This window comes from Nostoc sp. DedQUE12b, from assembly GCF_034530835.1.
GTDB lineage: Bacteria > Cyanobacteriota > Cyanobacteriia > Cyanobacteriales > Nostocaceae > Nostoc.
This window is the reverse complement of sequence record NZ_JAVRCI010000035.1, coordinates 1-57,671: the sequence shown is the minus strand read 5'-3', so window position 1 is coordinate 57,671 and position 57,671 is coordinate 1. Positions and strand designations below refer to the sequence as shown.

Below are 57,671 nucleotides of genomic sequence, written 5' to 3'. Positions count from 1 at the left end.
TTGAGATTTTGAATTCCAGATTAATGACTCCTAACTCCTAATTTCTACCCCTAACTTATTGCTGCTTGTGGAACTATCCTGTAAATCGGAATACGCAATTCTCGCCTTATTAGAGATGGCCGCTCATTACGAAAGCGGCGAACCGCTGCAAATTCGACAAATTGCAGCACAACAAAACATACCCGATCGCTATCTGGAACAGCTACTAGCAAGCTTGAGGCGTGGCGGTATAGTTAAAAGTCAGCGTGGCTCAAAAGGTGGCTATCTATTAACGCGAGAACCCCGAAAAATCATCCTTTTTGAGATTTTGGAATGTTTAGAAGGCTTAGAGGCGCGAGCTGGTGAAGAAAACGTTAATTCCAAAAGCATAGACAGTTCAGTTATAGAAGAAATTTGGCAAGAAGCAAGTCGCGCGGCAAATTCAGTCTTACAAAAATATACGCTCCAGGATCTTTGCGAAAAAAGAGATTCGCGGCGGCAATTAGATGTCATGTACTACATTTAGTCAAGAGTCATTTGTCATTTGTTGATGACTAATGACCAATAACAAATAATTAATAATTAAGGACTAATTTATGCGAATAGCTCGTAACATTACAGAACTAGTTGGTCGTACCCCTCTAGTGCAGTTAAACCGGATTCCTCAAACAGAAGGATGTGTTGCAGAAATTGTGGTGAAACTGGAAAGTATGAACCCATCGGCATCAGTCAAAGACCGGATTGGAGTAAGTATGATTAACGCCGCAGAGGAGGAAGGGCTAATTACTCCTGGGAAGACAGTATTGGTAGAACCCACTTCTGGAAATACCGGTATTGCCCTAGCAATGGCAGCAGCAGCAAAGGGTTATCGATTAATTTTGACAATGCCAGAGACGATGAGTGGAGAGCGTCGGGCAATGTTGCGAGCATACGGGGCAGAACTGGAACTAACACCAGGAATGGAAGGTATGAGTGGGGCAATTCAACGAGCGCAGCAAATAGTTAATACTACACCAAATACCTATATGTTGCAGCAGTTCCGCAATCCAGCTAATGCAAAAGTGCATCGGGAAACTACGGCAGAGGAAATCTGGGAAGATACCGATGGACAAGTCGATATAATTGTGGCAGGAGTGGGTACAGGTGGTACGATCACTGGTGTAGCAGAAGTGATTAAAGAACGCAAGCCTAATTCCAAGGCGATCGCAGTTGAACCAGCCAATAGCCCAGTTTTATCTGGGGGACGACCAGGGCCCCACAAAATCCAGGGAATTGGTGCTGGGTTTATTCCCCAAGTATTAAAGATAAAATTGATTGATGAAGTGATTACCGTCACCGATGAAGAAGCGATCGCTTATAGTCGGCGTTTGGCAAAAGAAGAAGGGCTACTATCTGGCATTTCCAGTGGAGCAGCTTTATGTGCAGCAATTCGCGTCGCCCAACGTCAAGAAAATAAGGGACGTTTAATTGTGATGATTCAGCCCAGTTTTGGTGAGAGGTATTTGAGTACACCGTTGTTCCAAGACCTAGAGGCAAGATTAGCCACTAGCGTCAGTTAACAATACATTGAATTAATGGTCAATTCTAAGCACGTTTCTAACCATTACGAAACTCTCAAAGTTAGTCCAAGCGCAAGCCAAGCGGAGATTAAGCAAGCTTATCGCCGCTTGGTTAAGTTGTTTCATCCTGACAGTAATCAGGAAACAGCCGATCGCGAGCAAATTATCCGCATCAATGCAGCTTATGAAGTCTTAGGCGACAACCAAAATCGCCGCAATTATGACCAAGAACTGCAAGATGACTCCCAAAAATTAAATAGCGATCGCCAACAGCGTACAGCATCAGCCCAACAGCATTACCAGACCACACGAAAAACCGGACGTGATGTTGACGAGCAAGTTGAAGAATGGCTGCGTCAAGTTTACCAACCAGTAAATCGCTTGCTTTGTACCATTCTTTATTCTTTAGAAGAACAAATGGAGCAATTAGCTGCCGATCCCTTTGATGATGAGTTGTTAGATGAATTTCAGGAATACTTAAAAACCTGTCGAGATGACCTCAAGCAGGCACAAACTACTTTTCGCTCCCTGCCAAATCCCCCTAGTCTCGCAAGAACAGCCGCTCACCTTTATTACAGCCTCGATCAAGTAGGAGATGGACTCGATGAATTAGGTTACTTTCCTTTAAACTACGATGAGCGTTATTTACACACAGGTCATGAACTATTCCGCATAGCTACGAGATTGCACTGTGAAGCACAAGTGTCTGTAAATAGTCATTAGTCATTGGTCATTAGTCATTAGTCAAATAACAAATGACTAATGACTAATGACAACTGACAAAGAAATTAGTTTATGCTGGAAGCAGAAAAAGATTAAGAAATTTTAAATTCTGCTAATAGTGTACTCATGCAATGCATTGTTAATCGCCGCGCCCAGTTTTCAGCAAGTCATCGTTATTGGTTGCCAGAACTGAGTGAAGCCGAGAATATTGAGAAATTTGGTGCTGGTACTAGATTTCCGGGACACGGGCATAACTATGTCTTATTTATCTCCCTAGCCGGGGAATTGGATGAATATGGCATGGTGCTGAACTTGTCTGATGTGAAACACGTAATTAAACGGGAAGTTACCAGTCAATTGGACTTCTCTTATCTCAATGATGTGTGGGCAGAATTTCAACAAACTCTGCCTACCACTGAGAATATTGCACGGATTATCTGGCAACGGCTAGCACCTCATTTGCCTCTAGTCCGTGTGCAGTTATTTGAACATCCTGAACTTTGGGCAGATTATATGGGAAACGCAATGGAAGCCTACCTCACCATCAGTACTCACTTTAGCGCCGCCCATCGGCTAGCTCATCCTAACCTTAGTAACGAAGAAAACACTGAGATTTATGGTAAGTGCGCTCGTCCTAACGGTCACGGACATAACTACCATCTAGAAGTCACTGTCAAAGGGGCAATTGACCCACGTACTGGCATGATTATTGATTTAAGTGCCCTGAATCAAGTGGTAGAAGATTATGTGGTAGAGCCATTCGATCACACATTTTTAAACAAAGATATTCCCTATTTTGCCGAAGTTGTACCCACTGCTGAAAATATCGCACTTTACATTAGTAATTTACTGCGATCGCCCATTCAGGAATTGGGAGCTAAACTTTACAAAGTAAAATTGATTGAAAGTCCGAATAACTCCTGTGAAATCTACTGCACGGAGTCTGAATCGGATTCAGTCAGCGCATCCGTGAATCAGCCAGTACTAGCACAAGTTTAGCTAATTGGAAATTAGGCATAGGACATAGGGAATGTATATAATCCCCATGCCCATGCCCAGCTAAAAAAGTTTACTTACTAAGCAATTAAAACCAGGTAACAAAGGGCTTGTCAGTTCATCTTGATTGAATAAGGTAGCTGCTAACTTTAATGCAGCCTGTTCGCGTCGATAAACCTCAACTTTCTTTTGTACAGAATCGCAAATCCAATATTCTTGAACTCCTTGTACTGAGTACAGCTTTAGCTTTGTTTCTTTGTCGCGTTTCTCGTTTTTTTCACCGGGAGATAAAACTTCTACTACTAACTCCGGTGCGCCCGTGAGATGTCCAGCTTCATCTAGTAAATTTTTTAAGCGTTCATGGCTTGCCCACACTACATCAGGGATCACATTGTCCGAATCTGAGAAAATAATTCCAGGTGCGATCGCAGCTTTACCTAGACCAGTTTCATCTGACCAAATCTTAAGAGCTGTAGCAATATTGACGCAACTCGTTTGATGATCCCAGTTAGGCGCTTTAGTCACAAATAGTTCTCCATCAATAATCTCATAGCGATTTCTGCGATCGCTAGCAAATAGCTCTAGATCAGCAGTCGTCCAACGCACTGGAGTTGTTTGCATAGAAACCACCTAGCCTTTTCCTAAATCATATTTTAAAAATACCGACGACGGACGGAATGTCGCAAATAGCGATAAATGCCCCACGCTAAAACTCCAAAAAAGAGATTTAGTAAAAAACGACTAAATATAAACCACAAAATATAAGTGTCAAAAAACTTTGACGGACTCAAAGGACTAACAGTCCTGATTAAAAGAAACAACCCAAAAATAGCATTTCCACCTAGCATGAGGGCAAACAACACTAAACTCCTCTGCCAGTAACGGCGCTGGATTGTACGTTCTGAAATCAGGGTAATTACAGGTTTACCTTGCACTTTTCGCAGTAATTGTTCCAGCCGCCAAAACATCCACAACAGAAACGGAAATAAACCGTAACTTAGGAAACGTAGGGGTAATGAATAACCCCAAGCACTAGATAGGACATTCACTAGAGCATGACAGATTACAGAATTTAGCCAAGCCCTAAAAATAAATTTTTTGTCTCGATTTAAGCGATTTTTAGAAGAAATATAGATTCCTAATGCATATCCCCAAGGTGCAGAAAACATAGCATGGACTGGCGTGCCGATAGTACGTTCAAAAACTGATGCTGTACCGTGGAAAAAGTAAATCCAGTTCTCTTCGGCAGTGAATCCAAGGGAAACAGCGATCGCGAAGAGGAAAACGCTAGAGTGAAGTAATCGATACTTGCGTTGCAGATAGTAGCTTGGGATAACAACCGCAGCCAACTTGCAGCCTTCTTCAATTGGGCCTATTTCCACAAGCTGACGCAAGGCTGTACCAAGAAGCGATCGCTTAATCTGATGCCAGCCTACAAAAGAGTTCGCTACATTTTCAAAATCCCATTCGAGTCTAAGGGCTAAAAAACCAGATATTGCCCCAATGATAAAGAACATCAGTAACTTTAACAGAGGTGGGGCAAATGGTATCCGACAGTAGTAGTAGCCTAGCAGCAGTAAGGGTGGTATTGCTGCCCACAACAGTAGAGATAAATCAACCACTCACCTGAGCGATCGCTGTACGGTGACGGTGGGTATTGTTGGTGATAGTGGGAGCTTGGAAACCCGCCTCAACAATAGCCTGCTCAATGTCTAAAGCAAAATATTCATCTAAATAAGGTTCAGTACTTTTGAGCAAAGTCAAAATGTAGGCTGGCATTTTCTTGTAAACTTCAGATTTGGGATTCATATCCATAATTGCCAAGTAGCCACCCGGACGCAACACGCGGCGCATTTCAGCTAAAATCTGTCGGGTTGCTGATTGGGGTAATTCGTGGCACATCAGGAAAATGGAAACTAAATCAAACGAGGCATCAGGTAGCCCAGTAGATTCAGCTTGGGCATGAAGCCAGTTAATTTTAGCTTGACGTTGCCCAGCGCGGTAATTGGCAACGGCTAAGAAGTAGGGAGATAAGTCTAAGCCTGTAATTTTGGCATGAGGATAAATTTCTTGCATGGTAAATGTACTCAAACCCACACCACAAGCCAAATCTAAGATGTCTTGGGGTTGATTGGGGATTTGCGCTTTGAGGATATCGTGGTAACTTTGGCGCAGTTTAGCATCTCCTTCTGCTCCAGCATCTTGCCAAATTCCAGCATGGACAGTACGAGCAGCAACTTCTAACTCGCAAGCAGCTTTCCAACTGAGGTTTCCACCTTCGTAGGCATGGAATGTCCGCAAATAGTATTCTGGGTATGAAAGCTGAGGATTTTCTACTTGAGCTAAATCAGCCTTCCAATCATGCGCCTGTAGTGTTTCAACTTCTTGTGTCCAAGGCACACCAATTCTCTCGGCACGTTTAATCATCATTTGTCTAGCTTGATGCTTGGCTAGATTAGCTAAAGGCTGAATTGCCAGTATGCCATTTACCAAGCGGGAAGCTAAACCAGGATTAGTGTTTACAGCAGCAGTCATAAATTAGTTTGCATTTAACAGCCTTTTCTACTTATGACATAGTTGCTAGACAGCAGTCTAGAAATGAATTGAATTGTATAACGGCAGTCTGCCTCCTTTGGCTTGCCCCATGCAACAAATATTATAGAAAGTTGACATTTGCAGAGCAGCAAAGTTCTGAGAATATTTGAATGATGCTGGGTTACATTTTCTTTTTATCAGAGAATTTTATTCAAGACTGGTAAAATTTTGATACTTAGCAACATTTGTCTCAACAAGAATGGCAAAAAACTGAGTGCAATTTATAAAGAAAAGTACAGTAAGTTCGCTTATTGGAATCAAATATGGCCAGAGCAAGAAGAAGAGCAAGTGGCTTTTTAAAAGATTTTCAAGAATTTGCCCTTAAAGGCAATGTAGTTGACTTGGCGATCGCTGTGATCATTGGTAGTGCTTTTGGCAAGATTGTCACTTCCTTTGTTGAAGATGTGATCATGCCATTGATTAATCCCTTGGTTAGTTTTAGTGGCAAAGACTGGAGAACAATCACCATTAGTCCAGGAATCAAGATTGGTGAGTTTCTTGGCGCAATAGTTGACTTTGTAATCATTGCCTTAGTTTTATTTGTGGCAATTCGAGCCTTACAAAAATTCAAGAGACAAGAAGAAGTAGCCGATGAACCCTTGCCAGATCCTAACCTTGTAGCCCAAGAAAGATTGACTGGCGCCTTAGATAGGCTGAACCAAAACTTGGAATCTCGGAATAATCAAGTTTTGTGAGTAGGGAGATGAAGGAGAAATCAATTCAAAATTCAAAATTAATTGTACCCTTACAGGCAAGCAAGCTACGCACAGCGTCTCGTAGAGAAGAAAAAAGCTGAGGGAGATGTAGGTTTAACTTCCCGTAGGGTGGGAGATGAGGAAGTGAGGGAGAAATATTCAATCCCCATACTCCATGCCCAATGCCCTACTTTAATGCCCTACTTTGCAGTAGGCTTGAGAGCTAACAACACCTCTAATTCACTAGTGGATTTATCAGGGCTAATAGCAGTAAAACCAAGACCACGAATGGAATTTAGGATGGTGATAGTATCGGCGTTAGATGATACAAAACTATTGATCAGGGGCACAGTTTTAGTTTTATCCATATCCAGGTAGAAATAGCCGCCATTGGGCTTTTGCAAAGAACCAGTCACGGCTTTGAAGGCGTCGCTAGTGTCAAGAGATGGATTTTTGCGATCGCTAACAACCTCAGCAATTGGGCCACCAAGAGCTACAAATACAGTATCTTGATCTAGCCAACCATGTGCTAATAAAGCTCCTTGTCGGGGTATTTGCCATTCAGTTACATTTTTACCACCGATATTTCTGTTGGCGACGTTGATTTGTTGGGCTTTGGCAAGGGTATCCAATTTTGTCAAGGTGGCTTCGGCAGTTTTGCGATCGCTAGTATCAAATACTAAAGCACCTCCAAAACCAACACTCGCTAATACTCCTTGATTTGATGGAATCGCACCAAAGGCGAATTCCCCATTCATCCAACCAAAAACATCCTTATCTAGGTCTATATTGGCGAATTTCAGTTGTCCTCGCGCTTGTTCCAGAGCTTGCTTCATTTCTGGATAATCTTTTGACTGCTCTACTAGCACTTCCCAACCACGGCTGATGCCATTTCCGCTAATCAGAGCAAAGGTATCAGCAGGAAATTGCCCGACTATATTCCCAGGACTTGATTGATACTGAAATTTATTTAATTGCGGATCTAAATTAGCGATCGCTTTTACCCGTACTCCCGCATCATCAACACCAACACCCGCTACCACAGATTTTATCTGCTTCAGTTGCGTCAGGGTTTGTGGGGGTAATTGCTTTGCCTGGGGATTTCCAGCAGTTAATTGCTGTATCATTCCGGCATAGTCTGGTACATAAATTTGGGCGAGGCTGTTTTTAAGATCCACTCCTTTAAGAATGCTGCTAGCACCTTCTTTATTGGCAAAAGAAGACTGTCCCTTAAACGTGTCAATTGCTTTTTCTACAGCTTGCTTTTCGGGGGCTAATACCAACTGACTATCATTTAAAACGACGCTATACGTCGGCTTGCCATTTTGTGTAGTTTCGATAATTTTTTGACCTTGATAGTCAGATTCCTGTAATTTCACCCCTTTTTGTGACTTCAATTTGTTTGCAAAATTTAACGCACTGAGTTTGTCCTTGATTCCCACCACTATCAAGATATTTGATTCCTGCTGTAAATTTGTTGGTACATTAGTTGTCCCAGAGGGTACCTTTAACTGTGCCGGTTTTACAGGATTTGGTGGCAATACAGCAATCATCACACCACCAGCCCAAGGCTTTATGTCTTTTTCATAAGAAACGTTACTGTCACTAAAAATTTGCTTATTGAAATCTTCCAGACCTTTTGCCACTAACTTTTGTGCTTCTGGAGTGCCAAACTGCTGTAATTTTGCCCAGGCTTCAGAGTCAGTAGTAATATAAGTTGCCATCAGTGCTGTTGAAGGTACTACTTTAGCGCTACCTAGAGCGTCTGATGTACCTCCTGGTGAGCCTTTAAAGTACGTATAAGCCGCTATACTTCCTACGACAACGACGGCAGCACCAACAGCAGGAATGAGAAATTTTGATTTACTTTCAGGCATTTTGTTATCCTCTTTTGCTCAGATTGTTACCGAGATTTATACAAGTGTCACTGTAGAGTTTTCGGATTTATAATAATTTCCGCTAATCCATCGCTAGACTAACCCATGACAAAAGGATTCAGCAGCACGCTGATTGAGAAGTTGCACATCTACCTCCCACTTGCAGAAAATTGTTGCTTTTGACATCCATGATGAATCAGATATTAATCATAAAAATTCTCAGCTAAATGTCATGTCTCAATTAGTAAACATCCAACTTAAAAGTGATTTTTCACTACAAATGGGTTTTTGCAAATTAAATACATAGCAATCCTATCTGATTTGTAAAAATTGCAAGGCTGAGATTCCCGACAACTCTTATGAAGTTGGGAATCTGATTGTTTAGGAATGATTTCAGATTGCTATAGCACTTGGATCTCCCAGTCCATCTATACAGCAAACAAGCTAGCGATCGCCCGCCGATTTGTTAAAAAAGTTAAGAAGATTTGGGAAGCGCAAAATCAATCTACAAGCGTACTCTCTGAACGACTTTTACAGTCACTCGCCAGTATGGGAGTTTTTACGGAGACAAAAATCGATTATTTTACTCTTACGCAACTGGTATCCTACATCTAGTTTCAACTCCAGTTGGTATTTACTGATAAAATTAGTAATCCTATAAATTAGCGGTCTAAAATTACTCTCAAAAATACTTCAATCAGATGAGGAGCGAATTTGCAAATGATATGCTGTTCATTTTAAACAAAGTAGCGTGTTTAGCAGCAAGCTATCCTAAGTTATAAAAATAATTAGGAGTATTTGTACTTAATGAGAATCTATAGAGGGACAAGAGACTCTTGACTCAATGCCAAAAAAGTGCAGAACATCAGGAAAAGTAAATGCGGCAGGAATATAGAAAAAATCTCAGGATCGGTAGCCGATCTTCGGAAGTTCGGGTGAGATTAATTTCAATCTCCCAATCCCAAAGGGGAGTTCTCACCTCCATAATGCCCTGTTGATTTGGGAAATACATCAAACACCGCTATTTTACTTAACTACATCCAACCAAGCCAGACTTTTCAGGATTACAAGGTCAGTAAGCATCAATGTCGCAGTCTTATTTTGATACAGATAATAACGGACACAAACCTTTTGAGTTACCGGGAGCAAGACCACACTACAACCCCGATCGCCCCGGACAGGTAGAGCATATTTTTCTCGATCTCAGCTTGGATATCCCCAAGCAAAGCTATCAGGGCAGTTGTAGCATTCGCCTCTTGCCAATCCGTAATGGTATTGATCGTTTGACTTTGGATGCTGTCAACCTAAATATCGAGTCTGTGCAGGTGGACGAAGTGCCACAAACTTTTGACTATGACGGCGAACAGCTTTCTATTCAACTTTCTCAGGCAACCCAGATTGGTCAACGCTTGCTGATTGCGATCGCTTACTCAGTGGCAAAACCGCAACGCGGTATTTATTTTATTCAACCAGATAAGCACTACCCAAACAAGCCTACTCAAGTCTGGACTCAAGGTGAAGACGAAGACTCTCGCTTTTGGTTCCCCTGCTTTGACTATCCAGGACAACTGTCTACTTCGGAAATTCGTGTCCGCGTTCCCAACCCTCTTGTGGCGATTTCCAACGGTGAATTAATTGACACCATAGAAGATGGTGATTATAAAGTCTATCATTGGTTACAGCAACAAGTTCATCCTACCTACTTGATGACTTTAGCAGTAGGCGATTTTGCTGAAATTCGAGATGAGTGGAAGGGTAAACCTGTCACCTACTATGTGGAAAAGGGACGGGAGGAAGATGCTAAACGCAGCATGGAAAAAACTCCCCGAATGATCGAATTTTTGAGCCAAAAGTATGGTTATCCATATCCTTTTCCGAAATACGCCCAAGTTTGCGTCGATGACTTCATCTTTGGTGGCATGGAAAATACCTCCACAACACTCTTAACAGATAGATGTTTGCTGGATGAACGTGCCGCCTTAGATAATCGCAACACCGAAGCTTTAGTCGTTCACGAACTGGCGCACCAGTGGTTTGGTGATTTGGTGGTGATTAAGCATTGGTCTCATGCTTGGATTAAAGAAGGGATGGCTTCTTACTCTGAGGTGATGTGGACAGAACAAGAATATAGTCTAGAAGAAGCAGCTTACTATCGTTTATTGGAAGCTCGTCGTTACTTAAGTGAAGACAGCAGCCGTTATCGCCGTCCAATGGTAACGCACGTTTACCGAGAAGCTATTGAACTTTACGATCGCCACATCTACGAAAAAGGATCTTGTGTCTATCACATGATTCGAGCCCAATTGGGAGATGAGTTGTTTTGGCAGGCAATTCAAACATTTGTCCAAGATAATGCCCACAAAACCGTAGAAACAGTAGACTTACTCAGGGCGATTGAAAAGGCAACCGGACGTAATCTTTTGTTCCTGTTTGACCAATACGTTTATCGTGGTGGTCATCCCGATTTTAAAGTAGCTTACTCTTGGGATGGAGATGCTAATTTAGCAAAAATTACAGTCACTCAAACCCAAGCTGATGAAGGTAAAAATGGCAGTAAGGATTTGTTTGATTTAAAAATACCTATTGGTTTTGGCTATACCCAACAAGAAAAAGTGAGGAATGAGGAGTTAGGAGTTAAAAATAATTCCAAACTCATAACTCCTAACTCACAACTCAAAATTTTTACTGTCCGCGTGAATGAACGCGAACAAAGCTTCTACTTTCCCCTAGAAAATAAACCCCAATTTATTAGCTTTGATGTTGGAAATCATTACCTAAAAACAGTAGTTTTAGAATATCCAATCGCGGAGTTAAAAGCACAGTTAGAATTCGATCCAGACCCGATTTCGCGTAGTTATGCAGCAGCAGCTTTGGCGAAAAAAGGTGGGTTAGAAGCAATTAAAGCACTGTCTGCATCGCTAAAAAATGACCCATTGTGGGGTGTGCGCGTGGAAGTGGCAAAACAACTAGCCCAAATCAATTTGGATCAAGCTTTTGATGGCTTAATTGCTGGGTTAAAAGATAAAAATGCTTATGTGCGACGAGCTGTAGTGGAAGCACTTACTCAAATCAAAACTGCTGAAAGCTATAAAGTTATCAGAGGGTTAGTGCAAAAGGGCGATCCTAGTTATTACGTGGAAGCAGCGGCTTCTCGTGTGATCGGGGCGATCGCATCGGCAAACTTAGAAGAAAAACCTAAGGAAGATAAGGTATTAAAGCTGCTGAAATCCGTTTTAGAAGAAAAGGCGGGTTGGAATGAAGTCGTGCGAAGTGGGGCGATCGCTGGTTTAGCTGAATTCAAAACTTCGGAAGCAGCTTTAAATCTACTAATCGAATATACCAAACTCGGTGTGCCACAACCCCTACGTTTAGCCACAATTCGCGCTTTAGGAAAGATTTCTGTAGGTCAAAGTCCAGTTAATTTGGAACGGATTTTAGAAAAATTAACAGAACTAGCCAAAGAAAGCTTCTTTTTAACGCAAGTGTCGGTAGCAGCAGCATTAGGACAAATGGAAACACCCAAAGCCGTGGGGATTTTGCGATCGCTAGCTGAACAAACAGCTGATGGGCGTGTACGTCGCTCTGCTGAAGAAGAAATTTCTAAGGTGCAAAAGAACATTGGTTCAGAAAAAACTCTGCGTCAACTGCGTGAAGATTTCGACCAACTCAAACAACAAAATCAGGAATTGAGAAGCCGTTTAGAAAACTTGGAGGCCAAATCTAAATAGCATTACATGATAATTAAAAATCGGTAATTGGTAATTGTGGCAAAGCTATTACCAATTACCAAGGTTTTAGTTGATGCTGTAATTTTATTTTCCACTTAAAATCACAGGGATAAATAAACATAGTACCAAGATCCCCGACTCATAACATAAGTCGGGGATCTTTATGTTATGAGCGGTTACTGAGTTTCAATTTGCATATATAGGTACATATTTATATTTGTATTTATATAAATTAAAGTTAAGAAAAGATAAAATCATCTCAAACTTGGATAAGTAGTTGTAGTTTTATAAAGTATAATTAAGAAAAAGATAAATAAATCTAGGCAGTAACAGATGCTAAAATCGCCTCGAACACTATCCCCGAAGGGTAGAGTTCTAGTTGTTTTAGATAGAAAAGTACCGCTATCCTGCAACTTACAACTAACTTGTAGGTCAGCAGAAAAACAATCATTGTAAATTTTTCAGTTGAAGAGGCAAAAAAAGGCGTGGGTCAGTATCAACCTGCTCAACTAAAACTCTATAATCCAGATGCGATCGCTCGCTACTATAGTTATCGTCCGTGGATAGCCTGGGGGCGACTGCTGAGAATTATCTCCTCCTTTGCAGGATTTATACTCAGTCTGAAGTGGGACGAGTGGCAAGACAAAGTTGAGCAGAACAAGGGTAAACGAGCTATCCAGTTACGAGAACTGCTCACCCGCCTCGGCCCGACTTTTATTAAAGTTGGTCAAGCCCTCTCCACCAGACCTGACCTGATACGCAAAGATTTCTTAGAAGAACTGATCAAGTTACAAGACCAGTTACCACCTTTCGATAATGCGATCGCTTACCAGATTATCGAAAGTGAACTAGGCCGTCCAATTCACGAAAGTTTTAGCGAACTGTCACCTCACCCAGTTGCTGCTGCTAGCTTGGGTCAGGTGTACCGGGGTCGTCTGGTTAGCGGTGAAGAAGTCGCCGTAAAGGTGCAACGCCCCAACTTACACCCGGTAATTACACGCGACCTATATCTAATGCGTTGGGCAGCAGGTTGGCTAGCTCCTTGGTTGCCTTTAAATCTCGGTCACGACCTAACTTTAATTGTGGACGAGTTTGGCACGAAGTTATTTGAGGAAATTGACTATATTAATGAAGGCCGCAACGCCGAGAAATTTGCTAGCAACTTCCACAATGATCCACAAGTAAAAGTTCCAGGAATTTATTGGCGTTATACCAATACCCACGTTTTAACCCTGGAATGGATTGACGGCTTCAAGCTGACAGATACTCAACACATCCGCAAAGCAGGTTTAGACCCAGAAGCAATCATCCAAATTGGTGTTACATCAGGATTGCAACAGCTTTTAGAATATGGTTTCTTCCATGCTGACCCTCATCCTGGCAATTTGTTTGCTGTACCCGATGGTCGTATGGCTTATATTGACTTCGGCATGATGGATCAGTTGGAAGAAAGCACCAAAGAAACGCTGGTCGATGCACTAGTGCATTTGGTGAATAAAGACTATACCGACTTAGCCGAAGACTTTGTAAAATTAGGGTTTCTGACTCCAGATACGAATATTTGCCCGATAGTGCCAGCACTAGAAGCGGTGCTAGGAAACGCTATTGGCAAAAATGTCAAAGATTTTAACTTCAAAACTGTTACCGATGAATTTTCGGAACTGATGTACGAATATCCTTTCCGAGTTCCGGCAAAGTTTGCTTTGATTATTCGTTCTCTAGTTACCCAAGAAGGTATTGCCCTTAGCCTTAACCCCGATTTCAAAATTATTGAAGTGGGTTATCCCTATATAGCGCGGCGGTTGCTGACAGGAGAATCGCCAGAATTACGGCGACGATTATTGAATGTGTTGTTCAAAGATGGTAAATTTCAGTGGCAGCGGTTAGAGAATTTGATTGCGATCGCTCGTACCGATAACAACTTTGATGTATTGCCCACAGCGCAGATGGGGTTCCAATACTTAATATCGGAAGAAGGCAAGTTTTTAAGGCGACAGTTGGTGCTTGCTCTGACTGAAGATGACCGCTTGCACACTGAAGATATCCAACGCCTGTGGAACTTGGTTAAAGATGACTTAAAACCGGATCGTTTATTAAATGTAGCGATCGGGATTTTAACAGAGTTATCCAGAGAAGGGGCAGCCGCTATCCTGCCAAAAGCGACATTACTTGGGTCTTTTGCTGAGAACCAGTCAACAAATAAAAAGTAAAAAACCTTTATAAATTAGGAGTTTTCATGTATTATTTTCCTGAGCAACCGCCTTACTTTCTCTTAATTGTTGGCTTTTTGATAGCATTAACATCTGGTTTGGCATTATCTGGCACTTTAAAAGTAATTGTGCAGAACTGGCCAAGCGAACGAGCAGAAAATACTCAGCCACGTTCCTCATTAAAACAATTACTTGTACCATTTATCGGCATAACAGGCGGTACTTGTCTATTTATGTCTTCAGGCTTAGAGATATTTGGCTTTCCCCCATCCTTGGCTTTAGAAGTCGGTCTACCAATTAGTCTATTTACTTGTTTGCTAGTTTGGTTGCAGTTGGGAAGTATGATGACCTTTATACAACGCGAAGGTATGCAATCTTTAGATTTAGATTCTTTTTCTTAAAAAAGAGTTGGAAATTAAGACTTTAACATTCAAGAGAGTCTGAAACTCTCTTGAATATCTATTGAGCAATTCTATGCTTGAAGTTGCGATACTTCAGCTTAATATTGTTTATTCTTTGCTGAATAAAGCTACTAGTGGACTTTTGCAGAAGTGTTAGCTTGCTGGGGCGCTTAAAGCTTTGAGGACGTTTTTCAGGTGATTTTAAATAGCGATAATATAAGAAAACATCGCGGTAAGCAATATCAACATCTTCCCCCCCACAAAGCCTCGTAAAAGCTGAAGAAGATACACTCATATAGTGTAAGTATGTCAATTTTTGCCCTTGGTCGTAAAGAATATTATCTACAACATCAAATTTAGAAGTCCAATGGCAACCAGTCGCTTTACCGTGATAAGCGTAATTGTAGTAAGAAATTCCACTACGTAAAACTAAATAGTTGAGAACTGTTTGATCGGAATCTGCCCATGCCAGTGCATCAGCTTCACCTGCTTCTAAGTTTACTAGTAGATTTGCTAAATTAGCATCGTTAAAAACACCCTTTTTAGAAGCAAACCAACCAGAACAAAAAATTTGATTCCTAATATCTTCTATAGGAAAAATCTCTGCTAGCTTATCTTCTGTCCAGTTGAAAATATAATTCAAATCGGATCTATATTGAAAGTCATTTGTAATCCAATCATATTCATCCAACTTTTGATAAACATCATCGAGTGATTTCATCAATAAGGTATCTCCATCAAAGAAGATAAACTTGTCAAATGGGCCATCTAGACAGCAGAGTTTTCGATGTCTTTCTATACGATAATTATCTGGCAAACCATATTCTCGCCATAGCTTTAACGCCCTTGGGTGAGCTTTCCAAATACGAGAGCCAAAGTCCTCCCAGTAGGCTATGGAATCAGAATTCTCAAATAAAGTAACATTATCTCTAGATGCAATTTCTGCCTTTACTTTCTCTAGCTGGTCATTATATGGAATTACACAAACAGGAATTTTTCTACCAGCATTAGCTTCGATGCTGTTGAGCAAAGCAACTAGTTGGTCATATACAACATCATTCGCTAAGGTGTAAATACCATCAATCATTGGGATACTCCTAATATTAAGTACGCGCAGAAACAAAGGGAAATAAACGGCGAGTCAGTTTGGGGATGAAGGCAAATTTACCCTCATGGAGATAGCGATAGTGTTCCCACAATTGCCAATAGGGACTACCAGTTTTCATCCGCGTACCAGCCCAGTGGAGATATTTCAGTCGTTGTCCTCGGTCATACAGGGCGTAATCTTGCTGTTGGAAATTTCGCGAACCGGCCCAACTACCAGGCCCTCCCCCAGGAATTTTAACGAGATTTCCACGTTTAGAAATTAGTTTGAGAACAAGATAATTTAAAATTGGTTGGTCTGTAACTCCTTGAGAAAAATCAAAATATTCGCGATGTGCTGCACACTCGCGTAAAGCTTCATCCATTTGTTGTTCGGTAATAATTCCTTTTCTCGAAGCCCAAAAACCGCTGTTGAAAACATCTTGAAGTTGGGCATCGGAAAAAATTTGCTGCTCTTTTACCAATGGGGAAAAAATATTTCGCAGCTTTTCATTAGCATGATGATAATCACAGCAGAAGAAATCGACTTCTGAAAGTTTGTCCAAATTGTCGGCAATTTTTTCAAAAACGACAATATCCGTATCAATATAAATAAATTCATTTAAAGGCCCAAACCACGCCACTAATTTACGCATTTTGTTGGGTAAGGCAAGGAAATCTCGATCAAAAATTTCGCCGATGCGTTTGGTAAAGGTATCAATAAGTTCTAAATCTGGGAAAATTTGGACGTTGTGTAAGGTAGCAAGCTGTTCTGCGACCTTGTGATAATTGTCATTAAAAGGTATGAGATAAACGGTAACTTCTGGGTCATAGTAACGAATGCTATTGAGCAGAGCAATAGCATTATCGATAACGCGGTCATTGGCAACGATATAAATACCACTACTCATAAATTATCCTTGTTTAATTAACTTAAGTTTTTGCAAAGCTCTGGTAAGTAAATTTGGTACTGGAGTGTCATTATAATTTTTAAGAGGATTGTTAAATACTGGACGCTTTTCTGGTTCGTGTAAGTAACGATAATAGAGAAATAACTCTCGATAGGGAAAGTCAATATTTTCTCCTGCACAGACTGCTTGATTTATATTAGGAGGAATCCCAATGTAATGGAGATAAGTTAGTCTATTACCGCGATCGTAAAGAAGATGTTCTCGTTCCTCGAAGTGTTTAGAGCTAGCAGAACATCCTGTTTTTTCATGATCTGGCAATTGGCGAGCAAAGTTATAAATAGAAAGATTAGACCTCATTACCATGTAGTTGATTAATGGTTGCTCGCCAGCACCACCATACAAAATTTCTGACTCCCCATTTTGTAAATTTGATATTAACCAATCTCTTTTTTCAGAGGCAAATAGTCCTTGTTTGGCTCCATAAAAGCCTGAGCAAAATATTTCAGAATCAATGCGTTTTTGCTCAAAAACTTTTAGTAATTTGGGAGAATTAACATTATATATTTTACTAACGTCTGTAAATTGGAAATCGTAGACCACAAAATCATAACTCTCTAGCTTTTCAAACACTGTCGCTAGTGAGTTCATTACCAAGGTGTCTGCATCTAAATAGATAAACTTCTCAAATGGCCCATCAAAAGCGCAAAAACGACGGTGAGCGCCATAAAGACGGGATTTACTCCGATTCAATCGTTCTGGCGCTGCTGCGAGCATAAATTGATCCCAGCGGTTGATTGATTCTTGGTCATCGTAAAGAAATACATTAGGGCGTTTAGCTATTTCGTCAGCAATCCGTTGTGTCCGATCGTCGAAAGGATAGATACAAACAGGAGTTTCTGAGCCTAAGATAACATCAATACTGTTGAGCAAAGCCACCAGTTGATCGAAAACATAATCATTGCCAAGGGTACAAATACCATTCATAATTTATGAGTGTTTCTCAACAAAGTTTGATAACCAGTTAAGCAGGTTTAATTTGTGTAAAATGATTTGACGTGCTTCTGCGATCGCATCTTTGGCAGCATACCAAGCATCAGGTGTAGCTGCCACTTCTTGGATGTAGGCAATGCCTTTTTCATCTAAACTGGGCAACCGCAAAAAACTACCCGGTGGCAATAATTTATCAGCAGCCGGGCCACCATAATAAATTGGTAAACACCAAGCAAGTAAACTATCCCAAAGTTTCTCACTCACATACCAATTATTATCAGCATAGTTTTCAATTGCCAGATTGTAATAGTATGGTGCCATACCATACCATTTATTGCTTAGTTCTCCGGAACTGTTCGCCCATTCTGGTAAGTTACGCCCATACAAATCAAATTTCATGCCACTAGATTGCAAAGATTGTAAAAAATCTAAACGCTGGCGATGATTGGCTGTGCGGCTAATTCCCGAAGTAATCCAACTACATGGGGCAACTTTTGGGGGCGGTGGCATTTCATTTAAATCTTGAAATGAATTTGAGTGATACCAAATAGCAGGCATATAGTCAGGAGTGGGAGCAAAATCATCGGGGCCAGAAACGTAGCCACAATACTTCTGGGCTTCTTGATAATTATGATTAGTTATTTTTACAACCTCATCTAAAGGTGGTTCTCTGAGCAAATAAATAATCCGCTCTTTGTTAACACCGCGCAGTAGAGATTCAACATTTACTACTGGTTTTTGCTGCTGTTTGCGAAAACTATCTAACCAAGATTTTTGCGGCGATGCTTGAGGAAAATCAAATTGATATAGCAACATAAAGTCTGGCTTTTGTGCCATTTTCAACATTTGGATGTTGTTCCAAACACCAAAGTAGTGCGGAGTTTGTTGCCATAACCAATCTTTATTTTTAGCAAGGCCTGAATAGCTGCTAATCATGCCAACAGTTTTAATAGTCATAAATCGTATTTATTCGGTTATTTCTCAGTTAAATTTTGTATCGTTACCTAAAATTGGTGGACGCCGATCTTCTTCTATGTAGCTTAATATTTTGGTAATTCTATTCTCCCAAGAAAATTGCTGGGCAAAATCTATACTAGCTGCATAACCCTCTATTTTTCTGGGATAGGTTTCTAAAGTATGTTGAATGGATTGGGCAAGTTTTTGCGGATTATCTGGTGTACACCAACTGGCAATCAAAGGTGATGTTTTGAATTCCATTAAAGGTGGAATCTCAGTTGCAACTATAGGAGTGCCAGCAGCCATGTACTGAAAAAACTTAACTGGATTCGTGAAATCTGCTGATTTTCCAGCGCAGTGAGGATGAACCAAAATATCAGCTGCTTGAAACAAGCTGACTAATCGTTCTCTTGGAAGTATCCAGCCTAAAAATTTAACGTTTTCGACATTTTTATCTCTGGCTATTTGTTGATATGCTTGTACTTGTGCTTCTGTTCCTCCTGTGATGACAAACTGGATTTCTGGTAATTCTTTGGCAGAATCAATTAAGAGATCGACTCCTTTGAAAGGATACAAAGCGCCTGAATAGACAACTAAATGCTTACGTCCATTTATAAGCAATTCTTGCCGCCACCTTTCGGCTGATTCGGGCTGTCTGATTGAAAATGATTGATTGAATCCGTTATGTAGCCAAACTACTTTTTCCGATGGCATTCCATTTTCTATTAGGCTTTGCCGGATGGGTTCTGATTGAGTTATGGCTATTTTAAAATAGGGACTATGGACAATTTCCGGCTCAAATTTTCGGTCTTGAAAGTAGTGACGTTCATAGATTGTAGGAACTTTGCTTTTGACTGCCGCTTTAACAAAATTCCAATCTCGCGTGTGGACAACTTTGGTATGAGGTAGAATATGAACTGGTAAATAATATTTGGTTACGACTGTACTAGAGTTAGTAAATTTACCACCGATTCGATCGATAGGCCAAGGCATTGGTAATGCAGCTATTTTAAGCTTTTCTTGAACATCGTAAAATTCGATAAATTCTTTGCTGGGCTTTTTGGGTTGATAAGGATAAATTAACGATAGTAGATTAACAGAATAATTTTTTTTATCTTGATAAATTAAAACTGAGGAGTAGCCTAAGTTAGCTGCTGCGTTGGCACAAAGAACATCATGAATTTCGTGTGCTGTATCCGGCTTTAATGATAGCTCTCCGGTGTAAAAAATATATTGATTTTTATTTGAAGAATTTATCATTTTTTTAGGGATGAGAGGTTTTTAAGATTGTGCTATGGGTATTTTGGTTCCTGGCATTAACTAAAATTAAACTTTGTTTTCAAAAAGTTTTAATACATCTAATAGGTAAATAGCAGATTGATAAGATTCTGCAATTAATAGATTTTGTTTTTGGGGTTCGGATTCTAATTTATCGGCTAGCAAGCGCAGAGAGCTAATCAGAGGATAGAGACGCGTGCGAAACTCATCCGAAATATGACTAAAATTTTGATACTGGTTATGTTCCTCTTGATTTTGGTCTATATCTAACGATAACTGCCAGTTAATTTTCAGGTTAACTACATCGCTAAAGAGATCGATGGCGTTGAGAACTCTTAAGGCTGAGTTGTATGATTGGTCAATTAATTCCTGGCGCTCTTGGGAATTGTCTACTAGATCGTCAACTAATAGTCCGAGGAAACCAATCATTGAGTTAAGCCTTGTACGCAGTTCGTGAGAAATGCGGTTAAAGCTGGGATTAGTTTTGGTTGAAACTTCAGTCTGCTCGGCAAATTGCATTGAATAGAGGCGTGAGTAGTAACCCCCTTTTTGTAAAAGTGTCTCATGGGTTCCCACTTCTACCACCTGTCCTTGATCTAATACGGCAATTTGATCGGCTTTTTGGACTGTGGAAAGGCGGTGAGCAATTACCAGGGTTGTGCGATCGCGACTCAGATCGTCGAGTGCAGCTTGTACTAAGCGTTCGGAAACGGTATCTAAAGCGCTGGTAGCTTCATCTAAAATCAGAATTTCCGGGTTTTGGAGGAGAGCGCGAGCGATCGCTAATCTTTGCCTTTGTCCACCAGACAACATGACGCCGCGATCGCCAATTTGACTGTCTAATCCTTGAGGTAATTTATCAATAAATTCATAAGCATTTGCTCGTTTGGCTGCTGAGATAATTTCATCTTCTGTAGCTTCAGGTCTTCCATAAGCAATGTTATTTCGCACCGAGTCATTAAAGAGAAATGTATCTTGACTTACAATCCCCATGTGTGTTCTGAGAGATTTTATATCAAAATCACGCAGGTCTATGCCATCGAGAGAGATACTGCCAGATATCGGATCGTAAAATCTGGGTAAGAGGTCAGCCAAGGTTGACTTACCTGCACCAGAACCACCTACCAAAGCGAGAGTTGTAGCACGGGGTAAAAATAAATTTACATCTTTTAGTACTAACTTTTCATGACTAGGGTAGGCAAAGGAAAGTGAATTAAAACTTATTCCTTTTTTTAATTCTGTATAGATAACATTACCGTTTTTCATAAACGGCTTGCGATCGCGACTTAAAAACTCACTCACTATTTCTACGCTAGTAGCACTATTGGCAAAGCTACTACGAAGACTATTTAACTGAGAGACCAAAGGCAGCAGTCGCAGTAATACTAATAAATATGTCAGTAGTACTGTTGAAATGAAAGAAATCTGGTTAGCAAAGAAAGTTTTACTCAAGAATACAATCATAAGTAAGGCTATAACTCCCATCACCTCACTTATCGGCCCGATCGCTTGGGAGTTTACCTGAGATTGAAAATCTGCTTTTTCGCGATCGCGGATTAATTTGGTAATCTTTTGATATTCTCTGTCTTCATTGGCAGTTGACTTTACCAAACGAATTCCATTCAATGTTTCTAAAACACTGATTGAATAAGACGTAGACATTTCTGATAGTTGTTGACCAAATTGTTTCGCTCTACTAATTGTGTATTGATTTATTAATGTTATAAAACCCAACAAAATTGTTGCTGCGATTGTTAGCTGCCAAGAAATTGCTAATAATAAACAAACGAAAACTAAAATTGTAATTATTAAAATAATTAAATTGATAATACTCCCGATAGCACTGGAAGTGCGGGCAGTTTCCGAACCAAGGCGATTAATAATATCGCCTACTTTCGTTTTTGAATAATAGTCTATATCAATATCTAGCAATAACTCTAAGCTAGCTTCGCGAATATCCGCATTTAATCTCCGAGTGAAAACACTCGATGTTAAAATACTAAAATAACTAGATAAGTTTTTTAATAAAATTATAAATATAATTGTTCCAGCCATTCCCAAATTCCGAGAATTTTCGGGAAGATTATCAAATGGAAACATCACAGCTTTGAGAATCGGAGGAAAACCAGTTAAATCTACAGGTTGCCCAACAATTCTCAAAATTACTGGCACAATCAAAGTCACACCGACACCATTAAATAAAGCACCAGAAAATCCTAACAGCATCGTTAGGATAATTAAACCTGGATAGGGTTTGGCGAATCTTAGGATTAGTTGACCTTTAGACATTGGTTTTTATAATTTTGATTTACTTAGTATTAACATAATTTATAAATTAATGCTTTAGCTAATGCTTTGAGTTGCTCAATATCCACTTTGGAACAATCAATTTATTGGTTATAAATTGGCAATTACCGACTCCATAGTAGATGCCATTTTCTCTACACTATACTTTTCTAAACATCTATTTCTCGCTTTTTTACCTACTTCGTTAGCTGCCTCTAAATCCTGAAAGATTAATTTAATTTGTTCTGCAATTTGTTCTGGAGAAGCTGGATCGACTAAATAACCAACTTCATTTAAAATTTCGGGAATATCTCCTACTCGTGTTGCTACAACTGGCTTTGCCATTGCCATACCGTCCATGAGTTTAATCGGAAATTGTGCCCTTGCTACAGATGTATCTCGTTGAGGAACTACTACAATATGGGCCGCAGCCACGACTTCCGGCATTTGTTCTATTGACGTTTGAGGCAGCATAATAATCCACTGTCCCCAGCGCTCAATCAACTGTTCATCATAGTTATCGTAAGGATTACCACCAACAATTACTAGCCTAAAGTCGGATTCTTGTAACTGGTCAAGTGCTATTAAAACATCCTCTAGACCCTTGTGCGGTCGAGGCGCACCAGGGAACATGAGAACGCGGTATTCAGCTAAACCATATTTTTGGCGACTGATTTGCGGATCGTACTTTTGGGGATCAAATAAGCAAGTATCTTTGCCATTGGGTATATAAATACCACCAAAACGATTCAGCAAGAATTGAGTATCTGCTGTAATAGCGTCGGCATGATTGGTCAATGACTCCATCCACTTTAAGTAAAGTGGATGGTCTGGATTCCTTAAAGCACCTTCTTTTTTTAGAAGTTCTCTAGCTAGCTGTTTCAAATTAGGGCGATACTGCCACTCATCGCCACCATACCAACTTAATTCCCAATCATCAATATCTAAAATTACTGGTCTATGGCTGCTGATTTTGTTTATTAAAGCTACTCCATAACTTGTGGGTTTTGGTTTAACAGCGCAGATAATATCTCCATCTATCTTATTTAAAACTTGCCTGACAGAACCGAATAATTGTGGATAATCGCAGCCTGGTAGACAGAAAATTGCTAGATCGGATGGTGGCTCTGGATAAATATTTTTTCCAAATAAAAATCCTAATACTTCTACTTCATAATTTAATTTCTTAAAAATTTGACTTAGCAAATATGCTCTGTCAATTCCACCTTTAGAAAAGTTAGGCGTGAGGATTGAAACCTTTAATTTTTTATTTTGTTTATTCATATAAATAAGGTATCAGTCCATCAAGATACAAAGTTTTTTTGAGAAAATTTTAAAATTTCATGGTAAATTGTCAGCATCTCTGAAGCAACAGTATCCATTGTACGTACTAGCTGGATACCTTGACGTAATTTAGCTAGTAAATCGGCGTCTTTGGCTAAAGTCGCGATCGCTTCAGCCCATGCTTGGACATCTTTTGCTGGAACTAACCAACCATCGATGCCGTGACGGACTAACTCAGCAATTCCTCCTAAATTTGAACCGAGTACGGGAATACCCATAGCTTGTGCTTCTAAAGCAACTATGGGCCCAGTTTCTAACCACTGCGACGGTATTGCGAGGATATCGAAGCCTGCTAATGCCTCTGGTACTGCTTCGCGTGAAAGTGGTTCAGCAATCCGAATTCGGCAATCGCGAGCAGCGATCGCCATAACTTTTTCACGATTGGCAGCACCGTATTTCCCCGGATGAGTAGCATGAATAATTAACTCTACAGATACATCATTCGGTAGACTATGTACTGCTTCTACTAAAACTTGTACCCCTTTAGTTTCTTGCCAGCGACCCAAAAAGCCGATTTTCAATGTAGAGTTTTGTAGTTTGTTTGGTGTCACTTCGCGTTTGAAAGTGTTAGCAACACCTTGCCGAGAAACAGTAAGTTTTTCGGGAGGAACGTTGTTTGCAACAAAAGCATTGTATTGCCAATTACTTGTTACAACAATGCGATCGGCTAGTTTTGCTAGTTGCATCAAATTGCGTCTATGTTGAGACACTAGAGTAGGAATGCCAAGAGTTTTACCAAGTAGGCGTAGCTTAAAACTTTTAGAGGTCAGTAATTTTGTTTCTGCTGCTACCCCAACATCCAAGGGGACTCGGCTTAAAGCCTTGAGCATCCAAGGTGCTACTTGCTTTGGTACTTCCAAGCATTGACTACAATTAACAGAATCAATCAGCCCATCGCAAGGTTCTTTGTCCCAGCGCATCATTGTACCACGCAGACATATAGGCTCAGGCATGTGGGCGGTGACAACAGTAGCCATCCCTAACTGGCGGGCGAGAGCAAGATGATGTAAACCGCAGTCAAATCGCCATGAATGTTGATGGTATACATCGGCTCGATTGTTTTCTAGCCAATTAGCAAAAGTTTTAAAGCCTCCGTGGGGTAGCTGTTTATGTACCTGTATCTTACTGGGGTTAGGAAAAACAGGATAACGATAAACTGAAATGCCGTTGTATTCGTAAGTATCTTCCTCTGTACCTTGTTGAGGAGCAGCAACAACACTTTCTAGTCCATGTACTTGTAAGCCATGCAGTAGTGAATCTAAGTATACTTCAACACCACCTGATGAATCTGGAAAATACCAGCTAGTTGTATGGATTAGCTTCATCTATGAACCTGCAAAGAAAAAATTGGAAAGCTCATCTTTTTTTACCATGATTGATTATTCTATGTTTTTGTTATTAACATCTATCTTTTATAAATAACCCAAAGTGAATCTATAAAGTTCTGTACTAAAAGTTAGTAAGTATGTACAAATAAAAATTTTTTGATTACTGAATTTTGGGTTTTTGAGTAAATCAGAAAATTTAGGGCAAAAATAACAGAATAAATCTAACTTAGCTTTTACACTTCCTCCCAGAGAAATTTTACTGATATGCCCAGATTATAATTTATAGTTACTTAGTGTATTTTAAGTATTATTACGGTTGTATACTATCATAGTATTCATGGGCTTTCTCAACCTTTTCTCACTGAGATATTTAAGATTGCTGATAAATTCCAAAGTATTTACTTGAAGGGGAGATATTAAGTAATGCAAGTAATCAGGCTTGAGGCACTCTCGGATAACTACATATTTTTGCTAGTGGATCGCCAGCAACAAATTGCTGCTGTTGTCGATCCAGCAGAGGCTGAACCAGTACTAAAGCAACTTGCACAGTTAAAAGCTGAGTTGGTGGCAATTTTCAACACACACCACCACAATGACCATGTAGGTGGTAATCAGCAATTAATAGAACACTTCCCGCAACTAACAGTCTACGGTGGCGTCGAAGATCGCGGGCGAATTCCGGGACAGCAGGTGTTTTTGAAACAAGGCGATCGCGTCCAGTTTGCAGATCGCATAGCTGAAGTTATTTTTGTTCCCGGACATACCCGCGCTCACATTGCTTACTACTTTCCCCCCGAAAAATCTGGTGAGACAGGCGATTTATTTTGCGGCGATACCTTATTTTCTGGCGGTTGCGGTCGCTTGTTTGAAGGAACACCAACCCAGATGGTGGATTCTTTAAGCAAACTGCGCTCTTTACCAGATGATACGCGTATCTGGTGTGCCCACGAATACACTTTAGGAAATCTGCAATTTGCCCTAACTGTGGATGGCGACAATGCCGACTTACAAAGACGTTTCAATGAAGTGAAAACTTACCGTAGTCGAGGAGAAGCTACCATACCCTCGCTGCTGGGAATGGAGAAGCGAACAAATCCCTTTTTACGTTGGGATCAGCCATCATTACAATTAACCGTTAAAGGTAGTGATGGAGTGCAAACCTTTGCACGGATACGGGAAATGAAAAATAACTTTTAGGCATTGGGCATTGGGCATTGATTATTCTCGCCTGCTCCCCTGCTCCCCTGCTCCCTCATCTCCCATTTATCCAACTTTCTAGCGCTAATAGTTGCGATCGCACCCTTCCTTTCGCTAGGATCTGTAAGCTTTAGGGTACGGGCAAAGCTACTTGAGACAATATACTCATTTCAGGAGTTCTAAGTTCTGAAAAAACACTCGTTATTGAGGACTATTTACTCAGCACTGGCTCAATACTGCTAAAAGCACTGTTTTAGTGAGCTATGCTGCTTAAACCCACCCAAATTAATCATATTTTACAGGAAAAACGAAAAACGATGGCGAAACGCGTGCAGTTAGTTTTAAATCAGGATATCAGCAAGCTGGGAAAATCTGGTGACTTAGTGGAAGTAGCTCCTGGCTACGCTCGTAACTATCTGATTCCCCAAAAATTGGCAACCAATGCCACCCCTGGTATTCTCAAGCAAGTAGAGCGTCGTCGTGAACAAGAGCGTCAACGGCAATTAGAACTCAGACAACAAGCTCTTGAGCAAAAAGAATCTTTAGAAAAAGTTGGCAGCTTGACAATTGCCAAACCAGTTGGTGAAAACGAAGCAATTTTCGGTACTATCACCACCCAAGATGTTGTAGATGCAATTAAGGCAGCCACCGGTCAGGAAATCGATCGGCGTGGAATTACCATCCCCGATATTAACCACCTTGGTACTTATCAAGCCGAAATTAAGCTGCATTCGGAAGTAGCGGCGCAAGTTGATATTCAAGTAGTCGCTAGCTAACTCAGGAGAGGGACAAAGCGACACAAAGATGTGGGGGATGAGGATGAGGGAGCAAGGGAAGTAAAAGTGAATAACTCCTAACTCCTAACTCCTGTACAGACGCGATTAATCGCGTCTCTAGCAAAATCTCAAAACTAAAATCGTTTATGGCTGAAGAATTGAGTTTTCAAGGCGATGGTAGCGATCGCCTCCCACCACAAAATATTGAGGCGGAAGAAGCGATTTTGGGGGGTATTTTGCTAGATCCAGAAGCGATTAGTCGAGTTAGCGATCGCCTCCTTCCCGAAGCTTTTTACATTAGCGCTCACAAAGATATTTATCAAGCGGCTGTGAGGCTCCACACTCAAGGCAAACCCACAGATTTACTCTCAGTCACAAGTTGGCTGACCGACCATGAAATGCTAGCCCGCATTGGTGGTAGAAATAAATTAGCAACTCTGGTAGACCGTACAGTGTCAGCCGTGAACATTGACGCCTTAGCAGGGTTAGTTATGGAAAAATACCTGCGGCGACAGTTAATTAAAGCTGGCAATGAAATTGTACATCTTGGTTACGAAACAGAAACCGAGTTACCACAGGTTTTAGATCAAGCAGAACAGAAAGTTTTCGGCGTTACTCAAGAGCGTCCCCAATCGGGTTTAGTTCACATTTCTGATACTCTAATTAATAATTTCCAGGATATTGAAGATAGAAACCAAGGTATTGCCTTACCCGGAATTCCCTGCGGATTTTATGATTTAGATGCCATGACTAGCGGCTTTCAGCGTTCAGATTTGATTATTATCGCTGGTAGACCATCAATGGGGAAATGTTTGCATGAAAATGTGGAAATACTTTTGAGTGACGGGAGTATCTCAACTATTAAAGAAATATACCATCGTCGGCAAGCTGAGTTAATAACTTTAGGAAATGATTGGAAGTTTCATTTAACTCAAGCTTCAGCCTTTGTCAATGACGGCATTAAACCAGTTTTTAGTGTTACTACTCGCTTAGGACGATATATTGAAAGTACTATCACCCATCCTTATTTAACCATCAATGGATGGCGACAACTTTCAGAATTAAGAGTAGGAGATAAAATTGCTGTAGCTCGTAAACTTAATGTATTTGGTACAGAAACTATCCGCGAGTGTGAAGTTAAATTATTGGCATATTTCATAGGCGATGGGTGCTTAACAGATTCAACACCAGAATTTACTAATATTAACTCTCGCATCCAAAATGATTTCACATACGCTGTTACCAGCTTTTCACCCAAGTTGAAAGTTAGGATAGAAATTAGGAGTGAACGCACCCCAATACTCTATGCAGCTATGTCTCAAGGGCAAGAGAATCCTTTAACAACATGGTTGGAAAACATAGGACTATGGGGCAAAAAAGCTGATGCCAAAATCATTCCGCAAGCTATTTTTAAATTGGAGCGATCGCAACTTTCCTTATTCCTCAATCGTTTGTTTGCAACCGATGGATGGGCTACATTACTTACAAGCGGTCAATCGCAGTTAGGCTACTGTACTGTCAGCGAAAAATTAGCTAGACAAATACAACATTTGTTATTGCGATTTGGAATTATTGCCAGTCTGAAAAAACGCTCTGTGAAATATAAAGACACTCGCAGACAAGCTTGGCAATTAGATATTACTGATGCCCAGAGTATCAAAAATTTTATCTCAGAAATTGGTATTTTTGGCAAAGAAGAGGCATTAAATAAGGTCGCAGATGCAATAGCTAAAAAGAGATATCAAACAAATCGTGACCTCATTCCAATAGAAATTTGGGAACAGATAACAACATCTAAAGGTAATCAACCTTGGACTCTTTTAGCTCAACGTGCCGGAATTCAAGGGTATTCAAATACCCATGTTGGTAAACGTGCTTTAACACGAGAAAGGCTTTGGATATTAGCAAGTACTTTAGAAAATTCGCCACTTCAACAGTTAGCAGCGAGTGATGTGTACTGGGATGAAATAGTTTCCATTGAATCGATGGGATGCAAACAAGTTTATGACTTAACAATCCCAGAAACACACAATTTTGTCGCCAATGATATCTGTGTTCACAATACCGCGTTCTGTCTGAATCTAGCTCATAATATCGCCGCTTCTTATAAATTACCAGTTGCTTTTTTTAGCTTGGAAATGTCAAAAGAGCAACTGACGCAACGTTTATTAGCTAGTGAAGCACAAATTGAAAGTAGTTATTTGCGAACTGGCCGCCTGAGTCAAACGCAGTGGGAACCTTTAAGCCGTGCCATTGGTATCCTTTCCGAGATGCCAATTTATATTGATGACACGCCAAATATTACAGTTACACAAATGCGTAGTCAGTCAAGAAGACTGCAAGCTGAAATAGGAACTGAATTAGGATTAATTGTAATAGATTACCTGCAATTGATGGAAGGGGCAGGTGATAATCGCGTACAAGAATTATCAAAAATTACGCGTCAACTCAAAGGTTTAGCACGGGAATTATCTGTACCAGTAATTGCCTTATCTCAGTTGAGTCGAGGGGTGGAAGCGCGGACTAACAAACGCCCGATGTTATCTGATTTGAGAGAATCCGGTTCGATCGAACAAGATGCGGATTTAGTAATCATGTTGTACCGCGACGAGTACTACTCTCCCGATACTCCCGATCGCGGCATTGCAGAAGTAATTATAGCTAAACATCGTAACGGCCCTACAGGTACTGCGAAACTTTTGTTTAATCCACAGTTTACAAAGTTTCAAAATTTAAAAATTTAGCTATTGAATTTGGGACTTGGGACTGGGAGAAACCAATACCCAATGCCCCAATCCCTATTTAACTCCCAGCAATTCCACTTCAAAAATTAGAGTTGCATTGGGTGGAATCACGCCACCAGCACCACGAGCGCCGTAGCCTAACTCAGATGGGATGATTAACTTACGAAGACCACCTACTTTCATGGTGCTAAGTCCTTCATCCCAACCTTTGATTACCTGTCCAGCACCGATTTTAAAGCTAAAGGGCTGGCCGCGATCGCGTGAACTATCAAACTGAGTACCATTTTCTAGAGTGCCGACATAGTGAACTTCAACCGTTTGTCCAGGTTTAGGAGTCGCCCCAGTCCCCTCTTTTAACTCCACATACTTTAATCCAGAAGGAGTGGTTACGGCATTAGCATCAGACATAGTATTACTCGCAATTAAGATATTGTTTTCAGTTACAGTTGTGGACGCTGGCGGCGTTTGGGTTAACTCGGCAGCAATGGCAGTATTTTGTTTACTGCCTACTTGCCCCACAACCAAAAGCACAACACACACCAGCATGAACGCCACGCTGAGGAAAATTGGTTTCAAAATCAGTTCTCCTTACTTAGGTATCCTGGCAAAAAGATTACCAACAGGACACATTTAGTTTAAATCAGAAAGGGCATTCTAACGCCAAAGCTTATTTTCTAAATCGCGTAGTTGACGCTCTAAACGGTCAATTCTCCCCCTCAGCTCGTCCACTTCTGATTGGCGAGCCACCCCCAAATCCTGCATCATATTTCGCATTTGCCGTTGCATTTGCACATCGAAGTTTCCCTGTTCCGACTTTAACTGCTGGGCAATATCATCTATTACTGCCTTAGCTTGCTCAGGATTGAGTTTACCGTCTTTGACTAAATCATCGCTGACTTGCCGCAATTTTTCTGCGACTATAGACGTTGTACCAAGACCCACCATCATTAGCTGTTGTAACCAGTTGTTGTTATCCATACTCCCTTCCTTTTATCTTATTAACCAGCCGACCCTTGCTCCTGAGTTTAGGCAATCAAGCTTCTTAAAGCGTAGTTATTCTAGCCTACAGCTCTATTTTGGCAAATTGGCAAGCACAAGGATAAGGATCAAAGGGCGTGATTACACAACTCCTTAAGTTTAAGCTTGCCCAAATTTACCTATTTTGCGAAGTCAGAGGTAATTCCCTATAAATTACAAAGCTCACACTCACCCCTGGCGGTGAATGTGAGTAGTTCATGGGAAGATTTTATCTAGAAGGAGGTACAAATTTAGACAACAGCGATCGCTGAATATCTAAGATTGATCGTTAAAGGAGAAGTTAAATTTGTGTACGCCATTTCTGAAAAGCGATCTCGTAATCCTCTGATTTACTCTGATAAACACTCCACCAATGAAAAAAGAGTCCTAACCCCCATCCTAATACTGGAAAAATAGCCCAAAAATAACTAGGACTAGTGATTAAATTTAAAATAATGAGGAATAAATTCACCGCCAGAAAAGAAACAAAGTTTGACCAAAAGGCTCTGCGTCGGAAAGCATTAAATGTGTGTCGTGAACGTTCTTCTTCTTGTTGAGCTAACCACTTTTGTTCTGTTGTTTCCAAAATATTAGAAGAAATATTTAACTCAGATGCCATTTCTAAAAGCTGTTCTCGTGAAAATTCACCTTTGTCTTTACGAGTGAGTGCTTTTTGCAGGATTTGTTCTACATCTTCTGAATCGTAAGTCATTTTAATTACCTTATAAGTTTGTGTGTAAATGCGCCTTTGATTTCACGAAATTATCGATCGGCTTCGTTCAATTCAATTAGCAAATGCATCCACATTTTGCACCCAATACTTAGTTATATTCACAACACTACTATTTTCTCACAATTGATTTAAGGCTACTGTATTTGTCAATACCTCTATAATTGCTTTGATGAGAGCGATCGCTATTACGGCATTCAGCCCAAGATTTTCATTATGGAGTAAAGAAGGCTAGTAGCTCGATTCCAGGTAAACATCCAACTACATATTGCTCCCTCTATCGAGTAGACATCGCTAAAATCACTCTTTTGAATTTCCGAAAATATTAAATTTAATGGAAGATTTAAGATATCAGCAGAGGTGTACGCTACCTAGTAGTCTGTCAAGTTTGATTTGATCGGTTCGTAGTTTGTGCTTTAGCGTTAACTAGAAAACAATCCGCACCCCTTAATTATTTCTTGACAGACTACAAGTGGGAATGCGTCAATAGAGGACTCAATCAATGGGATATGTAATCGCTACTGCCAATATGAAAGGTGGTGTTGGTAAAACCACCCTCACCGTCAACTTAGCTACCTGTTTAGCTAAAAATCATGGCAAGCGGGTGCTTGTACTTGATTTAGACAGCCAAATTAGTGCCACACTCAGTCTGATGTCGCCTTTAGATTTTGCCAAGCTTCGTAAACAAAGTAAGACATTTAGGTATCTGATAGACGAAGTTATCAATCCAAACCCCCAAGCAAAACTTACAATTCAGGATATTATTCAATCCCAGGTTTGTAATCTTCCCGGACTAGATTTATTACCAGGAGACATCGATTTATATGATGAATTTGTTGTTTCAGAAATGCTGCATCAACAAGCTACTGCTTTGGGTGAACATGACTTTGAAACGATTTGGAATCGCTTTGAAAGAGTTTTAATTAATAACATCTTAAAACCAGTAAGTCAAGAATATGATTTTATCCTTCTCGATTGCGCCCCTGGCTATAATTTACTTACTCGTAGCGCTTTAGCTGCCAGCGATTTCTACATACTTCCTGCGAAACCAGAACCATTATCTGTAGTAGGTATTCAACTGCTAGAAAGACGGATTGCCCAATTAAAAGATAGTCACGGACATGAAACTAAGATAGATATAAAAATGTTGGGAATTGTATTTAGCATGTCCAGCGCTAACCTGCTCACTGGCAGATACTATAAACAAGTTATGCACCGCGTTGTAGAAGATTTCGGTGTCGAAAAAATTTGTAAGGTACAAATACCAGTTGATGTCAACGTTGCTAAGGCTGTTGATAGTTTTATACCTGCTGTTTTAAATGCTCCCCAATCAGCAGGTTCAAAAGCTTTCTTTCAGTTAACTCAAGAATTGTTGCAAAAGCTATAGCTCTAGTTAATCATTAGACTTCTTGGCATTTGTCGGGGTAAAGGGGAAGAGGAAAAGGGTAAAGAAACTCAAAATCCTTTCCCTTTAACCTTTTTCCTTTTCCCTAAGAGTGCAAAAATATATTTTTGCAAGAGACTCCATGAGCTGCGCTCACAAGGAACAATGAAAATGATCTTGGAACGATTTTGCGTTGTTTCAGCCTCTATTTTCAAGGCAGGTCTATTGATGAACAACATGATTTCCGATTTATTAAATTAGAGATATAAATGTAAAGACGTAGGGATGCTACGTCTTTACAAGGGTTTCAGGTAATGAATAATTTATTTTTGGAGATATTTATGTCTATTAAGTAGGTCACAAATCTGAACCTTTCAATTTTTCTAAGGCCTGAATAAAGAGAATTTATACTTACTCGGTGAGAAACAAGCTATATGAAATAAATCTCAAATCCCCAATTTAAAATTCTCTATTCAAGAAAACTCTTTAGGCATAAGGTCAATCTAAAATCTCAAATCCCCAATTCAGTAACAAATAAGTTATCCTTTTTTTAAGTTCAGCAGTTATACGGAAGCTATAATTGGTGAGATTCAGCTATTGAGTGAAAAGGTCAGTAAATTTCACTAAGAAACAATGGTTATTAACGATTCTGCACGGGCGGAGAACAATCAGCACTTGCTAATGCGCCTACCACGGACTCTGAGTTATCTCGAAACCTGGGGCTTCGGGTTAACTGGTCATGTTGGATGGATTGGTACTGCCCCTATCATTCATGCAGCGTTAGGGCCGAAAGCTATCTTAGTTTGGTTTTTTGGCACGATTATTTCCTTTTTGCTTAACTTACAGGTACAAAGTCTAGGTAGGCATTGGTCAGATGTTGCTGGAGGAACGCCAAACTATACGACAAGGCTATTAAAGAACTTTCCTGGCTTAGGACGTTACGTAGCATTAGGATACTTTTTTAGCTGGGCAGCAGCACCTGCACTGTATGCGATTATTCTCACCAACCTAATTAAAGTCAATTTTGAACCATTAGGTATTTCTTGTCCAGAAACTTTATTAAAAATTTTATTTACAGCGATTCCTTTTATTTTAGCGTTCAGTGGCACCCGTGCTTTGGCGCTTCTACATTTATTTTTTGTATTACCAGCAATTTTATTACTGTTATTATTTTGTGTTGAAGGCGTATTATGGTTAGTCTTCTCATCTGCTAATTTTAATTTTATCCCAACTAGCACACATAGCCTGAGCTTTCAAGAATGGACAAAATGGTTTTTTCTAGCTAGCTATTCAATTTATGCTTGTGAAACCACTTCTTCTTTTGTTGCTGATAGTCGGCACCCATATAAAACTTTAAAGTTTTTAACCCTAGCTGCTTGGTTAATTCCTCCGGTATTTCTAGGTGGTTCTTGGGTATTAATGTGTTCTACTCCAAATTCAACAATAGGTGAGGATGCGTTTTTAAATCTAGTAGAAGCTTCTAAACCTTTTTGGGGTGAATCTGCCCCTTTTCTAGTAACACTTCTAATTACTATATCTTGCCTTCTAAGTTCTGCTACAGCAGTTTCCAACTCTCCTCGGATATTATACCAGCTTGCCTTAGACAGACAGCTTTCTCCTATATTTGCATTAGTTTCCCGTCAAGGTGTCCTTGTTCCTGCTATTTTAGTTACCTTTCTACTCAGTTTGCTTTGTCTAAATTTGGGAAATATATCTCAACTTGTCACAGTAGCAGGTACCTGTTATCTCATGTCTATTATGGGTCTACATCTGGGATTATGGATGTGTCGTGGTAAACCATACGTATTATGGCCTTGGTGGTCACTCGGTTTTTTCTTGGTAGAAGCGGTAGTTCTAATAGTGGGAGGTTTAGCTTGGAACTGGAGAGATTTCTTAACGGGATTATTATTACCTATTATTTTACTGATCGGAGATTTAGTGCTACGTCGCTTAAGATTTGCACCATTACAGCCAAATTGGTGGACACAGCATTACGATACTAACTCTAGTAGAAATAATCCAGATTTTGTAGTATTACAAGTGATTGTTTTAGTATCATTGATTTGTATTACTGCCACAATCAGTTGGGTTATTCGCGATTTTTTAGATAGACTTTCTAACCATCCTCAAAATTCTTTTTTGGCGATTTTATTAGTGACGCTTTCTTTTACAGGGGTTGCGATCGCTTGTTGGACAACTTTACCACAAATTATTGCTATTGATGAAGCACGCAAACAAGCAAGAAACCTATTTATCACTACTCTCGATACCGTTCCAGATACTGTTTTAGTATTAGATGAAGACGGGACAATTTCTCAGACAAATGCTGCTGCTGAAGAATTATTTCAAACAAGTATTCAGCAGTTGCTTGGGCAAAAATTGAATCAACTTCTAATATGCTATCGCGGCAAACCGGAGCAATGGTCTACTAGAAGCGAGCAAAGCTTGAAAATTAACCAAGGTTTGCGAATTGTTGAATCAACGATTTCTCAGCCATTTAATTCTCTGCTACGGGAGTATATTGTTATTGTTCGTGACATCACTAAGCGGAAGCTAGCAGAGGAGGAGTTAGTCCAGTATCGTTATCAACTTGAGCAGTTGGTGCTAGAGCGCACTATTGAACTTATTAGAGTTAATCAACAACTTCAACAAGACATTATTAAACGTCAAGAAGCACAAGAACAATTACTGCACAATAGTCTTCATGATGGGCTAACTGGATTACCTAATCAACGATTATTTCTGGAGCGGGTACAGCAGGCGATAGAACAGTCTAAACAGCAAAATAATTATTTATTTGCCGTCTTATTCTTAGACCTAGATCGCTTTAAAGTTGTTAATGACAGCCTTGGACATCTACTAGGAAATCAACTTTTGATTGCAATTTCTCATCGGCTAAAGTCAGTTCTGCGAGAGGAAGACATAGTAGCTCGTTTTGGTGGAGATGAGTTCACAATCTTAATTGAGGAAATTGAGGATATCAACACCGCAATACAGGTGGCCGAGCGAATTAAAAAGGTGCTAGCTTTGCCATTTCAATTAAATGAGCATCGGGTGTTTACTAATGTTAGTATTGGCATCGCTTTGAGTAGAGCAGATTATGAGCAAGCAGCGCAGATTTTACGCGATGCCGATGTGGCAATGTATTGTGCCAAATCACTTGGTAAGGCACGTTATGAGGTTTTTGATCCAAAGATGCACGAGGGTGCAGCTTTGCTTTTAGAGTTAGAAACTGCTCTGCGAAATGCGCTGTTAAAGCAAGAAGAATTTCGCCTTAATTACCAGCCAATTGTTTCACTCACAACTGGCAAAATTATTGGATTTGAGGCACTGATACGTTGGTATCATCCAGAACGAGGACTTATTTCCCCTCAAGATTTTATTCCTTTGGCTGAGGAAACTGGAATGATTGTGAGTATCGGGCAATGGGTGCTTTATGAAGCCTGTTACCAAATGCACAAATGGCATAAACAATTTCCTACCTCACAACCTCTAACGATTAGCGTAAATTTTTCTGGTAAACAAATTACGCAACCTGATGTGTTTAAACAGGTTAAACATATTTTGCAGCAAACTGGACTGGAGCCATGCTTTTTGAAATTGGAGATTACTGAAAGCTTGTTGATGGATAATTTTGAATTAGCTACTAATGTGCTTTCCCAATTAACAGCGCTGAATGTCGAGATGCACATGGATGATTTTGGGACTGGCTATTCATCTTTAAGTTATTTACATCGCCTACCAATTAAAACCATTAAAATTGACCGCTCTTTTGTCACCAGTATAGGTAGTCGAGGAGAAAATTTAGAAATTATTCGAGCGATTGTGACATTAGCCCATAATTTAAATATGTCTGTAACAGCAGAAGGCATAGAAACTGTAGACCAATTAGCACAATTGAAGGCTTTACAATGTGATTATGGGCAAGGGTATTTCTTCTTACCACCTATGGAACGGTCAGAAGTAGAAATACTCCTTGCTGCTAACTTGTGCGGAAAAAACTTTTTAAAAAGATAAAATTTTGGGAGCAAATTCTGTTTAAAGAAACACTTTGTTAAACTGGGTGATTAATTTCACTTGACAATCTATTCTTAGTGTAGTGCTGACTGTAGCTGAAAATTATCTACGTTATCAAGCAATCCTTCTTCTAACAAAAGCTCGTTAACAAAAGTATCAATTTTGTGACGATCGATATTTTGCATGACTACAATGTGTACCCAATTTTCATAAATTGCTAACTGCCACTTTTTAATTAACTTTTGAGAAGGTTTTTGGAACACTACGGTATTGGAAAATTTATTGAGCATACATGGATATTCTCTGATTTTAAGTTGTTGGAAAAGATATTGAGCATTATCTATACAGGTTTTTGCTTCTTTGGCTAATCCATCATAACCTCTGGTTTTTATTGCATACCAAAGAATCAGAGGGGTATGACCGTTCCTAGAGCCCAGAATGGTTGTATCTGATGAACCAATATATTCAATTTCTGTTTCAACTTTTTCTACCCATTTTTTCTTGGTTAAAACTACACCACAAGGCAAGGGTGAACCAATGAATTTAGCAGAAATAGCTATACTATCTATGGGTTTTTGAAAGTTAACTTGTGGAGCGCCATCTAGAAAGGGTAATATTAATCCTGAAAGAGCGGCATCACAATGAATGTAATAATCTTTAATTTGATTGCGCTCTAAAATTCCGAGAACTTTATCTAAGTTATCAATTGCGCCTTTGACAGTAGTCCCAATATTTAAATTGACGATCGCAGGATAATTGCGATTTTCAATAATGAGTTTTTCAAAATGCTCATAATTCATCTCTCCATTAATTTGTGAGTTAACAACATTGTGTTGGATGCGGAATAATTTTGCTGCTTTTGGTATGGAGTAATGAGAGTCTTGTGATGAGTAAAGAATGCCATTAGGGTAGATTTCTCTTGCTAAGAACATTCCATATAAATTACCTTCAGTTCCGCCAGCAGTAACATAACCCCAGAACTGATTTTCTGGAATTTTATAGAGTTGGGCAAAAAAAGATAATACTTCTTGCTCAAACTTACGAGAATGGAGACCAAAATCTGGTTCAATATATGGATCTCCAGCATTATTTAACAGAAAATTGAAAAATTTGCCGATCGCACTGTAATCACAACTTAAATTATATGGATAGCCTGCATGAAGCTGCGATCGCTGTTCTATTTGCAGTAGAAAATCAGCCAATTCCTTAGCAACTTTATTTGACATATCTCTGTTTCTCTTAAATTTTGATTGAGTTAATGGATGTTTTAAACTAAATTCTACGTATTAATCCATACCTTTAGATTTTCTTAATAATCTATTGGTTTTGCTCTTTAACTGAAGATAATACAGTGAAAATACTGACAAAGATTCAGTAATAATACCCAATTTTTTTTTGACAAAGTATATTACACTTAGAACTTCTGCATAATACGAAATAACCAGAATGTGTATTACGTAAAATATTTTTTTAGTCGCTGAATGCAACCTAATTTAATCAAATATTTAACTTTGTGCCCATTGCGTAATTTCTGGGAATGACTAGTCCTGCAAGGCGGAAGTCAAAAGTCAAAAGAATTATATTCCAAGCTCTTGCGCCATTTGAAATGGTATGTTTATTTACGCCATTCTGTACTAGGCTATACAAGCGAACTACGCTTATGCGGACTTCATCCAGTTAAAAAGACATTCCTAGAAATTAAATAGGCGTTATATCATGTCCGCCAAATTAGCGATAATAAAAGAACCCCACCCCGCCAAAGCTGTGCTTTGTCTCCCTCCCCGCAGGCGGGGAAGGGTTTGGGATAGGGTGATTCGGGTTTAACAAGTAATCTAACCGGACATATTATACAGAACTCTAATAGAGACTTAGCACTGCTCGTCTCTATATTCTTTTTCACTCCTACCGTGGAATTTTTGCTTTTAGAACTCTCCAGCTAAAGCTGCAACGCATCGTTCGCAAATTAGGGGATGTTCTGCTGATTCTCCCACATGAGTAGAGTAGTTCCAACAGCGATCGCACTTTTGCCCATCTGCTTTTACTACACCAATTCCCCAGTCTTCTGTCTGCGCTGTATATTCTAATTCTTGCAATCCTTCAGCAGAGTCTAATAATTCCACTTGGGAAGTCAGCAATAAATACCGCAGTTCGTCAATCCCGTTACCCTTCACAGGGTTAAAGGCTTTGATAGCATCACTTAATTGTTTGTCAGGTATGTGAATCAAAGCTTTCGCTTCCAGAGAAGAACCAATGAGTTTTTCTATCCTGGCTTGTTCCAACACTTTATTCACATCGGTGCGGAGTTGTCGCAGCACTGACCAAAATTCCGCTAACTTTGGATTACGCCATTTTTCTTCAATCTGCACCCAACCAGCTTCAAACACTGATTTGTAAGGTGTTTTGTAAGGGAGATATTGCCAGATATCTTCGGCGGTGTGGGATAGTACTGGTGCGATCGCTCGTGCTAAATTATCTATTGCTATCTTCAGCACCGTTTGACAACTGCGACGGCGGAAAGCATCTTTTGCACTGATGTACAGCCTGTCTTTGGCAACATCTAAATAAAAATTGGATAAATCCACCACGCAGAAATTCTGCACTGTTTGGAAAAAGCGGAAGAATTGGAAACTCTCAAAGGCTTCGGTTACTTCTTCAAACACTTCGGTGATGCGGTGCAGCATATAACGGTCAAGTTCTGGTAATTCCTCGAACGGAACTGCATCTTTTTCTGGGTCAAAATCATCCAAGCTACCCAACAAAAACCGCGCCGTATTGCGAATCTTACCTCTAACATCATTCATTTGCTTAATGATGTTTTTGCCAATGCGAACATCGCCGGAGTAGTCAACCGATGATACCCACAATCGCAATACATCTGCACCGTAGGGCGGTTCTACTTTTTGATTTTTCCCGCCTTCAATGATTGTATTTGGGTCAACAACATTTCCTTCTGACTTACTCATCTTTCGCCCTTGTTCGTCTAAAGCGAAGCCGTGAGTTAGTACAGTTTTGTAAGGCGCAATGTCATTTACCGCTACACTGGTGAGCAAACTGGATTGAAACCAACCGCGATGTTGGTCGGAACCTTCCAAATATATATCAGCAGGGTAGCGTAACTCTGGACGCTGTTGGACAACAGCTGCCCAAGATGAGCCAGAATCAAACCATACATCCATTGTGTCTGTACCCCGGCGGTACGACTTACCATTATTACGATAAGATTCGGGTAATAATTCCTCAACTGATAATTCCCACCAAGCATCGGAACCCTTTTCGGCGATGATTCCTTGGACGTGGTTGATAGTTTCCTCATTCAGCAGTGGTTCTCCCGTGGCTTCATCGTAGAAAACGGGAATGGGTACACCCCAAGCGCGTTGACGAGAGATACACCAATCGGAACGTTCCGCCACCATTGGCGTGATCCGATTTTCACCTTGGGCTGGAATCCATTTTACCGTGGCGATCGCCTTTAATGCTTCTTCTCTAAATCCTTCCACCGAAGCAAACCATTGTTCAGTGGCGCGGAAAATTGTCGGCTTTTTCGTCCGCCAATCATAAGGATATTTGTGGGGATATGGTTCTTCTTTCAACAAAGAACCAGCCGCATTTAATGCATCAATCACCGCCTGATTCCCATCACCCAGCACATTTAACCCCGCAAATTGTCCCGCTTCTTCGGTAAAATTGCCATTGTCATCCACTGGTGCAAGGATGGGCAAACCATAACGCTGACCAACAATGTAGTCTTCTTGACCATGACCGGGGGCAGTATGTACCAACCCCGTACCCGATTCAGTAGTAATGTAATCACCACCGACAACAATCGGACTTTCACGGTCAAATAGGGGATGACGGTAAGTAGTATGTTCTAAATCATTCCCCTTGAACGTGGCTTTTACAGTTAACTCAACTCCCAAAGTTGAAGATAAACGTTCGACTAAATCAGCAGCAACGATGAGATAGCGGAACCTCACCCCCTCAGTCCCCCTCTCCGTTAACGGAGAGGGGGAAGAAACTTCCTCACTCTCCCTCCCTGCTTGCGGGGTGGGGGTGGGGGGGGGGGGTTCCACTTCCACCACTGCATAATTCAAATCTGCATTCACTGCCACAGCCAAATTCCCCGGAATTGTCCAAGGTGTAGTTGTCCAGATAGCCACACCCAAATCTGACTGATATTCCGCCAACACTGGTTTTACAGCTGACGCCAAACTTGTGATTGCAAAAGCTGCATAGATACTGCGGGAAACGTGACCTTCAGGATATTCCAACTCAGCTTCAGCCAAAGCGGTATGAGAACTAGGACTCCAGTGAACGGGCTTTAAACCGCGATAGATGTAACCTTTTAAGAACATCTGACCAAACACGCCAATTTGAGCCGCTTCATATTCCGGCTTCAGAGTTAGATAAGGGTTTTCCCAATCACCCCAAATACCGTAGCGTTTAAAATTTTGGCGCTGATCGTTTACCGTCGTTAGTCCAAATTCTTTCGCCTTTTGCCGCAGTTGTAAAGATGTTAAATTTTGCCGTTCTGCTGACTTCATGTTCTGCAAAACTTTTAACTCAATTGGCAATCCGTGACAATCCCAACCAGGGACGTAGCGAACTTTACGCCCTTGTAATATTTGGTAGCGGTTAATAATATCTTTGAGAATTTTATTTAAGGCATGACCAATATGGAGTGAGCCATTAGCGTAGGGAGGCCCATCGTGCAGTATAAATAATTCGCCGGGGTTATTTTCAAAGAGGCGATCGTAAATTTTATTTTCTTCCCAAAATTTTTGGATTTCTGGCTCACGCTTGATGGCGTTTGCCCGCATATCAAAGTTAGTCTTGGGTAGGTTGACAGTATCTTTGTAACTTCCTGATTCGGTCACAGTCTCATGCCTAGAATTAGGTGTGCAGGTTTTACTAATTATAGAAGATAGCCTGAAATCCAAAATTCACTATTTGAACGTGAGTTTGATAAGTATTATTTGACCTTCCCCCCAGCCCTTCTCTCAACTTTGCTACGGTCTACACAAGTCAAATTACCCCCCTTAATCCCCCCTTATAAAGGGGGGAAACAAGAAAATCTAGTTCCCTCCCCAATCCATCGGGGAGGGTTAGGGTGGGGTAAAACTGTCTCTCTCGGATGGGCGAGAGGCACGGTTTTGCGTAGAAACTAGGGAGAGGTATCTAGGCGATTAGGAGACTAATCAGGAATTTTGCGGAGATTGAGAGTTTATCAGCAGAAAGTAGTATACTTTTTTGGGTTCGCCTAAAGCTATCAAAAGATTTCGTTGAAAAACAAAGAATTTCGGGGTTGCTCTAATGTTAAGTCCTGTTGTAACAGTCGGTATCTTTCAAAAACAACCCGACCCTCAAGCATTTTCAGCAGGCCAAGTCATCTTTGAAGAAGGACAGCCTGGTGATAATATGTACGGCATTTTGGAAGGACAGATAGATATATTAGTCAATGGCAAGGTTGTAGAAACCATTCAAACAGGCGAAGTTTTTGGTGTTGGGGTACTTGTAGGAGTCAAAAATAGAACTTACACAGCTATTTCCAAGGTGGATAGCAAACTGGTTTTCCTTGATGAGAAAGAGTTTCTGTTTGCCGTTCAGGAAACACCCATGTTTGCTATAGAGGTGATGAGAAGTTACTCAGAGCGTTTGAGTCGCTTGCAACGTCTGTTGTAAAGTAGGCAGCAAATAGGAGGCAGGAGGGTGCAATTAGCATGTCTGGGTTTCATTGCAGGACTCTGCGTGAAGGGTCTTGTAGAGAAGAGATGCAGTATTTATTTTGCCTCTTGCCCTTAGAATAGCTGCCTTTGGTAGTGAAAGGTGCAGAATTTACTGGAGGTAGCAATGGTACGTAAACGGTTGATTATTGAGATGGGGATGGGAATAGATCAGCATGGACAAGAACCAACAGTAGCAGCATCTAGGGCAGTACGAAATGCGATCGCTCACAATGCCTTACCAGGTGTTTGGGAAGTTGCAGGTTTAAGTCACCCCAATGAAATGATTATAGAAGTTCAGGTAGCAGTGCCATACCCAGAACAAGTTAGGGAAGAAGAAGTACTTGCTGTATTACCATTTGGTCGAAAAACCCTCACCGTAGAATCTGGAGGGATGATCGTTCAAGGGCGGGCGATTCCCGAACTCAACGATAAAAATGACGAAATGTTGATTGCGATCGCAGCTGTTACAGTTCTGATCGAAAGTGAGTAGCTAAGGTAATTCTTCTATAAACAAATCAATAATTACAAGTTATAGAAAAGTTATAAAGTTATTTGATTGCCGACTTAGATTTGTGCAGACACAATTTTTAATTGTCAAGTATATTCGCTGATTACTTGAGCAAAAATTATCATTGCTTTATAAAAATACCTAGTTTACTTTCTCAAAATACTTAAATGCTTTCTCAAAATCACCTTTGACTTATTCAAACCCCAGTTTGCTTACTCATTTTGGTGTTTTCCGTAAGCAAAATGACCTTTGACTTACTCAAACCCCAGTTTGCTTACTCATTTTGGTGTTTTCCGCAAGCAAAATGACCTTTGACTTACTCAAAATGCCTGAATGCTTACTCATTTTGGTGTTTTCCGTAAGCAAAATGAACTTTGACTTATTCAAACCCCAGTTTGCTTACTAATTTCAGTATTTTCCGCAAGCAAAATTACTTTTGACTTACTCAAAATGCCTGAATGCTTTCTCATTGTTAACTTTTGAAGTTTTACCCTAGAAATTTTCTATCTCTGGGACTAAAGATTTACTAATCCCAAAGTATAAAATAATAGAAACCTGGAGAAAAATATGTCATTAGAAACAGAAACACTACAGGCGACACCACCAACTTCTACCTTTGAGAAACTTGAGGAAAAGCAAGAATTTAACTGGAGGCAATGCTGGTATCCCGTCACTTTCGTCAAAGACTTACCTGCTAACCGCCCTCATAGCTTTTCGTTGTACGATGAACCTTTGGTTTTGTTCAAAAACAAAGATGGACAATTTATCTGTTTAGCAGATCGTTGTCCTCACCGTACAGCGAAACTTTCTGAAGGACAAATTATTGACGGCAAAATTGAATGCTTATATCACGGCTGGCAGTTTGGCAGTGATGGCCAATGTCTGCACATTCCTCAATTAGCAACAGATGCAAAAATTCCAGTCAATGCTTGCGTGCCATCCTTTAAAGTTGTGGAACGCCAAGGCATGATTTGGGTGTGGGCTGGCGAAAAAGAAACTGCTGTTGATGAAATTATTCCAATTTTGCCAGATTTAGATAAGTCAGGATTTGTGTGTGCAGACTTTACATTGGATCTGCCTTACGACCAAACATATTTAGTAGAAAATGTCATCGATCCTGCTCATGTTGCTATTAGCCATAATGGCACTAGAGGGGGTGGTAATCGGAAAAATGCCCAACCGCTAGAAATGGAAGTGCTAGAGAATTCGGTTCAGGGGGTTAAAGGCAGGTGGCGGGGAGCTAACAAATCAAATGAACCCTGGAAATATATTGATTTTGTTGCTCCAAGTCTTGTGCTGAACACTGCTTATATTGAAAAAAAAGATTGGACATTTGGACTAGCTTTGTATTCAATTCCTTTAGGTAAAGGGCGATGCCGTCTTTTAGCTAGAGGTTATCGTAATTTCATGACTTGGGGAGTCAAGCTGAGGCCGCGCTGGCTCGATCACTTGAATACGAACAAAATATTGGAGCAGGATTTGCCTTTGATTGCGGGACAACAGGCAGAAATTGAGCGATTAGGAAGAAGTCTCAAAGAATTATACTTGCCTTTAAAAACATCTGACACATTAGTGATTGAGTTCCGTAAGTGGCTAGATAAATTTGGGTCATCTTTGCCTTTTTATCAAGGCTATTCCACATGGAAAAATGTTGAGAATAGCGAGTTGAATTCAAAGCTGATTTTGCCAGACAGATTTTCGCGACATACACTTATTTGTAGTTCTTGCAATCGAGCTTATCAAGTGACAAATAGGGTCAAACAAGGTTGTATAGGAGTAGCGATCGCTCTAGCTGCTGTAGCGATACTTGCAGATGATTATAGAATCAAAATAGCAGCAATATCAGTTTCCATAGCAGCAATTGTCATCTCTGTTATGGCTCATACACTCAAAACTCGCTTTGAGCGTTCCTACACTCGTCACTAAAATAAGTACTGAAAACAGTTCGTAGTAAGGACTTTAGTCATTATTTTTCTAAGCACTAAAGTGCTTACTACAAACTTTTCATTACTAGCTTAGATATTGTACTGGTAGATGTGTGGTAAATTTGCTCACCTCAAAAGATTTGCTCAAACCCCTTGTGTGGTTAAGTCACGATCGAGTTAGTGGCTCTGCGCTAAACTAAGAAATATTGGGATAGAAATCTCTGGCAGTAAGTTCAATACACCACTAATCTTTACCACTGCGGCGATCATGTCTCAAGAACATAACGAATTACTCCAAATTCAGGAAATTACCAAACTTAAACCGAAACACTTTGCTGATTTAGTCAGATCGGCACAACTGGTTTTCGACCCCACAGCCGGAGTTTCGGGAAGACATATAACAGTTGACTGGGAACAATTCGGAATTCCCGGTGATGTTGCAGATAATCTCAAATCACTTGGTCAGCAGTACCAGTATGCATCTCCTCACATCCCTGTTGAAGACATTTGGAGTAAATTAACTCCAGAAACTCGTATTTGGTTTGTTGAAAATAAAGATCGGTTGTGGCAGCTTGAAGAAGCTTTCCCAGCCCTTGACGAAGATTGAAGAGGGCATGAGGTAGTAGGTTGTCACCTTCTGCCTCTCTAGAAGGATAAGCAAAAACTGCGATGGCGTAACCGCCCGCTGGAAGCGATCGCAAGCAAATAACGAATATTGATATTATTTAGTTGCAAAGTCCTCGACTCTATTGGTCAACGACCACCTAGTACCGCAAGGCGGAAGCAGGGTGGTTTCATACACCAAGATTTCCTGTAATGCAAGTAGAATAACTGTATTGAGTCATCGATGAGAATTGCATAGGCGCAGCCCGCACTTCGACAAGCTCAGTGACCGCCGTAGGTATCGCTATGACTGCAACCACAAAAAAATTTACTTTTGCAGAGTATCTTAAGTATAACGATGGCACGGATACCCAATATGAATTGGTAGATGGAGAATTAATTCCCATGAGTCTTGGCACTGGCAAGCACGGTGGCATCTCCAAGTTTTTAGAACGAAGCTTTGATGATGAAAGTGCCAAAATGAGTCAGAATTGGACAGCACAAAAGTTTTCTGTCGGAGTGCGTTCGCCACGAGGGGGACGCTGGGACACCTCACGAATTCCAGATGTAGTAGTATTACCAACACAGCAGTGGGAAGCACTTTCTAATCGAGAAGCTGTTATCGAACTCAATGAAACTCCTCCCATATTAGTGGTAGAAGTCGTCAGCGAATCTACACAAACTACAGACTATCGCAGCAAACGTTCTGAGTATGCTGTTCTGGAAATTCCCGAATATTGGATTGTTGACCCGATTCAAGAGATAGTAACAATATGCACCCTAGTAGAAGGGTTCTATGATGCTGTTGCATTCCGAGGACAAGAACGCATTATCTCTTTTACTTTTCCACAGTTGGATTTGAGTGCCGAACAAGTCTTGGCAGGACGGAAGTGAACTCTTAATTACTACCGATGTGCTATCGGTAAAAGACATCTGTGCCTATATCTACATTAATACTTGAGATACACTAAACACTTACCGATATACATCGCTCCGATGGGCTATCAGTAAAATAGTAATTAGTTGCTGTTCTTCATCCACTTTATAAACAACTCGCCAGACACCAACTCGATAGCGAAAAAGACCTGCGAAATCACCTTTCAGCCGCTTGATGTTTGGATGTTCGTAAGCATTCTGCCGCAGTTGGTCAAAGCAACGGTTTAGTCGTTCCGCTAGTGATGCATCTACTTCTTGATAAAACTTCTGTGCTTTGCGAGTCAGTACCAGTTCATACATGACGACGAATACTGTCAAATGACACCACTTCCCCAGCCTCAGCTTCCTGCATAGCTTCATGCAAAGCTTGCTCAAAACCAGGGACATTCAAAAGTTCCGTTGTCGCCTCATTTTCTTCTTTTTCTTCTAGATCAGCTAGAAAATCACTCACTATCCGCAGCCTTTCTGGAGAGAGTCGCCGTAAACGCTTCTCAGCTTCCTGAAGAATAGTAACGTCATCTTGCTTTGATTCCATAGTTATTTCTACACTTAACACTATTTATGATCGATTTGTTTCCTTCTTTATTATATTATTGACTTCTGAGGCTCAATGATGACCTTCTGAGCCTAGAAGTTGCACCTTTTATCCTCAACTAACAAATATATTTAACCATTCCTGAATTTACAGGGGTGAGCGTATAGTAAAATTCGCTCACCTCCGTAAAGTGGAACATGGCTTTAGACTTCTCCGGTCAAAATCTCCGAGGACGCAACTTCAAAGGTAGACAAGACCTTGTGGGTGCAAACTTTAGCTATGCCGACATCCGAGGGGCAAACTTCACCAATGCTAATTTAACAGGTGCAAACTTCAGCCATGCCAAAGCCGGACTACAACGCCGTTGGACAATTGGTGTAGCGTCAGTAACAGCCTTATTGGTTTTATCCGCCCTATCAAAATCTGTAATTGTGGCTTTACTAATAGCTGTACTGGTAGTTATCAGCGTAGCTATAGTTGCTTCTAGGTATAACTATAAAAACTTGGTTGTTGCTCTGACTGCAAATCTGGTTTTAGCTCTAGCTGGGACTATAGCTTTGTTTTTAGCTTTGATTATCTCAGTAGTTGTGATTGGCTCTTTATCTATATTTGATCTTGTTTTAGCTGGTGGTGTGCCAGTTGTTTTAGCATTTTTGGGGTTTATATACTTAGCTGTAATTGGCTCTAGAGGCGCAATTATATCTACAGCTAGAGCTAAGGTTGAAGCTGGTATTGTGCCTTTTTCTATAGCAATAGCTGACGAGTGTTTAAAGACTGCTGTCACTAACACGGGTGGTACAACTTTTTGCAAAGCTGATTTAACAGATGCTAATTTTACTGCGGCGACGTTGAAAAACACTAATTTTGAAGCTGCTAATCTAACTAATACTTGTTTATTCCAAGCTAAAAAGCTTGATCGCGCTCGTGTTGGTGCAACTTATCTTGAAAAACCACAAGTACGCAAACTAGTAATTACAGGACAAGGACAAGACAAAAATTTTAATGGTCTATCACTGCGAGGTGTCAACTTACAAAAAGCAAACCTAGTAGATGCCAGTTTTATCAGTACTGATCTCAGTGAAGCTAATTTGCAAGATGCCGATTTGTCAAGAGCAAGGCTGAAGCAAACACAACTAGACGGCACAGATTTAACAGGTGCAACTCTCACAGGCGCGTACATCGAAGATTGGGGCATTACAAATACAACTAAATTGCATGGGGTGAGGTGTGAATATGTCTTCATGCGCTTACCCACCAAAGAAGATCCTGACCCCCTCCGCAAACCTGATAATAAACAAGAGATATTTGCAGACGGGGATTTTGCCGACTTTATCAAGCCAATTTTTGACACCCTCGACCTTTATCATAATCAAGGCGTTGACCCCCGTGCTGTTGCCATTGCTTTCAAAAACCTTGCCGAAAACCATCCCGAAGCTGAGTTAGAAATCGTGGCAATGGAGAAACGCGGCGATGATAAAATCTTGCTCAGAGCCAAAACCGCAGCAGGTAGTGATAAATCTCAACTGAGTGCAGAATATTTTGATGACTATAATCAACTCAAAGTTTTATCGCAGAGTCAGCAATTATTGCTGGTAGAAAAAGATAAGCGCATTATTAGTTTAGAAAATATGGTAGATACTGCTCTCAAGCAGCCGAAATTTTATACTCAAGGAAATACCATCATGTCAGATATCAGTGGCATCAATATTGAAGGCAGCAGTAATGTTAGCGGTATCGCTGGCAATAATTCTATTGCTAATCTAGGAACCATTAGCGGTAACGTGAGTATTGCCCTCAATCAGTTACCTGATGCAACCGATGCCGAGAAACCAGGAATCAAAGAATTATTGTCGCAGTTGCAAGATGCAATCATCCAATCCACATATTTACCAGAAGAAGAGAAAGCCGAAGCGCTAGAACAGGTGAACACTTTGGCAGAAGCGGGTAAAAATCCTCAAGAATCCACCAAGCAGAAGACGGCAAAAACAGCAATCACTATGTTGAAAGGAATATTTACAGGCTTACCTGCTGTTGCTTCCCTAGTTGAAGCGGGTAATAAATTATTGCCTGCGATCGCAAAACTATTCGGTTTGGGATAATTTAACGTAAGTTAGACAAACCTCTCCTAGCTTTAAATTAAAGCTCAATTCTCTCCCTTGCCGACTATACAAAAGTCGAATTACCCCCCTTAATCCCCCCGATGCATTGGGGGGAAAAAAGAAATCTAGTTCCCTCCCCAATACATACGGGGAGGGTTAGGGTGGGGTAACAACCAGATTCGTAAAATACTTCAGACTTATCTATACACCGTAGCTGACTCGCAGAGGGACGTTTTTACGTAGTAAAACCAGGGAGAGGTCTTTTTATTCAGCTACTTTCTTCATTCTCAGGTAGTTTTGGAATGTAGAGTTGAATTTTTCCAAAATGTCTTTAACTGAAGAAATTCTTTCCCAATTACCAGGCGATGTTTTAGGAGGATTGCGCCAAGGCGATCGCATCTTAACATCTATGCGCGAAAACACCGCACCAGTACCAACCTTAGTTAAAGAAAGTCAACAGCCTTTAGACGTTGTAGATTTCGATGTGCTAATCTGCGGTGGCACTTTGGGCATTTTAATTGGTTGCGCCTTGGCGGTGAAGGGATTGCGGGTGGCGTTGTTGGAACGGGGAATTTTGCGGGGGAGGGAACAAGAGTGGAATATTTCTCGCAAAGAATTAGATGTATTTGTGGAATTAAACTTGCTGACTGAGGAAGAATTAGCAAGTGCGATCGCCACTCAATATAACCCAGCGCGAGTTAGTTTTGCTGGCGGTACAGAAGTTTGGGTAGAGGATGTCTTGAATATCGGCGTAGATCCAGTTTATCTACTCGCTACCTTGAAAACTCGATTTCTCGCCGCTGGAGGAAAGTTATTAGAAAACACACCCTTTACCGAAGCAGTGGTTTATCCCGATGGTGTGATGGTAAATAACCAATTCAAAACTCGCTTATTAATCGACGCGATGGGACATTTTTCACCCATCACCCAACAAGCACGCCAAGGCAAAAAACCAGATGCGCTGTGCTTAGTTGTAGGAAGTTGCGCTCAAGGTTTTCCAGAAAATAACTCAGGCGATTTATTATTATCATTCACATCTTTGCAGAATCAATGCCAATACTTCTGGGAAGCCTTCCCAGCTAGAGATGGCAGAACCACTTATTTGTTTACCTACATGGATGCAGAACCTCAACGTTTGAGTTTAGAAGCTATGTTTGAGGAATATCTGCGTCTTCTTCCAGAATATCAGGGAGTGGAATTAAGCAACCTGAAATTTCAACGGGCACTATTTGGTTTCTTTCCCACCTATCGCCAAAGTCCGCTAAAAACCCCTTGGAATCACATTCTACCAGTAGGAGATAGCAGTGGTAGTCAATCTCCCTTGAGTTTTGGTGGTTTTGGGGCAATGGTGCGTCACCTGAAGCGTTTAACTTATGGCATTTCCGAAGCGCTAGAAACAGAACAACTATCTGCAAAAGCGTTAACACCGCTGCAACCCTATCAGCCAAGTTTGACTGTTACCTGGTTGTTTCAAAGGGCGATGAGTGTGGGTGTAAATCAAAAAATTGCTCCAGATCAAATTAACCAATTACTCTCAGCGGTATTTCAAGAAATGCAACAGTTGGGTACGCCAGTGTTAAAACCATTTTTACAAGATATAGTGCAATTTTCGGCACTAACGCAAACACTGTTAAAAACTGGTTTATATCATCCGGGAATAGTTGCCAAGATAATTCCGCAAGTAGGTTTGGCAAGTTTGTTAGATTGGATGTTACATTACAGTAATTTAGGTGTATACACTGCCTTGTTTTCGCTAAGTCCAATGCTAGAAACATGGATTAAGAATCAACCAAAAGAGCAACAATATTATTGGCATCGTTTGATTGATGCTTGGAAGTATGGTTCTGGCGGTGATTACTCAGATGAAACTTAGAATTTTACCTGTGTGAGGATAACATGATGGAACGGAAATCATCAGGAATCAAATACTTTGCAGTGCTAATTGGATTCCTGCGCGATCGCCAAGGATTTCTAGAGGAAATTCGCCAAGGTACGAGATTACCAAATAAAATCATTTCGCTACTGGTTTGCAGTTCCTTATTTATCGCCGCTTATGGCGGAATCATTGGTGCATATCATAGCTGGATGCAAGCTTTATCTTCCGCCATTAAACTCCCAGCGCTTTATTTAATCACACTTTTGATTTGTATCCCGACGTTGTTCTTTGCAAACATCATTTTTGGTTCCAAGCGGAGTTTTGCACAGCATTTAGCATTAGTTTTAACTGCGGTTTCAGTCACGAGCGTACTTTTATTTAGCTTTGCTCCTATCACGTTGTTTTTCTTAATTACCACCAATAATTATCAGTTTTTAATTCTGTTAAATGTCTTTATCTTTGCCATAACTGGATTTATTGGTGTTTCGTCTTTATATCAAGCCACGAGTTTAGTTTTAGAACAAGATGATGAAGGTAGTAAAACCCGCCAGAAAATTTTACAATTTTGGCTATTTCTTTACGCTTTCGTAGGCAGTCAGTTAGGATGGACTCTCAGACCGTTTTTCGGCACACCTGGTTCTGTCTTTGAACTATTCCGCGAAAGAGAAGGGAATTTCTATTTAAGCGTCATTAAATCTCTTAGCTATCTCTTTGGATTCCGTTAATTAGTCATTAGTAATTTCACAAAATATACAACTTATAAAATTATGCTGAAGAAGCAAACTCGCGGGATTGAACAATTTGGTGTTTTGGTTAATTTGCTGCGCGATCGCCAATCATTCTTAGAAGAAATTCGTCTGGGAATCAGATTACAAAATAAAATTAGTTCTCTGTTCGTAACTAGTTCTATTTTCTTTGCCCTTTATGGAGCAATTATCGGTGCATCCCACAGTTGGGGACAGGCATTATCTGGTGCTATTAAGCTTCCGGTATTCTATTTAATCACACTGATTATTTGTTTCCCGACATTATTCTTTTTTAATGTTTTGTTTGGTTCTCGCAGCAGTATTCTACAGCATTTCGTTGTATTACTCACATCTGTATCAGTGATCAGCGTACTTTTATTTAGCTTGGCACCAGTTACGCTATTTTTTCTAATAACTACACCCGATTCTTATCAATTTTTTAAATTACTGAATGTATTTATTTTTGGCATTACAGGCGTATTTGGCGTTAAATTCCTGTATGAAGGAATGCAATTACTTTCTCAACAAGATGAAGTTGGTAAAAAAACCCGCACCACTATTTTAAGATCCTGGTTATTGCTTTATGCCTTTGTTGGTATGCAGTTAGGATGGTTTCTCAGACCGTTTTTTGGTGCCCCTGATTCTAAATTTGAGTTGTTTCGGGCGGTGAAAGGCAACTTTTATTTGGATATTGTAGCGGCGATTTCCGAAATTTTAGGTTTGCGTTAATCTCAGAAAAAGATAATTACTCTAGTTCCCAGTGACAACTAGTAGTTAAAAACTTTCCTCGTCCTTCCTCGTTCCCAGGCTGCTGCCTGGGAATGCATTCATTGAGTCTCTGACTCAATAAACCTCTTGCAAAAATGCAAATTTAAAAGTCCCTCTCCCAAGCGTGGGAGAGGGATTTAGGGTGAGGGCTTTAAATTCATGCAACAAGTCGAATCTCTAAAAGCTTCTTCTAGCCTGCTTTCAGATCAAGGGTCAGTTTTCAGATATTCTTGTAATTGTTGGGTACGCAGTTTTGTAGTATCTTCCAAACAACCAGAATAAATGGTAGAGGCAATACTTCCGGCCTCATATCTGCTTCTTTCAAACTCACAATTGGTATCTCGAAACTTGATCCATGCTAGCTGTGCAGCAATCAATTTTTGTTTTCTAGGCCTTTCTAATGAAGATATTACTTGTTGATAAACCTGATTCAGTTTTTTATCTGCATTCTGATAAGACAACTTCGTACATTCATTAATTGCTGCTTGAGTTTGAGGATTATTGCAGTTGAGCTTTTGAACTAAGCGGATCTCAGATAAATCAGGCGTTGTGCCTGCTATTGTCATGGCGAGGGGATTTAAACTGCTGAAAGTTAGTATACTGGACAAAACTAGTAATAATTGACGCATAGCAAAATCTTTGTTCTTAAATAATATAGAAATTTGATCTTTTTGGTCGTCTCGAACTCAGAATCAGAGTAGAAAGTGGTATGCTCCACAAAGAAGTGTCATGGTTTGCATGAAGCTTTCCCTATTTTGCCTACCAGTAAACTCCAGCGATGGAGTTTTGGTTAAAAGAAGAAGACAGCAACTGCATAGAATCGAAAGAGGATAAGCGATCGCTAGTATATATACTTATTGCATCAGCCAGGAAAAGAGATAATTATTTTTTCATAAAATAAAATAAGCATTTTGTTAGAAGTATGATATCTGTGTCTAAAATATTTTTATTATACGTCAAATCCCGATATAACTCTTGCATTTATCATTAAAATAACTGTATTCTTTATATTGTTTAAAATTGCTTTTCACAAAAGCAATAACAAAGCACAATTTCAGCACATCGCAAAAAACATTGACTGGGCAAATCGATAAATGTCGACATTAAACCAAAATCTATGTATGCCGTTGTTGCTGGCATTATGAGTAACAGGAGCAACTCCCGAAATGAAAAATAAAATATTTTGTTTATGTGTGTAGCGTAGCAAGTAATTCAAAAATTTTTCTATTCCCTATCTCTTACAGTCCATACCTAATTTGAATAGAGAAGAGTATTGGCTAAATTTTCAATCTTTTCATCTCTTTAATCGGGGCAAGAAATCTATTCTGTGCTGGCTGAGTTTGGGATTTAAAACCCATTTTATCAACGAATCAAGACCAGGAAAATTATGACCTCTTTAGATCCTAATTTTTTTGACATCCCGGACAAAAGCCTAATCATCATCGACCCAGCCGTTGATGACTATAAAAAGCTAAATGGCAATAACTTGGAAGTCATCTTAAAAGACGTAGTAGATACAGAAGTAAGAACAGTAACTTCAAAACCAGAAAAACTCCTGAAAGCTCCACCAAAGGAATTATTAGCGCCTCCTGGTGATTTCAATCCTACACTACTACTGTTTTTAGCATCTGTAACAGTACTGGTGTTATCTCATTGCGGTTACTGGCTTTGGCAATGGCCAGACTGGCTGTGTTTTGTTTCTAACACTATTGCTTTGCATTGTGCTGGAACAGTAATTCATGATGCTTGTCACCAATCTGCTCACCGCAATCGAGTTATTAATGCCATATTAGGGCATGGTAGCGCCCTGATGCTAGGGTTTGTTTTCCCAGTGTTTACACGAGTACATTTGCAGCATCATGCTCATGTCAACCATCCCAAAGATGACCCAGATCATTTTGTTTCTACAGGTGGCCCGCTGTGGATGATTGCATTTCGATTCTTGTCCCATGAGGTGTTTTTCTTTCGACGGCGACTGTGGCGCAAATATGAGCTATGGGAATGGTTAATTAGCCGCTTAATTGTTGTTGCAATTGTTTATATCTCAGTTCAATATCATTTTTTAATGTACGTTCTCAATTTTTGGGTTGTACCTTCTGGAATCGTGGGATTAGTACTGGGCTTGTTTTTTGATTATTTGCCCCATCGTCCCTTTGTTGAACGCGATCGCTGGAAAAATGCTCGTGTATACCCTAGCCCAATTCTTAACATCCTGATTTTAGGCCAGAACTACCATTTAATTCATCATTTATGGACTTGTATTCCCTGGTACAAATATCAGTCCACATACTATCTAATGAAGCCTTTATTAGATGAAAAAGGCTGTTATCAAACTTCAGGGTTACGACAAAAGAAAGACTTTTTGGAGTTTATTTACGATATCTTTGTAGGAATTCGCTTTTCTCATCAAAAAACTAAAAATCAAGATGAATCACAAAGTCCTAAATAAGCATTGACTTGTGAATTAGTCATTAGTTATTGGTCATTTGTAAATAACCAATGATATACAGCATTTTGCCTTTAAAATGAAGTACATCCTTACCCCCCTTAATCCCCCCTTATAAAGGGGGGAAATAAGAAATCTTGTTCCCTCACTTTGACAAGGGGAGGGTTAGGGTGGGGTATTTTTGTATTTCATTAACTTGCAATCTGCTGTAGCAATCCTAAATCAATTGTGAGAAAGAAAATGGCTGAAAAGCTTGTAAATAGGTAGTTTTTATCTCAGTATTTTCTCACCTTTCAATTGTGATTGCTATATCAACTCCGGGTAATTATATCATGTCCGCTTAATGACTTAATTAAACCCGAATCACCCACGCCGCTAAAGCATCGGGGAGGGGTGCAATAACTGCGGTAATTATAACTATTTTATTTTTTGTAAATCAAAAAAACTGAACCAATCGGCCCAAGGTTTTCTACATAAGTTTTTTGATTGTAATACAATCCTGGAGACATACCTCCATCAAATAAAATTCCTTCTTTAATTTTACCTAAACAGTTATTACTAGCAATACCTTCCAAGACATTATCAAACATATCTGGCAGTAACTCTTGACTAAGTTGAGATAATTCAATCTCGGAATTAGCTTTCAAGTCATTAACTAATAAGATTACATAGCCTTGGTTGGTGATAGCTGCCAGAGAGCGATTAGTTGCATTTTTACAAGCAAATTCTCCCAAATCTTGACAAATATCTTTAAACTTACCCTGACGATAGAATCTGCCATTACCGCCCACTAAATTGTAATTGAGAATATCGTTTTTTCTTCTGCCAGCTTGAATAGTAGCCTGTCGCTGCTGGGGTGTACCTCCTGATATCCCAAAGGAAGAACGTTTATTTTTAAATGCTCCTGAATACTCTACACCACGCGAAATATTTAAGCCTTGGGGTTTATCATCAGTATCTATATAGTCGGCATTAATTGCAGCAATGGGTAGCTGTCCGTTTAACTTGGCATTCTCATCAGCGATGAGTTCACGAAACTGTTTTGCTACATATTCTTTACGCAGTTTACCTCTACTATCTTTGGCGTAAAGTTTATGAGATAGACCAACATTAACTTTAAAATCTAATTCTGCTGATTTGGGATTAAAAATAATTACATTGTTAATACCTTTAGGATTTTTTTTACCTTGATTATTGGTTTTAAAAAAATCAATGCTGAACTTGGCATCTTTGCCAGGGCAACTTTTAGAAGCTTTTGGGACTAAATTTGCTTCAATCTTTTGACAACCTGATAATAAGCTTGCACTAATGCTCAAGATAAATAACAAAAATAATTTTTTTGTAGACATAATAATATAAAAAAACCGCTACAGAATTACTATAGCGGGGAATAATTTAAAATTTCAGTTTGGAGCCAATCTCAGAGCCAAAACTTAAGAAAACCATTCTAAGACAGCTTCTTCTTTGGTGTTAGTATTCCGAGATGGTGTCTCACGATTAAATTTCATCTGAATTGAGCGGGTTTGCTCACCATCAGCAGCTACAGCCAAAATTGGGTAGTCAATTAAACCATCCTGGAAGGACATCTGGAAGCGGAATGTTCCATCTGGATTTAGCTGAATTGGACGGCCACCAATAGTTACAGTAGCATCGGGTTCGGTTGCACCGTAGACTATCAACTCAGCATCGGCAATTAACCAGAACTTGCGTGGACGCACTGGTACGGCGGAAGCCGAGAAGCCAACACCTGACATGCCTGCACCAGAAGCGGTTAAGCCAGATACGGTAGGAGTTGCCCACAGACCTACACCTGATGGGAAAATGTAGGAGCTAATAGCTTGTTCAGGACGTACTGCACCTTGTTGGGAGCCGAAAATAGAACCAGCAACCCGTAGTGCTTCGGCAGATTCTGCTAAACCAAATATTTCGTCGTAGATGGGGTTGCCATTCACAGCATTACCAACATTACTATTGGTAGTAGCTGGAACCTTCTTGGCAGGAGGAACTAGTTCGTACTGAGTTTTGCCACGTAAATCTTCTTCAAAATTTACAGTGATGAAGACATCCTCAATCCAGTCAGAAGGATAGACGGGAGGAATGTGTACTCTACTAGAACGAGCTAGTACTAACCAGCGACCATCAGCAGCACGATAGCCGATATCGATTGTATAATCGCGATCGCTAACTGGAACTGGTAGATACCATTCTCTAGCTAGTTCATCAGCAGGATATTCTTGAATGCTGTGTGGGCTTTGGTATTCGATATCTATGTCGGTGACATCATAAATCCGTAGTGCCAACTGTTGTCCGCCTTGCCGACGCAGTTCCTCTTTGTGTTCATTGGGAACATCCCAGTAAGTGTAAGCCCATTGAGGATCGCGCGGTAACAGTACAATCCGGCTTTCACCATAGCCAGAAGGCAAATCTGCCAGTCCTTCATCAACATCAGCTAAAGATCCACCAGTACGATCTTCCTGACCTAATTCAAACTTTGCAGCTTCCACGGTTTCTTGTGCCTCCAATGAACGAGATGGACTGAGTAAGTTTTTGCTACGTTGGACTTCTTGTATTGATGCCAGTAGTTGTGATTTACGCATTCGGCTATAGCGAGAGATGCTATATTCGCTAGCAACTTTGCGTAGTTGGCGTAAGGTCATCTCCTCTAGTGGCGGGCGTTCTTTTGCCATTAATTTGGCCTCCA

The 57,671-nt window shown here is 40.2% G+C and carries 46 protein-coding genes; 24 read left to right on the top strand and 22 right to left on the bottom strand.

What is annotated here, in order from left to right; all coding sequences use genetic code 11:
* The first annotated feature begins 67 nt into the window (after positions 1-67).
* The 4 genes from RMY16_RS18090 (at position 68) to RMY16_RS18075 (ending at position 3,260) form a co-directional block, all read left to right on the top strand.
* Entirely contained in the window at positions 68-505 is a 438-nt protein-coding gene (locus RMY16_RS18090; protein WP_322737569.1) for an Rrf2 family transcriptional regulator, read from the top strand.
* 70 nt (positions 506-575) lie between these two features.
* Entirely contained in the window at positions 576-1,538 is a 963-nt protein-coding gene (cysK, locus tag RMY16_RS18085; RefSeq protein WP_322737568.1) for a cysteine synthase A, read from the top strand.
* A gap of 15 nt (positions 1,539-1,553) precedes the next feature.
* Complete coding sequence (locus RMY16_RS18080) at positions 1,554-2,261, top strand: J domain-containing protein (RefSeq protein WP_322737567.1); 708 nt, start codon at positions 1,554-1,556, stop codon at positions 2,259-2,261.
* A 126-nt stretch (positions 2,262-2,387) separates the two neighbouring features.
* Positions 2,388-3,260, top strand: a complete 873-nt coding sequence (locus RMY16_RS18075; RefSeq protein ID WP_322737566.1) for a 6-carboxytetrahydropterin synthase — start codon at positions 2,388-2,390, stop codon at positions 3,258-3,260.
* A gap of 60 nt (positions 3,261-3,320) precedes the next feature.
* Here the strand turns inward: RMY16_RS18075 and RMY16_RS18070 are convergent, their stop codons facing one another.
* Genes RMY16_RS18070 through RMY16_RS18060 form a run of 3 tightly spaced genes read right to left on the bottom strand, consistent with a single transcriptional unit; the run spans position 3,321 to position 5,792 of the window.
* The gene (locus RMY16_RS18070) at positions 3,321-3,878 is read right to left on the bottom strand and encodes a Uma2 family endonuclease (protein ID WP_322663653.1); all 558 of its coding nucleotides are present in this window, start codon (positions 3,876-3,878) and stop codon (positions 3,321-3,323) included.
* Between the two features lie 32 nt (positions 3,879-3,910).
* Positions 3,911-4,879: a PrsW family intramembrane metalloprotease gene (locus tag RMY16_RS18065; RefSeq protein WP_322737565.1), complete on the bottom strand. Its 969-nt coding sequence runs from the start codon at positions 4,877-4,879 to the stop codon at positions 3,911-3,913.
* Positions 4,872-5,792 carry a class I SAM-dependent methyltransferase gene (locus RMY16_RS18060; RefSeq protein WP_322663657.1) on the bottom strand — a complete coding sequence of 307 codons (921 nt, stop codon included), beginning with the start codon at positions 5,790-5,792 and terminating at the stop codon, positions 4,872-4,874. Before RMY16_RS18060 ends, RMY16_RS18065 begins: the two co-directional genes overlap by 8 nt.
* Before the next feature lie 323 nt (positions 5,793-6,115).
* Here RMY16_RS18060 and mscL point away from each other — a divergent pair, with 323 nt between their 5' ends.
* A complete protein-coding gene (gene mscL, locus RMY16_RS18055; protein ID WP_322663659.1) occupies positions 6,116-6,547 on the top strand; it encodes a large conductance mechanosensitive channel protein MscL in 432 nt (143 codons plus the stop codon).
* Positions 6,548-6,747: 200 nt separating this feature from the next.
* Here the strand turns inward: mscL and RMY16_RS18050 are convergent, their stop codons facing one another.
* Complete coding sequence (locus RMY16_RS18050) at positions 6,748-8,424, bottom strand: DUF3352 domain-containing protein (RefSeq protein ID WP_322737564.1); 1,677 nt, start codon at positions 8,422-8,424, stop codon at positions 6,748-6,750.
* A 387-nt stretch (positions 8,425-8,811) separates the two neighbouring features.
* Between RMY16_RS18050 and RMY16_RS18045 the strand changes: the two genes are divergently transcribed.
* The 4 genes from RMY16_RS18045 (at position 8,812) to RMY16_RS18030 (ending at position 14,763) form a co-directional block, all read left to right on the top strand.
* Positions 8,812-9,039: a hypothetical protein gene (locus RMY16_RS18045; RefSeq protein ID WP_322737563.1), complete on the top strand. Its 228-nt coding sequence runs from the start codon at positions 8,812-8,814 to the stop codon at positions 9,037-9,039.
* 470 nt (positions 9,040-9,509) lie between these two features.
* Positions 9,510-12,152 carry a M1 family metallopeptidase gene (locus RMY16_RS18040; RefSeq protein ID WP_322737562.1) on the top strand — a complete coding sequence of 881 codons (2,643 nt, stop codon included), beginning with the start codon at positions 9,510-9,512 and terminating at the stop codon, positions 12,150-12,152.
* Between the two features lie 485 nt (positions 12,153-12,637).
* The gene (locus RMY16_RS18035) at positions 12,638-14,362 is read left to right on the top strand and encodes an AarF/ABC1/UbiB kinase family protein (protein ID WP_322737561.1); all 1,725 of its coding nucleotides are present in this window, start codon (positions 12,638-12,640) and stop codon (positions 14,360-14,362) included.
* Between the two features lie 26 nt (positions 14,363-14,388).
* Positions 14,389-14,763: a hypothetical protein gene (locus RMY16_RS18030; RefSeq protein WP_322737560.1), complete on the top strand. Its 375-nt coding sequence runs from the start codon at positions 14,389-14,391 to the stop codon at positions 14,761-14,763.
* 58 nt (positions 14,764-14,821) lie between these two features.
* On the opposite strand, the gene RMY16_RS18025 is transcribed toward RMY16_RS18030, so the two are convergent.
* The 8 genes from RMY16_RS18025 to RMY16_RS17990 all read right to left on the bottom strand — a co-directional run bounded on the left by RMY16_RS18025 (position 14,822) and on the right by RMY16_RS17990 (position 24,937).
* Entirely contained in the window at positions 14,822-15,850 is a 1,029-nt protein-coding gene (locus tag RMY16_RS18025) for an Npun_R2821/Npun_R2822 family protein (protein WP_322737559.1), read from the bottom strand.
* Between the two features lie 16 nt (positions 15,851-15,866).
* A complete protein-coding gene (locus tag RMY16_RS18020) occupies positions 15,867-16,757 on the bottom strand; it encodes an Npun_R2821/Npun_R2822 family protein (RefSeq protein ID WP_322737558.1) in 891 nt (296 codons plus the stop codon).
* A gap of 3 nt (positions 16,758-16,760) precedes the next feature.
* Positions 16,761-17,741, bottom strand: coding sequence for an Npun_R2821/Npun_R2822 family protein (locus RMY16_RS18015; RefSeq protein WP_322737557.1), 981 nt, complete (start codon positions 17,739-17,741; stop codon positions 16,761-16,763).
* Positions 17,742-17,744: 3 nt separating this feature from the next.
* Complete coding sequence (locus RMY16_RS18010) at positions 17,745-18,704, bottom strand: glycosyltransferase family 10 domain-containing protein (protein WP_322737556.1); 960 nt, start codon at positions 18,702-18,704, stop codon at positions 17,745-17,747.
* Positions 18,705-18,728: 24 nt separating this feature from the next.
* A complete protein-coding gene (locus tag RMY16_RS18005; protein WP_322737555.1) occupies positions 18,729-19,964 on the bottom strand; it encodes a glycosyltransferase in 1,236 nt (411 codons plus the stop codon).
* 66 nt (positions 19,965-20,030) lie between these two features.
* Positions 20,031-22,271 (bottom strand): ATP-binding cassette domain-containing protein, encoded by a 2,241-nt coding sequence (locus RMY16_RS18000; protein WP_322737554.1) that lies wholly within the window; start codon positions 22,269-22,271, stop codon positions 20,031-20,033.
* 108 nt (positions 22,272-22,379) lie between these two features.
* On the bottom strand, positions 22,380-23,552 hold the full coding sequence (locus RMY16_RS17995) for a glycosyltransferase family 4 protein (RefSeq protein WP_322737553.1): 1,173 nt from the start codon (positions 23,550-23,552) through the stop codon (positions 22,380-22,382).
* Positions 23,553-23,572: 20 nt separating this feature from the next.
* On the bottom strand, positions 23,573-24,937 hold the full coding sequence (locus RMY16_RS17990) for a glycosyltransferase (RefSeq protein ID WP_322737552.1): 1,365 nt from the start codon (positions 24,935-24,937) through the stop codon (positions 23,573-23,575).
* A gap of 426 nt (positions 24,938-25,363) precedes the next feature.
* Here RMY16_RS17990 and gloB point away from each other — a divergent pair, with 426 nt between their 5' ends.
* The 3 genes from gloB to dnaB all read left to right on the top strand — a co-directional run bounded on the left by gloB (position 25,364) and on the right by dnaB (position 29,657).
* On the top strand, positions 25,364-26,137 hold the full coding sequence (gene gloB / locus RMY16_RS17985) for a hydroxyacylglutathione hydrolase (RefSeq protein WP_322737551.1): 774 nt from the start codon (positions 25,364-25,366) through the stop codon (positions 26,135-26,137).
* Positions 26,138-26,454: 317 nt separating this feature from the next.
* Positions 26,455-26,913, top strand: a complete 459-nt coding sequence (rplI, locus tag RMY16_RS17980) for a 50S ribosomal protein L9 (RefSeq protein WP_094352304.1) — start codon at positions 26,455-26,457, stop codon at positions 26,911-26,913.
* Positions 26,914-27,059: 146 nt separating this feature from the next.
* Positions 27,060-29,657 (top strand): replicative DNA helicase, encoded by a 2,598-nt coding sequence (gene dnaB / locus RMY16_RS17975; protein ID WP_322737550.1) that lies wholly within the window; start codon positions 27,060-27,062, stop codon positions 29,655-29,657.
* A gap of 54 nt (positions 29,658-29,711) precedes the next feature.
* Here dnaB and RMY16_RS17970 read toward each other — a convergent pair whose 3' ends face one another.
* The 3 genes from RMY16_RS17970 to RMY16_RS17960 all read right to left on the bottom strand — a co-directional run bounded on the left by RMY16_RS17970 (position 29,712) and on the right by RMY16_RS17960 (position 31,386).
* Positions 29,712-30,233, bottom strand: coding sequence for an FKBP-type peptidyl-prolyl cis-trans isomerase (locus RMY16_RS17970; protein WP_322737549.1), 522 nt, complete (start codon positions 30,231-30,233; stop codon positions 29,712-29,714).
* 78 nt (positions 30,234-30,311) lie between these two features.
* Positions 30,312-30,635: a phasin family protein gene (locus tag RMY16_RS17965; protein WP_094352173.1), complete on the bottom strand. Its 324-nt coding sequence runs from the start codon at positions 30,633-30,635 to the stop codon at positions 30,312-30,314.
* A 340-nt stretch (positions 30,636-30,975) separates the two neighbouring features.
* Positions 30,976-31,386, bottom strand: a complete 411-nt coding sequence (locus RMY16_RS17960; protein WP_322663692.1) for a 2TM domain-containing protein — start codon at positions 31,384-31,386, stop codon at positions 30,976-30,978.
* A 520-nt stretch (positions 31,387-31,906) separates the two neighbouring features.
* Between RMY16_RS17960 and RMY16_RS17955 the strand changes: the two genes are divergently transcribed.
* Both RMY16_RS17955 and RMY16_RS17950 read left to right on the top strand, forming a co-directional pair.
* Positions 31,907-32,791 carry a ParA family protein gene (locus tag RMY16_RS17955; protein WP_322737548.1) on the top strand — a complete coding sequence of 295 codons (885 nt, stop codon included), beginning with the start codon at positions 31,907-31,909 and terminating at the stop codon, positions 32,789-32,791.
* 630 nt (positions 32,792-33,421) lie between these two features.
* Complete coding sequence (locus RMY16_RS17950) at positions 33,422-36,805, top strand: EAL domain-containing protein (RefSeq protein ID WP_322737546.1); 3,384 nt, start codon at positions 33,422-33,424, stop codon at positions 36,803-36,805.
* A 74-nt stretch (positions 36,806-36,879) separates the two neighbouring features.
* On the opposite strand, the gene RMY16_RS17945 is transcribed toward RMY16_RS17950, so the two are convergent.
* On the bottom strand, positions 36,880-38,031 hold the full coding sequence (locus RMY16_RS17945) for a histidine decarboxylase (protein WP_322737545.1): 1,152 nt from the start codon (positions 38,029-38,031) through the stop codon (positions 36,880-36,882).
* A 696-nt stretch (positions 38,032-38,727) separates the two neighbouring features.
* Positions 38,728-41,679: an isoleucine--tRNA ligase gene (gene ileS / locus RMY16_RS17940; RefSeq protein ID WP_322737544.1), complete on the bottom strand. Its 2,952-nt coding sequence runs from the start codon at positions 41,677-41,679 to the stop codon at positions 38,728-38,730.
* Positions 41,680-42,115: 436 nt separating this feature from the next.
* Between ileS and RMY16_RS17935 the strand changes: the two genes are divergently transcribed.
* The 5 genes from RMY16_RS17935 (at position 42,116) to RMY16_RS17915 (ending at position 46,458) form a co-directional block, all read left to right on the top strand.
* Positions 42,116-42,484 (top strand): Crp/Fnr family transcriptional regulator, encoded by a 369-nt coding sequence (locus tag RMY16_RS17935; protein ID WP_322737543.1) that lies wholly within the window; start codon positions 42,116-42,118, stop codon positions 42,482-42,484.
* 168 nt (positions 42,485-42,652) lie between these two features.
* Positions 42,653-43,018 (top strand): Lin0512 family protein, encoded by a 366-nt coding sequence (locus tag RMY16_RS17930; protein ID WP_322663708.1) that lies wholly within the window; start codon positions 42,653-42,655, stop codon positions 43,016-43,018.
* Between the two features lie 585 nt (positions 43,019-43,603).
* Positions 43,604-44,962 (top strand): Rieske 2Fe-2S domain-containing protein, encoded by a 1,359-nt coding sequence (locus tag RMY16_RS17925; RefSeq protein ID WP_322737542.1) that lies wholly within the window; start codon positions 43,604-43,606, stop codon positions 44,960-44,962.
* A gap of 267 nt (positions 44,963-45,229) precedes the next feature.
* Positions 45,230-45,568: a hypothetical protein gene (locus RMY16_RS17920; protein WP_322663712.1), complete on the top strand. Its 339-nt coding sequence runs from the start codon at positions 45,230-45,232 to the stop codon at positions 45,566-45,568.
* 302 nt (positions 45,569-45,870) lie between these two features.
* Positions 45,871-46,458, top strand: coding sequence for a Uma2 family endonuclease (locus RMY16_RS17915; RefSeq protein WP_322737541.1), 588 nt, complete (start codon positions 45,871-45,873; stop codon positions 46,456-46,458).
* An 81-nt stretch (positions 46,459-46,539) separates the two neighbouring features.
* Here RMY16_RS17915 and RMY16_RS17910 read toward each other — a convergent pair whose 3' ends face one another.
* Both RMY16_RS17910 and RMY16_RS17905 read right to left on the bottom strand, forming a co-directional pair.
* Positions 46,540-46,800, bottom strand: a complete 261-nt coding sequence (locus RMY16_RS17910; RefSeq protein WP_322663717.1) for a type II toxin-antitoxin system RelE/ParE family toxin — start codon at positions 46,798-46,800, stop codon at positions 46,540-46,542.
* Positions 46,793-47,035 carry a hypothetical protein gene (locus RMY16_RS17905; protein WP_322663719.1) on the bottom strand — a complete coding sequence of 81 codons (243 nt, stop codon included), beginning with the start codon at positions 47,033-47,035 and terminating at the stop codon, positions 46,793-46,795. The genes RMY16_RS17910 and RMY16_RS17905 overlap by 8 nt, the downstream gene beginning before the upstream one ends.
* Before the next feature lie 197 nt (positions 47,036-47,232).
* Between RMY16_RS17905 and RMY16_RS17900 the strand changes: the two genes are divergently transcribed.
* The 4 genes from RMY16_RS17900 to RMY16_RS17885 all read left to right on the top strand — a co-directional run bounded on the left by RMY16_RS17900 (position 47,233) and on the right by RMY16_RS17885 (position 52,485).
* A complete protein-coding gene (locus RMY16_RS17900; RefSeq protein WP_322737540.1) occupies positions 47,233-49,134 on the top strand; it encodes a pentapeptide repeat-containing protein in 1,902 nt (633 codons plus the stop codon).
* Positions 49,135-49,459: 325 nt separating this feature from the next.
* Entirely contained in the window at positions 49,460-51,007 is a 1,548-nt protein-coding gene (locus RMY16_RS17895) for an FAD-dependent oxidoreductase (protein ID WP_322737539.1), read from the top strand.
* Positions 51,008-51,030: 23 nt separating this feature from the next.
* Complete coding sequence (locus RMY16_RS17890) at positions 51,031-51,735, top strand: actin-binding WH2 domain-containing protein (RefSeq protein ID WP_322663728.1); 705 nt, start codon at positions 51,031-51,033, stop codon at positions 51,733-51,735.
* Between the two features lie 42 nt (positions 51,736-51,777).
* Complete coding sequence (locus tag RMY16_RS17885) at positions 51,778-52,485, top strand: actin-binding WH2 domain-containing protein (protein ID WP_322737538.1); 708 nt, start codon at positions 51,778-51,780, stop codon at positions 52,483-52,485.
* 245 nt (positions 52,486-52,730) lie between these two features.
* On the opposite strand, the gene RMY16_RS17880 is transcribed toward RMY16_RS17885, so the two are convergent.
* Positions 52,731-53,153, bottom strand: coding sequence for a lysozyme inhibitor LprI family protein (locus tag RMY16_RS17880; protein WP_322737537.1), 423 nt, complete (start codon positions 53,151-53,153; stop codon positions 52,731-52,733).
* A gap of 758 nt (positions 53,154-53,911) precedes the next feature.
* On the opposite strand from RMY16_RS17880, the gene crtR reads away from it, so the two are divergent.
* A complete protein-coding gene (gene crtR / locus RMY16_RS17875; protein WP_322737536.1) occupies positions 53,912-54,973 on the top strand; it encodes a beta-carotene hydroxylase in 1,062 nt (353 codons plus the stop codon).
* A 419-nt stretch (positions 54,974-55,392) separates the two neighbouring features.
* Here crtR and RMY16_RS17870 read toward each other — a convergent pair whose 3' ends face one another.
* Complete coding sequence (locus RMY16_RS17870) at positions 55,393-56,319, bottom strand: phosphodiester glycosidase family protein (RefSeq protein WP_322737535.1); 927 nt, start codon at positions 56,317-56,319, stop codon at positions 55,393-55,395.
* A gap of 84 nt (positions 56,320-56,403) precedes the next feature.
* A complete protein-coding gene (locus tag RMY16_RS17865) occupies positions 56,404-57,657 on the bottom strand; it encodes a DUF4912 domain-containing protein (RefSeq protein ID WP_322737579.1) in 1,254 nt (417 codons plus the stop codon).
* Between the last annotated feature and the right edge of the window lie 14 nt (positions 57,658-57,671).

Coding starts and splice junctions, on each gene's coding strand:
- cysK (WP_322737568.1), top strand. CDS start 576: ATGCGAATAGCTCGTAACATTACAGAACTAGTTGGTCGTACCCCTCTA.
- RMY16_RS18080 (WP_322737567.1), top strand. CDS start 1,554: ATGGTCAATTCTAAGCACGTTTCTAACCATTACGAAACTCTCAAAGTT.
- RMY16_RS18075 (WP_322737566.1), top strand. CDS start 2,388: ATGCAATGCATTGTTAATCGCCGCGCCCAGTTTTCAGCAAGTCATCGT.
- RMY16_RS18070 (WP_322663653.1), bottom strand. CDS start 3,878: ATGCAAACAACTCCAGTGCGTTGGACGACTGCTGATCTAGAGCTATTT.
- RMY16_RS18060 (WP_322663657.1), bottom strand. CDS start 5,792: ATGACTGCTGCTGTAAACACTAATCCTGGTTTAGCTTCCCGCTTGGTA.
- mscL (WP_322663659.1), top strand. CDS start 6,116: ATGGCCAGAGCAAGAAGAAGAGCAAGTGGCTTTTTAAAAGATTTTCAA.
- RMY16_RS18050 (WP_322737564.1), bottom strand. CDS start 8,424: ATGCCTGAAAGTAAATCAAAATTTCTCATTCCTGCTGTTGGTGCTGCC.
- RMY16_RS18045 (WP_322737563.1), top strand. CDS start 8,812: ATGATTTCAGATTGCTATAGCACTTGGATCTCCCAGTCCATCTATACA.
- RMY16_RS18040 (WP_322737562.1), top strand. CDS start 9,510: ATGTCGCAGTCTTATTTTGATACAGATAATAACGGACACAAACCTTTT.
- RMY16_RS18030 (WP_322737560.1), top strand. CDS start 14,389: ATGTATTATTTTCCTGAGCAACCGCCTTACTTTCTCTTAATTGTTGGC.
- RMY16_RS18025 (WP_322737559.1), bottom strand. CDS start 15,850: ATGATTGATGGTATTTACACCTTAGCGAATGATGTTGTATATGACCAA.
- RMY16_RS18020 (WP_322737558.1), bottom strand. CDS start 16,757: ATGAGTAGTGGTATTTATATCGTTGCCAATGACCGCGTTATCGATAAT.
- RMY16_RS18015 (WP_322737557.1), bottom strand. CDS start 17,741: ATGAATGGTATTTGTACCCTTGGCAATGATTATGTTTTCGATCAACTG.
- RMY16_RS18010 (WP_322737556.1), bottom strand. CDS start 18,704: ATGACTATTAAAACTGTTGGCATGATTAGCAGCTATTCAGGCCTTGCT.
- RMY16_RS18005 (WP_322737555.1), bottom strand. CDS start 19,964: ATGATAAATTCTTCAAATAAAAATCAATATATTTTTTACACCGGAGAG.
- RMY16_RS18000 (WP_322737554.1), bottom strand. CDS start 22,271: ATGTCTAAAGGTCAACTAATCCTAAGATTCGCCAAACCCTATCCAGGT.
- RMY16_RS17995 (WP_322737553.1), bottom strand. CDS start 23,552: ATGAATAAACAAAATAAAAAATTAAAGGTTTCAATCCTCACGCCTAAC.
- RMY16_RS17990 (WP_322737552.1), bottom strand. CDS start 24,937: ATGAAGCTAATCCATACAACTAGCTGGTATTTTCCAGATTCATCAGGT.
- gloB (WP_322737551.1), top strand. CDS start 25,364: ATGCAAGTAATCAGGCTTGAGGCACTCTCGGATAACTACATATTTTTG.
- rplI (WP_094352304.1), top strand. CDS start 26,455: ATGGCGAAACGCGTGCAGTTAGTTTTAAATCAGGATATCAGCAAGCTG.
- dnaB (WP_322737550.1), top strand. CDS start 27,060: ATGGCTGAAGAATTGAGTTTTCAAGGCGATGGTAGCGATCGCCTCCCA.
- RMY16_RS17965 (WP_094352173.1), bottom strand. CDS start 30,635: ATGGATAACAACAACTGGTTACAACAGCTAATGATGGTGGGTCTTGGT.
- RMY16_RS17960 (WP_322663692.1), bottom strand. CDS start 31,386: ATGACTTACGATTCAGAAGATGTAGAACAAATCCTGCAAAAAGCACTC.
- RMY16_RS17955 (WP_322737548.1), top strand. CDS start 31,907: ATGGGATATGTAATCGCTACTGCCAATATGAAAGGTGGTGTTGGTAAA.
- RMY16_RS17950 (WP_322737546.1), top strand. CDS start 33,422: ATGGTTATTAACGATTCTGCACGGGCGGAGAACAATCAGCACTTGCTA.
- RMY16_RS17945 (WP_322737545.1), bottom strand. CDS start 38,031: ATGTCAAATAAAGTTGCTAAGGAATTGGCTGATTTTCTACTGCAAATA.
- RMY16_RS17935 (WP_322737543.1), top strand. CDS start 42,116: ATGTTAAGTCCTGTTGTAACAGTCGGTATCTTTCAAAAACAACCCGAC.
- RMY16_RS17930 (WP_322663708.1), top strand. CDS start 42,653: ATGGTACGTAAACGGTTGATTATTGAGATGGGGATGGGAATAGATCAG.
- RMY16_RS17925 (WP_322737542.1), top strand. CDS start 43,604: ATGTCATTAGAAACAGAAACACTACAGGCGACACCACCAACTTCTACC.
- RMY16_RS17920 (WP_322663712.1), top strand. CDS start 45,230: ATGTCTCAAGAACATAACGAATTACTCCAAATTCAGGAAATTACCAAA.
- RMY16_RS17915 (WP_322737541.1), top strand. CDS start 45,871: ATGACTGCAACCACAAAAAAATTTACTTTTGCAGAGTATCTTAAGTAT.
- RMY16_RS17910 (WP_322663717.1), bottom strand. CDS start 46,800: ATGTATGAACTGGTACTGACTCGCAAAGCACAGAAGTTTTATCAAGAA.
- RMY16_RS17905 (WP_322663719.1), bottom strand. CDS start 47,035: ATGGAATCAAAGCAAGATGACGTTACTATTCTTCAGGAAGCTGAGAAG.
- RMY16_RS17900 (WP_322737540.1), top strand. CDS start 47,233: ATGGCTTTAGACTTCTCCGGTCAAAATCTCCGAGGACGCAACTTCAAA.
- RMY16_RS17895 (WP_322737539.1), top strand. CDS start 49,460: ATGTCTTTAACTGAAGAAATTCTTTCCCAATTACCAGGCGATGTTTTA.
- RMY16_RS17890 (WP_322663728.1), top strand. CDS start 51,031: ATGATGGAACGGAAATCATCAGGAATCAAATACTTTGCAGTGCTAATT.
- RMY16_RS17885 (WP_322737538.1), top strand. CDS start 51,778: ATGCTGAAGAAGCAAACTCGCGGGATTGAACAATTTGGTGTTTTGGTT.
- RMY16_RS17880 (WP_322737537.1), bottom strand. CDS start 53,153: ATGCGTCAATTATTACTAGTTTTGTCCAGTATACTAACTTTCAGCAGT.
- crtR (WP_322737536.1), top strand. CDS start 53,912: ATGACCTCTTTAGATCCTAATTTTTTTGACATCCCGGACAAAAGCCTA.
- RMY16_RS17870 (WP_322737535.1), bottom strand. CDS start 56,319: ATGTCTACAAAAAAATTATTTTTGTTATTTATCTTGAGCATTAGTGCA.
- RMY16_RS17865 (WP_322737579.1), bottom strand. CDS start 57,657: ATGGCAAAAGAACGCCCGCCACTAGAGGAGATGACCTTACGCCAACTA.